Raw genomic sequence first — 48,612 nt, forward strand, 5'->3', positions numbered from 1 at the left:
TCCGGTCGGGGGCTTGCCTCAGCGCCAGCGGAGATGTCGAGTGTCGCATGTCTAAATGGCTGGCGACGCGCCCAAAGTGACATTTCTACTTTGCGCCAACGTGGACAGTTCAACTTGGCTGCCACAAAATCTGTAGCCGCAAAGTTAAAGTGTCCTGATCCTGCAAAGTTGGAATGTCACTCTCCCCGGGTTTTGATGACCTGGGAGATTGCGGATGGGATTGATTGCGATGAGCGAACGCGATCTGCAACGGATTGAGGTTTTGTCGAAAGTGATCGCCGGACGCATGACGTTGGCGTCGGCGGCGCGCGTGCTTGAACTGAGCACCCGTCAGGTCCGTCGTCTGCTGGAGCGGATCAACACCGGCGGTACGGCGTCGACCCGGCCCCACGCTATGACCGTGCGCACCGTATGTTCGGCATCTTCCTAAGACATGTAGTCTTCGAGCTCCCCTGAAAATCGGGTAAAAGGCGCGTGGTGGCTCGGTCGGTCGTCGAGCGCGCGCCGGAGCGGGACGTAAGCTAAAAGATGGCCCGCAAACAGGCGCTTACGATTGTCAACATCAGCTGCGCAACGGAGGCCGACGTCTCTCAAAAGATGACCCGAAGCCTCTGATAAGGCAAGCCAATTGCAAAGCGGCATCGACTGCTGATTGACAGTCGACGGAAATGGGCGGATAGCCCGGATGCCATTTTAAGGCTTCAAAGCACCCTGCTCCCGGTTCTAGGGCTTTGGCAGTGATGCCGTTGACGGTTAGATGGGGTTGCGAAGCCGACCCCGGGCTCTCGGCCGCCCGGCAAAGCCACAAGAATTCTTCCACACGGACAATCAGAGGAAATCATGGAAACGGTAGAAATCAGCGATCGTAACGACTTTGCCCTTTGGGCCATTCAGCGCGCTCAGGAAATCGTGACGGGAGAAGGCGCAGCCTTCGCAATCGCAGCCCAGGGCGCAGACGAGGAAGCCCTGTCGCAAACCGCGGCCGCCCTCGGCCAGGCAATCAGCGATGCCATGCTCGAGGTTTTCGACGGTCTCGTCGCCTCATAAATTCTATCTGCGCCGATTGGCTCTTGCTACCGTCTCGCAGCCCGGACCAGCCAGCAGCATGGTACGGCCTCCCCATAGGATCGCGCGCCATGCTCACGAAACTAGCCGTGACCGGTGGTACTACAGTCTCAGCCCCAAGAGCTTCGACGAATTACTGGAGGAAGCCAGCGCAAGCCGGCTCCCTCCAGCAGAAGCATTAGATGACGCCGAGCGCGTCCATCGCTTCGGCGACCCTCACGAAGCCGGCGATGTTGGCTCCGAGCACATAGTCGCCGGGGTTCCCGTATTCCTCGGCGGTCTCGGCGCAACGGTCGTGGATCGACTGCATGATAATGGCAAGCCGTGTTTCGGTTTGCTCGAACGTCCAGCTGTCGCGAGAGGCATTCTGCTGCATCTCGAGAGCCGATGTCGCAACACCGCCCGCATTGGCGGCCTTGCCAGGGGCAAACATGACACCTGCATCCTGAAAGATGCGAACCGCTTCCGGGGTCGACGGCATGTTTGCCCCCTCGCCTACTGCGATGACGCCATTCTTCACCAGAGTGCGGGCATCCTTGCCCGTGAGCTCGTTCTGGGTCGCCGAGGGCATCGCGACATCGCAAGGAACGTCCCAGACGGAGACGCCCTCGACATAGTGTGCCCTGGAGCCTTTCAGCCTGGCGTACTCGGATATCCGCTCACGGCGAACCTCCTTGATCTGCTTGACCAATTCGAGATCGATCCCGTCCTCATCGACGACATAACCGTTGGAATCGGAGCATGCGACGATCTTGCCACCGAACTCCGCGACCTTTTCCATGGTGTAGATAGCGACGTTTCCGGATCCCGATACGGTCACGCGCCTGCCTTCGAAATCGAGGCCCTTGGTGCTGAGCATCCGCTGGACGAAGTAGGTCGCACCGAAGCCCGTTGCCTCCTTGCGTGCGCGCGAGCCGCCGTAAATCAGCGCCTTGCCCGTCAGCACCCCGGCCTCATACCGGTTGGTGAGCCGCTTGTACTGGCCGAACATATAGCCGATCTCCCGGCCTCCGACGCCGATATCGCCGGCAGGAACGTCCGTGTATTCGCCCAGGTGTCGGTGGAGCTCGGTCATGAACGACTGGCAAAATCGCATGATTTCCCCATCCGTTCGCCCTCTCGGGTTGAAGTCGGAGCCGCCCTTGCCGCCGCCGATCGGCATGCCTGTCAGGGCGTTCTTGAAGGTTTGCTCGAAGCCGAGGAACTTGATGATCCCGACGTTGACGGAAGGATGAAAGCGTATCCCGCCCTTATAGGGCCCAAGTGCGGAGTTGAATTGCACGCGGAAGCCGCGGTTGATCTGTACCTGCCCGGCGTCGTCGACCCAAGGCACCCTGAAGATGATCTGCCGCTCGGGTTCGCAGATCCGTTCTATAAGGGCCTGTTCCGCATAGCGCGGATGCTTGGCAATGACACGCCCCAGACTTTCAAGCACTTCCCGTACGGCCTGGTGAAATTCCAGCTCGCCGGCGTTGCGCCTCAGCACTTCCGTTAGAATTGGTTCCAGCTTCTCATCGACATTCAAGATGGTTCTCCTCATGCGCGCAGGTTCTTAGGCGCAGACCCCTCGCGCATTATCGGAAGCTAGGCGGCAAGTGAAGATTTATTTCCCGCGGCCATGCAATTCGTGATTGCTTCCCTGGACGCCGTTTTCCTTGGAAAAACAGGCCGCCTCCATGGCGCACTCGTCGCAGCCGACGTCACCACCTTAAGGCTCACGCTCGGCGTCCGCCAGGTGCGCAAGGCGTCCTTCTGATAGGCGCGCGCGCTATAGAGGCGACGATGCATGGTCGCCTCTATAGCCCCCCTGCTCAAGGGCAAAGTGCCGGCGCGTTCCCTCCACGGTGACGCACGCAATCATTCCTCGCGGAAGGCTCGAAGCATTTGGTCGGTGAAGGGCTTTGTTAGATAGGAGATGGCCGTGCGCTCGTCCGTCTGGACATAGACTTCGACCGGCATGCCCGGCATCAGCTTGCGGTCGCCAAGCTTGTCCAGCGCCTGGGTGATGTCGACCGTGGCGAGATAATAGGGTTGTCCGGTGGCGCGATCGATGGTTGTTGCGGCGGCAACCACACCGACCTGGCCATCGAGTTCCGGGGTGGTGCGCTGATTGAAGACGGTGAAGCGCAGGCGGCTGGCCTGGCCCGGCGCGATACGGTCGATGTCGGCCGGCGGGATGCGGATTTCAACGGTCAGGTCGTCATCCTCGGGCACGATCGACATCACGCTGGCGCCGGGGGCAATGATGCCGCCGATGGTATGGACCTGCAGGTCGTAGACGAGCCCATCGACAGGCGCGCGCACCTCCATGCGCGACAGCCGGTCGCGGGCGGCGACCTCGCGCTCGCTGAGTTCGGCGATCTTGGCCTCGATGCCGACGATCTGGGTCTGGGTTTCCTTGCGGGTGTTCTGATCGATGGCGAGCAGCTTGATGCGCAGTTCGCTGATCTGCCCGACCGCCTCGGCGATCCGCGCCACGAGTTCGCCCTTGGAGCCGTCGATCCGGGCCATCTGGCGCAGGAGATCACGGTGTTCGGAGACTGGCACCAGGCCGCTCTTCAGCAAGGTCTCGAGTTTGGCGATCTCCTTCTCGACGATCTCCCTTTCCGCGTCGCTCGATCCGGTCTGAGCCTTGAGGCCGCGGATCTGCTCTTCGAGCTGGGTGATCTGCAGGCGCATCTGCTCTTCCTGGCTGGTGATCATCCGGCGATTGGCCTCAAACAGCTTGAGCTCGCTGACCTTCAGCACCTCGCTGACATCGAGGCCATCGAACGAGACGGCGGCCTCGCCATCCCGCTCGGCCTTCAACCGGGCGCGCATGGCGTAGAACTGCTGCAACTGACCGCGCACGATCGCGAGCTCCACGCGGGTTTGAGTCTCGTCGAGGCGGATCAGCACGTCGCCCTTCCTGACCTGGTCGCCGTTGCGCACGGCGATTTCGGAGACGATGCCGCCGTCACGGTGCTGGATGAGCTTGACCTGCTGGGAGATGGCGACCTGGCCCTGGGTGATGACGGCCCCAGAAAGCCGGGCATGGGCGGCCCAACCGCCGACGCCAAAAAGCAGAGTGGCGGCAAAGGCAGCGGAGACGACGATGCGCGAGGTGATGCCAAACTGGCTGCTGTCCTTTGCGATCTTGTCTTCGACCTTGGTGGTCTTGGTCTCGTTCTCTCTGCTGATCATGGCCTTCTCCCGGTAACGCGTGACAGCTCTGGTTGATGCGGGTGGTGTTGCTTGCGATTGCTTAGACGGCGTCTCTCTGCTGCTCGCCGGCCGTATCCAGGGCTGCGAGAATGAAATCCTGCTCGGTCAGCGCGTGGCGGCCGGCGATCAGAAATTCGAGATCTTCGTCGCGCTCGAGATCGATGACGGCGCGCACGACCGTGCGCTCGCTGTCGCTGAAGGTCTCGTGGTAGAAGGTGATGCGGTTGACCGGCGTCGGGCTGCCGTCATCGGCAAACGGCGCAAAGGCGAGGCCGCCGATGGCTTCGGCAATCTTCGACAGATCGATGCGGTCTCCGACCTGGAAGTCGCGGATCTCATCGCGCCCCTCCCCGCCATTGGCAAGGGCAGCGAGGCTACGAAAGACGAAGATATCTGCGCCTGCGCCACCGGCCAGGACGTTGACGGCATTGCTGGCGACGATGATGTCGTTGCCCTTGCCGCCGATCGCGGTCTCGACGGAACTCAAACTGTCGTTGCCGATCTCGACACCCGTGGCAACGCCGCGGTCGAGATCGATCACCACCGCCTGTGTCGCTGCGGAGGCATCGTAGCGATCAACGCCGTCACCGCCGTCGATCGTATCGTCTCCGTCGTCGGTGCCGGGGAGGAGAACGACGACGAAGGTGTCGTTGCCATCTTCGCCCTTCAGTTCGTCGTCGCCAGCACCGCCGACGAGCACGTCATCGCCGTCGCGGCCGCGCAGCCTGTCGTCGCCATTACCACCGAACAGCATGTCGTCACCGCGGCTACCGGAGATCCGGTCACTGCCGCGCCCGCCGACGATGATCTCGAAGTCCTCGATGCGATCCTCGCCGATCTCGTCGCCTTCGGCGATGCCGGCATCCATGTCGGCGAGAACCGCCTGCACCAGCGCGGACAGATCGAGCGTGTCGATGCCATCGCCGCCGCTATAGCTGTCGTTGCCGTCATCGTCGGCGTCGCCGCTGCCATCGAAGGCGACGACCACGATCGTGTCGTTGCCGGCGCCTCCGGAGACGACATCGTCGCCATTGCCACCAATCAGGGTATCGTCCCCGGCATTTCCGGCAATGACGTCGTTGCCGTCATTGCCGATCAGCGTGTTGCAGTTCTCGTCGCCGGTGATCCGGTCGTCGCCGGAACCGCCGATCACGTTTTCGATGCTCTCGATCGTATCGGAGCCTATTTCCGCGCCGGTGGCAGTGCCTGCGACGAGATCTATGACGACCGTCTCCTGTGCGCTGCTGGCATCGAGCGTGTCGTGGCCTTCGCCACCGGAATAGTGATCGTCGCCATCGCTGGCGGGCGGCGATGCGCTGCGGGTTTCATCGGCGGTGAGGCCAGTGACGATGATGTCATCGCCGGTGCCGGCAAGCACCGTGTCGTCGCCGGAGCCACCGGTCAGCCGGTCGTTACCGGCCCCGCCATCGACGAGGTCGTTGCCGGCATCGCCATCGATAACATCGGTACCTTCCTCACCGAACAGGCGGTCATTTCCCGCGCCGCCCGAGAGATAGTCGTCACCGGCCTCACCAAGCAGGATGTCGTCCCCCTCTTCCCCATAGAGGTGATCGTCCCCCATCCCGCCGAACAGAATGTCGTTGCCGCGCCCGCCATAGAGACGGTCATTGCCGGCCTCACCGTAAAGCGTGTCGTTACCGTCGCCGCCGATGAGCGTGTCGTTGCCGGTGCCCCCGAGAATGGTGTCGTCGGACTCGCGGCCATAGACGATGTCGTCGCCACCAAGGGCCGCAATGATGTCCTTTTGCGGCGTGCCGCGCATCACGTCGTCACCTTCGGTGCCCCTGATCTCGTTCGCCGGCCAGTCCATCAGCGTCATCAGCGCACCATTGACGGTACGGCCGGTGCCATCCGAGACCGAATAGGTGAAAGTGACCTCACCGAGATCGCCGCGTTCCGGCGTATAGAGCCACATGCCCTCGCCATAGGCGCGAATAGATCCATTCGATACCGTCAGGTTGGCGATCGACAGCCTGTCGCCGTCCGGATCGACCGTGTTGGCGAGAAGGTCGTTCAACAGGATGACGGCCGAGAGGTTCATCAGGCCGTTGGCGAGCACATTGCGTCCGGTGACGACAGGCAGGCGATTGCTGCGGGCACTGCCGTCGTCGTCGTCACCATCGCCGGGACCACCAGGACCACCCGGCTCGTCATCGTCGTCGTCATCGCCGCCACCGGGACTGCCGTCATCGTCATCAGCATCGTCGTCCTCTACCCGGCCGGACGGCGAACTGCCGAAGGACGCCAGACCGGGGAAATCGAAACCCTGCGGGCCGTTGTCGTTGGCGGGGCGCGCGCTTGTCTTATAGGGCCGCTCGTCGATGAGATCGGTTGTGGGCAGGCCCTCGTCGAAAGCAAGCCGCACCGAGGAGCGCAGGCGGCCGAGCTTTGACGGCAAGGCCTCGTCCGGAAACGCCAGGTCTTGCAGAAGCCCCTGCACGTAAGCGGCGGCATCCTCGATCGCCCCGAGTGCCCCGGACATGTCGAGCACCTCGCTCGGCTGGCCGGGACCGACCGGCTCGGGATTCGGATCGTGCTTCGCCGGTTCGCTTTCGCCTTCCTTGCTTCCGAACACGGAACCGAGCGCGCCGAGGAACAGCGCCGACAGCACCAGCCGCCCACGCTTGCGCCCGGGCTTGTCCGCGATCTCGTACCGGTTCATCGGCGCGATCGCCTGTTGGCTGTCGGGGCGCTTCAGGATGAGCTTTTCGTCCATGACATCCTCCTCGGCCTGCGGCCGAACCTCTTAAGGTCTCTCACTCAGCCGCCGCCGACACCCGTTGCGGCGGTTGTCCGCCGGCATCCGCACGTCGGGTCTTTTCGACCACCAATGGCCGGGTCTTTTGCGACGGCAGGATCTCCTCCTTCGGACCGAAGGCGACCAGCCGTCCGCCCTGCACCAGGCCGATCATGTCGACCGTCTGCAAGGCGCTCGGGCGATGGGCGACGATGACGACGATGCCGCCGCGCTCGCGCACATTGAGGATCGCCCGGTTGAGCGCTTCCTCACCTTCGGCGTCCAGGTTGGAGTTGGGCTCGTCGAGCACCACGAGAAAAGGGTCTCCATAGAGTGCGCGTGCCAAGGCGATGCGCTGTCTCTGGCCCGCGGACAGGGCGGTTCCATGGGGACCAAGCTCGGTCTGGTAGCCATTCGGCAGGTGCACGATCATCTCGTGGATGCCGGCGGCCTTGGCGGCGCGGATGATCGCCCGCGCATTCGGCGCTTCAGCGAAGCGCGAGATGTTGTCGGACACGGTGCCATCCATCAGCGCCACGTCCTGCGGCAGGTAGCCGACATGCTGATTGAACAACCCCTCCGGCCACTGACTGAGATCGGCGCCGTCGATGCGCACAGCCCCACGCAGCACCGGCCAGATGCCGAGTATGGTGCGAGCGAGCGTCGTCTTGCCGCCACCCGACGGGCCAATCAGCCCCACGGCCTGGCCGGCCTTCAGTTCGAGGCTCACCTCGCTCAGAAGCACCGCGCCAGTCGAAGGCGCAACCGTCGTCACCTTGTCGAGGCTAAGGCTCTGCTGCGGCGCCGGCAGGTCGAGATTGCCGCCGCGTTCGTCGAGCACGCCGAGCGTCTCGTTGAGGCGGTGATAGCTGCGGCGGGCGGCGACGACGCCCTTCCACTGCGCGATTGCCAAGTCGACCGGCGCCAGTGCCCGGGCCGTCACGATCGACGAGGCAATGATCGAGCCGGCCGACATCTGTCCGCGGATCGCCAGATAGGCGCCGAGCCCGAGGATCGCCGATTGCAGGATCATGCGCAGCACCTTCGACAGGCCCGACAAGGTGCCGCCGATGTCCGAGGTTTTGGTCTGACAGTCGAGGTGGCGACGATTGGCCTTCTCGAAGCGCGCCACGGCCCGGCCGGTCATACCCATGGCGTGCAGCACGTCGCTGTTGCGGGCATTGCTTTCGGCAATCGAGCTGCGCGCCACGGAGGCCTTGATCGTCGGGCTGGAATGGCGCCGCGTCATCACTTCGGCGATCACCGTCAGCAGCGCCAGAACCAAGGCGCCGCCGAGCGTGAGGTAACCCAGCATCGGATGCAGGAGCCAGACGAAGGCGAGATAGATCGGGATCCAGGGCAGGTCGAACAGCGCCACCGGGCCCTGGCCGGCGAGAAAGCCGCGCAGCGTGTCGACATCGCGGCCGCGTTCCGTCGCCTCGGCGGTCGAATAGCCGAAGCGCGGCATTTCGATCACCACCTTGTGGGCGAGCGGTGCCAGTTCCGCATCGAGCCGCGCGCCGAGACGCACCAGGATCTGCGAGCGGATGACATCGAACAGGCCCTGGAACAGGTAAAGCCCGACCGCGAGTACCGATAGCGCCACCAGGGTGGAGATGCTGCCGCTGGTCAGCGCCCGGTCATAGATCTGCAGCATGTAGAAGGCGCCGGTCAGCGCCAGGATGTTGATGATGCCCGAGAGACCGAAGAGATAAATCAGGATACCGCGCATGCCGCCGATCTTGTGTTGCGGCTCTTTCTTCTTGCTCATGATGAGATCCCCTTTTGCCCGCCCCGCATGCCGTCCCGGCCGACGTCAGTCGGCCGGGACGTGTGCTTCATGTTCAGGAGACGCCGTTGAAGTCGGCGACCTTGAGGTTGTGGGTGCCGTCGAGCGTCAGTGCGAACTCGGCATCCTGGTCGCCATCGACGCTGCCGCGGATCACGGTTACGTCGGCACCGTCGCGGGTCTCGTGCGTAACCACGATCTGGCCCGCCCCTGAAAGCGTCGTGCCGCTGGAAAGCGTGAAGCCCTGCTTGCCGGCCTGCCCGCTGCTCGCATCGATCGCCGAGAAGTCGATCCGGTCGCCCGGCGAGAAGCCGTAGATCGTGTCGCCGTCGGCCGCCGCCACCGACGTGAAGCGGAAGACGTCGTCACCCAGGCCGCCGTCCATGATGTTGACGGCCGTCGAGGCGGTGATCTCGTCGTGACCCGAACCGGTGATGATATTCTCGAACCCGTAGATTGTATCGGTGCCGACCTCGGCCCCCACCACCTGGCCGCGGCCCATGAAGCCGTTGCCGAGATCCACCTTCAGGTTGCCGGTCGCCACCGAATAGTCGAGCGTGTCGACGCCATCGCCGCCCCAGTAGCTGTCGGAACCGTCGTTGAGCGTGGCAAGCACGATGTCGTCGCCGTCGCCGGCCCAGACTTTGTCCGCCCCGGCGCCGCCTTCGATGATGTCGTTGCCGGCATCGCCGTAGAGAAGATCGTCGCCGCCATTACCGAACAGCATGTCGGCGCCAGCTCCGCCGTGGACTTCGTCGTTGCCGGCCCCACCGGAAGCGACGTCATCGCCGTCGCCGCCACTCAGCACATCGTCGCCATCCTCGCCGCGCAACACGTCGTTGCCGCTGTCGCCAGAGAGAATGTCAGCCGATGCCCCGCCGAGCAGGATGTCGCCGGCGGCCCCACCGAGCAGCACATCGGAGGCCGCCGTGCCGATCAGCGTGCGGGCCGCAACCGGCAAGGATGTGCCGTCGGCGTCACCGGAGCCGTCACCCGAGCCGCAGTGGTCATCATCTCCGTCGTCGTCCGAACCGCCTTCGTCTTCATCATCATCATCATTGTCTCCGCCGGAAACGAGGCTCGGCGTGTCGCCGACGAAGGTGATGGAGTGCGTGCCGCTCGAAAGGGTTCTGGTGCCGTCGCCGTTGTCGGTTTCAGCATAGTCGGCAGGATTGGCACCCGTCGGGATCTCGATGACATCCTGAGGCCGCAGCGCGCCGACGATGGTGTCCTGACCGCCATTGCTGCGGAAGACGATGCGGTGCGCCGAAGACAGGCTCGAAATGTCGATCACGTCGTTGCCGGCGGAGCCTTCGACGGTGATCGTGGAGTAGTTCAGGCTGGTCGTGTCGAAATTCCCGATGACCTGGATCGTGTCGCCTTGACTGACGCCCTGGTCCGGGCCGCCATTGTTGTTGTTGTTCGTCACGTTCAGGGTGTTGACGCTGATCTCCTCGATGTTGTCGAGCTCGGCGATGACGCTTTCGACGCCGCCGACGGTGCGGGTGATCACGATTTCCGTCGAGGCCAGGAACGTCGTGTTCAGGCTTGTTGCCAGGTTGGCGTTCTGGCCGGCGGTGATGGCATAGATGCGGAACAGTTCGGCGCCGGCACTGCCCGAAAGCACATAGGTGTCGCTGCCAGCACCGCCGTCGATGATATCGCGTCCTTGAGTGCTGCTTTGGTTGATCGTGTCATTGCCGCCACCGGCAAAGACAATGTCATTGCCCGCGTTGCCGTTCAGCGTGTTTGCCGCATTGTCGCCGACGAGAATGTCGTTGCCGGTCCCGCCGTCGATTGTGCCCAGGATATCGCGCACCACGTCGACGGTTGCCGTATCCGTACCGGTTCCGCGGTAGGTGAAGCTGCCACCGACAGCAACGCCGTTGTCGTTGATCGTGACGCCATCCGGGCCGAGGGTTGCCGTGAGACTGTTCGCCTGCGTGATCGCCGAAATCGCCATGGCGCTGTCTGGATCAACATCGTTGGCGAGCAGCGCCCAGCTCGGGATCGTGAAGGGATTGCCATTGGTCCAGTTCGTCACGATACGATCGTTGTTGGCGATCATGGGATCGTCCACGGCAACGACGCTGATTGTGGCGGTCGCCGGCTGGCTGTCCCGGAAGCCGTCATTCACCGTCACCTCGATGGTCCGCGCCGTGATGGCTGGGTTATCCGAGGTGTTCGAGAACCGGACGGCGTCCAGCGCGCGCTGGTAATCGGCTGCACTCGCCTCGCCTGTGAGCAGCAGCACGAGTTCCCCGGCAATCACTGCCTGCGACACCGCGATTGCCGCGGGGCGACCGTTGGCCGTCGTTGCCGAGAGCGCGTCGCCCGCTGCCATGTTCTTCAGCACGACGCGTGCCGAGACGATCGTCTCGTCCGTGGTGATGCCCGAGAGGCTCGAGATCCCGACGGCTGCCTGGTTTTCCGTGAAGGTCGCGTTCCAGGCCGTCGTTCCGTCGTCGACGGGCGTGGTGTATTCGACATTCACATTGTCGATCCGAACGGTTTCGGTGTTGCCGTTCACGCCGCTGAAGACGAAGCGGATCGCAGACGAGGCCGTGAACGGACCCGCAAGCGAGAGGTTTGCCATCCCATCGTTCGATGCGCCGGTAATCGTCTCTATGGTCGTGAAGTTGTTGCCATCGGCGGAGAACTGCACCTGCAAGGTTTCGCCGTTGTCGAGGCCGCTTTCTTCGTAGCTGAAGCTCAGCGTCGCAGTGCCGGCGCCGACCATGGAAAGATCGACGGTCCGGGTGATCGTGGCGCCCGCTGGCGTAGAGCCGGCGCCTGTGTCCTGGCGGAATTCGAGCTGTCCGCCAGTGACGCGGATTTCGCCCGTCGTCGCCACGTTTGTCGTGCGGTCGTCCGTCTCAATCCATGGCGAAGTCCAGGTCGCCGATCCGTTTGAGTTGGCGTAGTTCGCGGAACCGAAGGCATCGCGATAATTGCCGCTGTCGAAAGCGTGCAGGTCGAGCGAAGGACCACGAAGGTCGAGGACCCGATCGGCAAACTGGATGCGTTCGATGTTGAAGAGGCGGTCGGTCCCCTCGGCCTCGAGATTGCGTCCGGTTACCGGGTCGATGACGCCGGCGGTGGGGTCTGTGTGGGCGACCGTCACGCTGCCATCGGCATTGAAGGTGATCTCGTAGTTCTCGAAGTTGTCGTAATAGACGGCCGTGTCGACATCGCCAGCCTTGCCGCCATCGACAATCTCGCGGATGACCTGAAGCTGGCTTGGCTTGATCTCGCCCGAAAACAGGCGGCTCTGGATGTCGGCGATCGAGTCGACGCTGAAGGCAGACCAGCCCTGACCTTCACGCGGCGAGACGAGGATGCGTACGTTCAGCCACTTGTCGCCGTCGATGATGTCATTGCCGCCCATGCCGCGGATCGTGTCCGAACCGCCGCCGCCGAGGATGATGTCCGACCCGTCGGACGTATCCATCACGGCGACCTCCTTTGCGCCCGCCGGGTTGATCGGAATGCCGTTCGCATCGAGGTTGTGCGGATTGTAGAGGTCGAAGCGCTGGAGGTGGGCGACGAGCTCGCGCAGCCCGGCGATCCGGTCGACATTCTTTTCGAGCAGCGCGTTCGAGAAGCTCTCGATCGGAGCGTCGGCGTCGACTTGAGCCGCATTGCCGTTCGGATCGTAACCGCCGATGACCACGTCGCGGCCGGTGAGCGTATCGTTGCGATCCCAGCCAGAGAGCCCTTCGACCAGATCATAACGGTCGCGCAGGATGTTGTTCTGCTGGTTGACGAAGATGCTGATGTTCATGTTCGCATCGGCGTCGTAGTTGTTGTTCTTGAACGTGGTCCAGTCGAAGCCGGCCATGCCGTTCGAGCGGTTGACGCCGATGCCTTGCACCATGATGTCGTCGCCGGATTCTGCATCGAAATCGGTATCGTTCTCACCCGCGATCATCACGTCATGGCCGATGATGCGGGAGTTGAAGAACAGTTCCGAATTGTCGCCCGTGAGCGTCGTCATATTGCCCTGGGCTTCCATCCAGTCGTCGCCCTCGTTGCCGAGAATGGCGCCGCCACCCCCGGTGGGCGCCCGGATGAAGTCGTTGCCCTGGCCACCCGAAAGCGTCTTCTGATCCTCCCCGCCGGCCAGCACGTCGTTGCCGTCGCCGCCGAAGATCAGGTCGAGGCCCATGCCGCCATTGATGACGTCGTCGCCGGCTTCGCCCTTGATGACGTCGCTTGCGCCGATGTCGGTGCCGCTGTCCGTGATGATGTCGTCGCCGTCACCGCCGTGCAGATGGTCGACGCCGAAGCCGCCCTCGATGCGGTCATCACCGCCCTCGCCCCAGATCGTGTCGTCGCCTGCACCCCCGATCAGGGTTTCGCCGGTGTTCGTGCCGCCAAGCACCACGTGCTCCTCACCGGTAAAGCGCAGGTAATTGGTGCCGCGAACGACGAGGGAATCGGTGCCCGTGACCGCAGAAATCACGTCGGCTTCACGGGTCGGGTCAGCATTGCCGAGCCCGTGGTTCCACTGCTTGGTCTGATCCATCGTGATGATGTAGTCGGCCGTCTGGAAGGCCGAGCCGTTGATGTGAAGGCCGCTGTCCTCAGTGTCGGTATTGCGGCGGATCAAGTCGGCGAAACTGTCGGCCTCGAGTTCGTTGAGCAGGTTCTGCCCTTGCGTGCGGCTCAGATAGTAGAAGCGGTCGCCGTTCTGGAGGTTCTGGATCTGCAGTTCGAAGACGAAAGTGAAGGTCGAGCCCAGCATGCCGCCGAAGGGCATCAGCGCCTCGGCTAGGGCGCCGATCCAGAAGTCCACCTTGTTGAGGCCGGTTTCCCGCGCTGCCCATGTGCCGGTAGAGTTCAGATAATCGAGCCGCGCCTGGCGGTCCGCCGGCGTTTCACCGGTCGTGCCGAACACGAGGTCCCAGGCGGCATCCCGCTTTGCCTCGGCCGTGGTGGCGGCGAGGACCGTTTCATGGGTGCCGTAGGCGGCGATGAAGTTGACGATCGAAAGCGGGTTCTTGATGTGCAGGGCGAAATCCGCCCAGCTCTCATAGGGCTTGAGGTAGCTGTCGTTCGTCTGTTCGTAGATCTGGCGTCGCGCCTCGTTGAGCGAGGGAATGCCGGTTTCGCGCGCTCGGGTGATGTTGACCGCCGCGAGGTCCAGCGGCAGGCCGACGAGGTTGTTGCGCAGCGCGCTGGTCACGAATTCGTCGATCTCGTTGCCGACCTGCTGGGTCATGCCGCGAATGATGGCGCCGGAGGCAGCGTGTGCATCGACGCCTGCATTGTTGAACGCCAGCGGGTTGAGGAAGGCTTCAATCAGGCCGAGCTCCTGCGGTGTTGCCGCGCCTTGAGCGTTCAGCGTGAGCATCTCGACGTTTTCGGCAAGCATCGAGTGGCCGAAGCGATAGACGACCTGGGCGAATTCCTCGAAGATCGCACCGTCGATCTCGACGGAGTGGGAGAACACGAAGGCATCGATCTGCGGCGCCACGGCGCGGACGAACTCCTCGAAGACGAGGTGCTGGTAGACCATTTCCGTCGAGAAGCGCGCCGCCTGGAAGAGACGCTCGCCATCCCATACGAGGCCTGTGGAACTGGTCGGGAACGTGGTCACGTCGACCAGCAGCCACTCGTTGAGCAGCGCCAGATCTCCTTCGGCCAGCACCGTCGCCTTGATGGCGCTGACCTGCCGGTTGTGCTCGCTGTGGAAGACCGAATGGGTCGCCGTCAGCGCGATGTTCTCGTTGCCGCGGCCATCGCCGACGACGAAGTGGGCGTCGAGCAACTCATCGTCATAGGTGACGTTGACGCCGAATGCGTTCGGAAGGATCGGATTGCCGGCAACATCGTCGTCGTCCGCGACAACAGCAACGGGGGCAGTTTGCGGGTTCCGGTCGTGATCGACAGGACCGCTCGGTACGGCGCTGTGGGCGATGTCGTTGAGGAAGGCGCGGCCGGCGCTCAGCGCCGTGACTGCATCGATCGGGTTCGCGAGATTGCCCTCGACAGGTCCGTTGACGGTTATCATCAGCGGCAGGCCGTTGGGTCCGCGAACGAATTCGCCGTAGAGGTCCGTCACCAGGAGCGGCACACTATGAACGTTCAGGTCGCTGAGCTCGATGCCGAGCAGGTCTCTTGCCTGGTTCTTGATATCAGCCCAGGTCGGCGGTCCGCCCGTTGCGCCGTGTAACATCTCGCCCGTTGCCAGGGGCTTGCCGTCCACAAGCACATACTGGCGCAGGAAGACCTGGTGCGATGGATTGGACGTATAGACCTGGTTGAGATCGATCCACGGTGTGGTCTCGTTGCGGTGATCGCGGATGTCGTCCGACGTTCCGAGTACACCATCAGCGCCCGGGTCATTGGTCGCGCGGGTAAGGACCATGAAGTTGGTCGCACTACCCGGGACATAGAGCGGATCATCCGGCTGCAGGGGAATGATGACGTTGCCGCTGCCGCCCTTCGAGGTCAGGTCGAGGCCGTGGTCGAAGAACTGGCCGAAGATGGTCATGAACCCGTTGAACGAAGCGGTGTCGCCGAGGTCGGCGGCAACGTTCTTGATGAAGACGTTGTCGCCATCCATCGTCACACCGTGAGACGAAAGCTCATCGATGACAGCGGCATCGGCCGCGGCGGCCGCGGCCTCGGCGGCGGCCGTCGCGGCACTTCCAGTCGGAATTGCGTCGCGCGCGGCAATCGCGTCATCGAGGGCATCCGTTGCGTCCGCCAGGTCCCCCGCTGCCGCGTCCAGCACCGCATCGGCGGTCGCCAGCGCCGAAGAGGCGCTTGCTGCAGCGCTTTGGGCACCGTCGACGGCGCTTGCCAGGCTTTGTTGCTCGGCCACAGCGTCTTGCAGGACGATCACCGCGGTCGCGTGCTCCGCCTGTGCTGTCGTCAGTGCCGCCGAAGCGTCTTCCAGATTCTCGACCGAAAGATCGTAGGCGATCTGAGCGTCCTCTCGTGCATCCACAGCCGCGAGATACAGCGCGCTGTTTTGCGGTGTCGGCGCATTCTGGAACGCCGTGAGGGCGGCGCTCTCCGCCTGCTCGGCCAAGGCCAGATTGGCAAAGGCGATGTTGCGTGCATCCGTTGCATCGGACACCGCCGACGCAGCGGCCTGGCTGGCTGCAAGTGCCGTGGCGGCAGCCGCCTGGGCGGTCGCGACCACAGGCGCATGGGCATCGCGTGCCGCGATTGCCGAGGCCAGAGCGGCATTGGCGCTTGCGAGCGCCTGCGTTGCTCCCGACTGGACGACGACGGCTGCGTCATAAGTCGCCTGCGCCGTTGCCTGCGCCGTCTGAGCATTGGCGACGACGACATTGGCGGCAGCGACGGCGGCGGCAGCGTTCGCAGCCGCCGTCGCCACGGCGGCATGCGCTGCGCGTGCAGCTGCCTGCAGATCCATAACCGTGCGGACAATGCCGAGGGCTTCCGCCCCCTTGATGTCGACGGACGCAAGCGCTGCCGCTATCGCGGCGGGATTGTCGAGCGACTGGTCGGCAACGATGTTGGAGATCAGCCGTGGCTGGCTATCGTAGACGGACCCCGTCGGATCGGCATAGCTCGTCTGTTGCCCGTTGCGCGGGTTGATTTCGGCCGGCGCGTAGTTCGGCGTCAGCAACCGCACCATCGTTTCATCGGATGAGCCGAATTGTGTCATGTTCGGCTGGAAGTTGTTGAATGAGCCATCGACCGTGCGGAGGCCGTAGGGAAGAAGGGGGCTCGATACCAGCTGTTCGAGAGCGGCACGCGGATCGGCGCCGCCGTTGATGGCTGCCGTGTGGGCTTCGGCGATCTTGATCTGCGTCAGGATGAAGTCGAGGTCGTTCCGGTTAAGCTTTACCATTTTTCCCTCCATCGGAGCACCCCGCAATCGCGGCCGCCCGTTTTCAAACAAAGTTCCACCGTCCGGCGGTGAGGCTGTCCTCCCCGGCGCGCCGGTTGCTTTTCGTGTCTCGTTCGTGAGCCGAAATAGGCCTTCTGATGCTCGTATGGTGAGCTGCGGCGCCGACGAAAGAAACGGCGCAAGGTCGGACGAGATTGTCGACGAAGGTTGGAGCGGATTTCGGACTAGTGGACGTGCACTCATGGCATTGGTCCAATGAAAAACCTGGACTTAGGTCCAGTTCTTCTTTCTCCCGTAGAAATTGACTGGAGAAGGTCTTTCAATTTGCCAGAATAGTGCGATCATCGCCTGGGCGGCTTGGCCGGGGCACTGCATTTCCGCGGCACGCAATCCGAGAGGAAATCGCGCAGCGTGACTGAGCATTCAGGGGGTATTTCGCATGAGTTCGCCGCGCCAGCGGAGCCGGCGCTAGTGGGCCGCCGTCGGTTGCTGCTGCCGATACGACAATGGTTTGGCCGGCAGACCCTCTCCATGCAGTTCCTGCTTGCCTGCGGCGCGCTGATCTTTCTGGTCGCAGCCGTCTCCGGCTATCTCATCTCTCGCGAAGTGTCTCATAATGCGGCGGTCGATCGCGCGGCTGCGACGGCCCTCTTCATGCAGAGCATTCTCGAACCGGCCGGAAACGAGATTGCCCAGTCGGGCCAGCTTTCGGCAGAACGACGGCTTCGTCTCGACGAGCTTTTTGCCGAGCCGCAGTTCAAGGATCGTTTTCCCTACTTCGAGCTGTGGCTGCCGGATGGGTCGGTCGCCTACTCTACCTCGAAGGAGTTGATTGGCCGCCGTTTCAACCCGCCGCCGGGGCTTCTGCGCGCGCTCAAGGGCGACGTTGCCGCGGAATATGCGGACCTGACCGCGAGCGAGCATACGCTGCGCAGCCTGAGCACGCGGTATCTGGAAATCTACAGTCCGCTGCGCCGGTCCGATACCGGTGAAGTCGTTGCTGTCGCGGAGATACACGAAGATACGGATACCCTGCACTGGGAGATCTTCGAGGTTCGCCTGATCGGCTGGACGGTCGTTGCCGGCGCATCCACCCTCATCATGCTCGGGCTGCTCGCAATCGTTCATCGTGGCAGCGCAACGATCGAGCGGCAGCGTCTGCGGCTGGAGCAGCGCGCCGAGGAGGCCGAACGGGTTTCGGAAGAAATTCGCGTCCTGCGCGATCGCGCAAGGCTCGCTTCCTTGCGCATGACGGACTCCAACGAACGTCTGACGCGCGGAATTGGTGCGGATCTGCATGATGGTCCGGCGCAGCTTATCGGCTTTGCCATCCTGCAGACGGAGCCTGTACGCGTCGCACGGTCCAGATCCGAGCGTGAAGAGGCGCTGGAGGTGATATGTGGCACGCTGGAAGAAGCCCTGAAGGAAATCCGCCTGATCGCGCGGTCGCTGCTGCTACCGGATATCGAGCATCTGGACCTCGACCAGGTGATCGGGCGGGCAGCAAAACTTCACGAGGCGCGGACGGGAACCCAGGTTGCCATCAAGGGCAGCGGCAGCAAGTTGCCTCTCCCGCCTGTTATCAAGACCTGCATCTACCGTTTTGTTCAGGAGGGCCTGAACAACGCCCACCGGCATGCGAACGGCCGGGGCCAGGCTATCCGTTGCCGCATCGATGGCACCGTTCTGAACCTCAGCGTTCGCGACCATGGCGGCCCGTCTGCCAAGAGCAGTTCCAGCGACAAGCCGGATGGCAGCGGTCTCGGCATTCACGGTCTTCAACAGCGGGTGGAGAGCCTTGGCGGCACGCTGAAGTTCGTACATCGACGGGACGGGGCGGAGCTCCAGATGACACTGGATCTCGGAGGAGGAATGCTCGATGGATGAACCATCTTCGGTCATCGTCGTCGACGACCACGCACTCTTTCGAATGGGCGTCCTGCAGGCACTATCAGCGCACAAGCGCTTTGCCGTCGTCGGCGAAGGAGGCTCGAAAGAGGATGCCCTCCGGCTCGTGGAAAACTTTCTTCCGAACGTGGCGCTGCTCGACATCTCCATGCCCGGCAGCGGGATAGACGCCGCCCGTGAAATCTCGACGCGATGGCCAACCACGAAGATCGTGATGCTGACGGTGTCGGAGGAGGACGATGACGTGCTGGAGGCACTTGATGCCGGTGCGGCCGGCTACGTGCTCAAGGGTGCTCCCGCACTGGACTTGATTACGGCGATATCAACCGTTGCCGAGGGGCGAGCCTATCTTTCGCCCGCACTTGGCATGCGCCTGTTCGGCGTCATTCGCAACCGCACCGAAGGCCACCGGGTGGAGCGGCTTGTCGACAAGCTGACGCCGAAGGAGGCGATCGTCTTCCGCCTGCTGGGACGCGGCTGCACCAACCGGACGATCGCCGAGGAAATGAGCGTGCAGATCAAGACGGTGAAATTCCATGTCGGTCGACTGCTCATCAAACTCGGCGCCAAGAACCGGGTCGAAGCGGCGCTGCTGGCGCAGCGACATCTGAAGCTTTCGACAAGCCGCAAGACGTGAGCCGGACCGCCGGCAGGGTCGGTGCATTCCTCTCACCGAAGACGCGGCCTCGGAAACGAATTTGCTGGCCGTTCACCGGTTCACCAGCCGCCGGATGCCCTAAAGGGCGTCGCGATCTTTCAGACTGGCTCGGTGCGTTGAATTATTGATTTGTCGAATGTCGTTATCGCAAAACCGCTGCGCACTTTTGCGCGACGTTCTCTAGTTGATCCGCTCGCGCTCGCCGGCAACCTTCGGGATCACGTCGAGCCGCTGGGCGGCCAGCACGACTTCAAGGCGGTTCCTGGCATCGAGCTTCTGCATGAGCACGCTCATGTAGTGCTTGACCGTCTTTTCGCTGATATCGAGACAGCGCGCGATCTCCCGATTGGTGCTACCGCGCATCAGATGCCGAACGATCTGCTCTTCACGAAGACTGAGGCGTTGTTGCGCCTGTTCGCGCCGGCGCATCTCCGCGGTCTTCATCGCCATGATGACCTTTGTGGCAAACCCCGCCGAGATGAAAGTCTCACCGTCATAGACCATGCGGATCGCCTGATGCAGATCGCTGGCCCTGCTGCCCTTGAGCACATAGCCGGCAACACCGTAGTTCAGCACCTGGATCGCCGTTTCTATGCTTGAATTCGCCGTGAAGACGATGATGCGCGTGCCCTGGTACTTTCGAGCAATCAACTCGATGGCCGCAACGGCATCCCCCGGCATGCTGAGATCGAGTACGAGCACGCGCGGAGAATGATCTTCGACAATTCTTAAAGCGTCAACCGCGTTCTCGCCCTTCGCAACGATCTCCAGATCGCTCTTACCAGAAAAAACACTGATTAAACCATCAAGAAGAATAGGGTGATCATCGACAAATGCCACGGAAATACACATGGAAGCCAGCCCACAATTAGATACTTAAAAAGACCCACATTGCAAAATCGCAGAGATATTACGCAGTTAAATTTATGCAGCTAGGAACGAATACATTTGAGATCGAAATTCAATACATACAGAAACGACCGCGCATCACACAAAGCGCATCGCATCCTCGTTCATTCGGTAGAGAAGACGCGAATGAGCCCCACACCCTCCCATGCCGCGAATACTATTACAGAAGAACTCAATTTTAAAGCGCATGCTTAAACATAGGTTAATTTTAGGGGGTTGAACCTCCTCGCGACACGGAGTTCCGCCGCCCGAAGTAGGGCGACAAAGCCCCTGCCCACCGATTGGCGCAACTGTCGCCACAAAGCCGGTCCTCAGCGGCCTTGCCGTCAGCATGACGGTAGATTTGAATGCGCTTTGGCTACTTTCCTTCCGGCTGCGGAATGCAGCGGACATTCACACTGTGGGTCGTCAAACGCGGAAAACTCGCAAAGGATCTCGTGATGCCCAGAGCCGCCATTGTTGGGGGAACCGGACAGATCGGCCGGGCGACGACCCGTCGGCTGCCGGGAGCGACATCGATCGCCTTTTAAAGCAGTGGCACCGGTAACGCGACACGTGCCGAGCCAAAACGCGGATTTGGAACCGCCCTCCTGATCTTGGCAGCAGGAGTTCCTATATTACAGTCCATCTCCCGCGCTGGCCCGCAGCCAGTGGGAGAAAAAGCGAAGACGCGCTCACGAACCAGGTGGAGGATATCTGAATGACCGAGAGAGCTGTTCTGGCCGGCGGTTGCTTCTGGGGAATGCAGGATCTGATCCGCAGGCTCCCCGGCGTCACCGGCACCCGTGTGGGCTATACCGGCGGCGACGTGCCCAATGCGACCTATCGCAACCACGGAACCCATGCCGAGGGCATCGAGATATTCTACGATCCGGCGAAGACCTCCTATCGGCGGATTCTGGAGCTGTTTTTCCAGATCCACGACCCCACCACGAAAAACCGTCAGGGCAACGACATCGGCACCTCCTATCGTTCGGCGATCTACTACGTCGATGACGAACAGAAGCGCATTGCCGAGGACACCATTGCGGATGTGGAAGCCTCTGGCCTGTGGCCGGGCAAGGTAGTGACGGAACTGGAACCCGTCGGCGACTTCTGGCAGGCGGAGCCGGAGCACCAGGATTACCTGGAGCGCTATCCGAACGGCTATACCTGCCACTTCCCGCGTCCGAACTGGGTGCTGCCGCGACGGTCCGCCGCGGAGTAACAAACGCCCCGGCGAGCGTCTGGCGAACCGTGTCCGCATGCAGCCGCCAGGTTCGGCGGACATGGACGCCGGCCGCATCATTCGAATTCAGGACAGTCGTTGCGACCTTGGGATGATTGTTCTCCTTCCTGGAAGCATCACATGAACTTCAATAGTCAACGACTTGAATTTACCGGCCATTCCGGCGCTACCCTTGGCGCCAGACTCGACCTTCCAAACGGCCCGGTGCGGGCCTATGCGATTTTCGCCCACTGCTTCACCTGCTCCAAGGATCTGGCGGCGGCGCGTCAGATCTCGGCCGAACTCGCGCGCGAAGGGATCGCGGTCCTGCGCTTCGATTTCACCGGCCTCGGATCAAGCGAGGGCGAGTTCGCCTCGACCAACTTTTCGTCCAACATCGCGGATCTTCGTTCGGCCGCCGACTATCTACGGCTACACTTCGAGGCGCCGTCGCTCCTGATTGGCCATTCGCTTGGCGGTGCAGCCGTCTTTGCGGTTGCCAACGAAATTCCGGAAGTCCGCGCCGTGGCCACGATCGGCGCACCCGCGGACGTCGGCCATGTGCTCAAGAACTTCGGAGCGAGCCTCAAGGAAATAGAGGAAAGTGGTGCCGCCGAAGTCGATCTTGCCGGTCGCAAATTCCTGATCAAGAAACAGTTCGTCGACGACGCTTGCGCCCAGCGCCTTCATGAGGCTGTGGCGACGCTCAGGAAACCCGTTCTCATTCTCCACGCGCCGCTGGATCAAACGGTCGGCATCGAAAACGCCAGCGACCTCTTCCATGCGGCCAAACATCCGAAGAGCTTCGTTTCGCTGGACAAGGCCGACCATCTGCTCACCGATCCTGCCGATGCCGCCTACGCCGCCCGGGTGATTGCGGAGTGGCTGAGCCGCTATCTCGTGGCCGACAGTCCGCAGGGCACGGAGCCGGCGGAACAGGTCCAGGTGACGGAAACGGGCGAAGGCAAATTTCAGAATTCGGTTCAAGCCGGCAGGCATCGCCTCTTTGCCGACGAGCCGCAAAGCGTCGGCGGGTTCGATTCCGGGCCATCGCCCTATGACTACCTGTCGATCGGGCTTGCCGCCTGTACCTCCATGACGCTGCGCCTTTACGCCGACCACAAGAAGCTGCCACTCGGGCGCATCAAGGTGGAGGTCTCGCATTCCAAGATCCATGCGCGGGATTGCGAAGACTGCGCCGCAACGGAGCGCGCCGACAGCGGGAAGATCGACCGGTTCGAGCGGGTCATAGCGATCGAGGGCGAGGTCACAGACGAGCTTCGCTCCAAGATCGCCGAGATTGCCGACAAGTGCCCGGTCCATCGCACTCTGGAAGGGATCGCCAAGATAACGACGGCCGTGAAATAGTCCGCGGCCCTGCCCGGAATTTTCCATTGTAGTATTCCGCTAGTACCCGTTGCCTCAGCCGGATTGCTAAGCTCCGCCCATTGTTTTTTGGGAGGAAACAAATGGCAAACTCGAAAATTCTGATGATCACCGGTGATTTCACCGAAGACTATGAAACGATGGTTCCGTTTCAGACCTTGCTTGCCTGCGGCCACACGGTGCATGCCGTCTGCCCCGGCAAGAATGCCGGCGAGACGGTTGCGACCGCGATCCATGATTTCGAAGGCGACCAGACCTATTCCGAAAAGCGCGGCCATAATTTTGCGCTCAACGCCACCTTCTCCGCCATCCGCGCTGAAGATTACGACGCGCTGGTCATACCCGGCGGTCGCGCGCCCGAATATCTGCGTCTCAACCCGGATGTCATCAAGGCTGTCCAGCATTTCTTCGCGGCGGGAAAACCGGTGGCGGCCATCTGCCACGGCGCACAATTGCTGGCGGCGGCCGGCGTGTTGAAGGGCCGCACCTGTTCGGCCTACCCGGCGTGCCGTCCGGAGGTCGAACTTGCCGGCGGCATTTATGCGGATATCGCGATCAGCGACGCGGTCGCCGACGGCAACCTCGTTACCGCGCCGGCGTGGCCCGCCCATCCGTCGTGGCTGCGCCAGTTCATGGCTGTGCTCGACGCCTCGGCCCTGCTACAAACGGACGCCGCCTGAGAAGGCAGCCACGGGAGGGGCGAGATGTGCGAGTTGTTCATAAAGGCGGATGCGCGGCTCTGGGAGAGCACCACCCGGTCGCTGCGCATCGATGGCATGGTGACGAGCGTCCGGCTGGAGAACTTCTTCTGGTCGAAGCTTGAGGAGATCGCGCGGCGCGATCGTATGAACGTCACGCAGCTGATCACCAAGCTGCACCACGAGTCCATCGATGCCGGGCATGATCTCGGGAACTTCACATCATTCCTGAGGGTCTGCTGCGCGCGCTATCTCGACCTGCAGCTGTCAGGCGACATTCCGACGGATGTCAACCAACCGATCGCCGGTCTGAACGCTCCGGCGATCCTCACGCGCGAACAGGAAAAATATCATTGAGCTGAGGCAGGCTGCCCCCTTCGCGGGGGCAGTCCCGGCTCGGCGCGCCCGTCTGCTGCCGCGGATCCAGGATCATCAAACCAAAGTCGTTTGGTTCAAGCCCCGGCGACAAGACTATGCTATTCAGGGGGCCAGCGATTCTGAGTTTGTAGTGCAATGAGCCCCAAGACCCGCGGTTATCTGTTTGCCTTCCTTGCCATTTGCATCTTTGCTGGCCAGGACGCCATCACCAAGTATCTTGGCGACCGCTACCCCGCTTTGTTCATCACGATGATCCGATTCTGGGCGTTTGCGCTCTTCGTGTTCGCTTTCGCCGCCTCGTCATCGGGTGGACTTCGCAAGACCGCTCACACGCGCCATCCCTGGCTGCAGGTCGTGCGAGGCCTGCTGCTCGTCGCCGAAATCGTCGTCATCGTCATTTCCTACGTTCACGCCGGGCTCGCCATGAGCCAGTCGATCTTTCAGGCGACACCACTGATCATCACCATCCTCTCGATCCCTCTTCTCGGGGAGACCGTGGGATGGCGGCGCGGTGCGGCCATTCTGATCGGTCTGATCGGCGTTCTGGTGATCATCAATCCCGTCAACGTGCACTTCGACATGTCGCTGCTTCTGCCGCTCGCAGCCTCCGTGCTTTTCGCGCTTTACAGCATTGCCACCCGCGCCGTCAGTCGCGAGGATTCGGCCGTCACGAGCCTCTTTTATGCCGGTGTTGTCGGCGCCGTGGCGATCTCGCTGGTCGGCCCGTTCTACTGGACAGAGGTGGTGCCGTCCGATTGGTTTGCCCTTGCCGCGCTTTGCGTCTGTGGCACCCTCAGTCACTTTTTCCTCATCAAAGCCTACGGACTGCTGCCGGCAGCCGAAGTCCAGCCCGTTACCTATTTCCAGCTGGTCCTCAATGTGATCTTCGCCGTCATGCTCTTCGGCGAGACGATCACTCACAACATGATCGTCGGCGCGCTCATCGTCGTCGGCGCCGGTCTCTTCACGATCTGGCGCGAGCATCAGCTGGCGAGACGGTCGTCGGTATCGCGCGCCTAGTCCTGCTCGCTGACCGGCCGCTCAGGCGCCGCCAGCGATATGAGAGCAGCCAGCGTCTTTCGAAGGCCGAGATCAAGCCGCTTGTCCTGCCGGACGATCATGCAGAGCCGCCGGCTCAGTTTTTGGTGAAAGGGCCTGACCACAAGCTCGCTCGATCCTGCCGCTTCGCCGGCTCATCGCCCACATGCGTGGCGCCTTCAGGCTTGATGATCCAGGTGCGTTGCCCGCTGAGACCCCGCAGCATCCTTCATCGCACGCTCCGCAATCGTTGAAAGCCTGAGTTCGGCAAACTCCTGCAGCAGGGTCCGCTCCGCTTTTTCGAAGGCGTCCACCAGCGCCGCATTCGCTGCGTGCTCCACCGGGCAGGTCGGATGGTCCTCGGACACGCCTGCCGCCAGAACCTGCCCATCGTCCAGCGCCCGCTGCACATCGAGCACCGTCAACTCCTCAAGCGGCCGCAGAAGCGCCCAGCCCCCTCCCCGGCCGCCTTCGGAACCGACGACACCCTTGCGCTTCAACGCCCCCATCGTCCGGCGAACAACCACCGGGTTGGTGTTCAGCATCTTGGCGATGGTCTCTGACGTCTCCCGTCCCCCGAGCAGTGCCATGTGAATGAGCACATGGATCATCCGCGCCAACCGGCTGTCTTGCTTCATTCGACTCCCCATAGCGTAACAATATAAGTTACGCACTCTTGACGCCACCTGTTTCCGTAACTTATACAATTACGATATCAGAGTGTCGAGAAGGAACGAAGATGCAGGCCCAGACAATCCAGACCCGAACCATCCGCATGGGCTTTATCGAACAGGGAAACGGCCCGGCCGTTCTGCTCTGCCATGGCTTCCCGGAGACCTCCCATGCTTGGCGGTACCAGATAGCGGCACTTGCGGAGGCGGGCTTTCGCGCGATCGCGCCTGACATGCGCGGCTACGGCCTCTCGGAATGTCCTCCATCGGTCGACGAATACAGCGTGTTTCACAGCGTCGGCGACATGATTGCTCTGCTGGATGCCCTCGACCTATCAACGGCCATCCTCGTCGGTAACGACTGGGGCGCGACCGTTGCCTGGCAGGCGGCACAGATGCGGCCCGACCGTTTCTGCGGCGTCGTCGCCATGAGCGTGCCGATGATGGGCCAGCCGCCCGTTCCGCCGACCCGGATCTTCCCGCGGACCGACGAGGCAGAATTGTACACGCTCTATTTCCAGGAGCCTGATGTCGCCGAGGCGGAGCTGGAGCGTGACATCGGCCAGACGCTGCGAAAGATCCTCTTTGCGGCTTCCGGCGACGCGGGCGCGCGACAGGCCGGAGACCAGACACCCAATCCGTTCGGCATGGTATCGCGCCGGCATGGACTGCTTGCGCCGCTGCCCGACAGCATGCCCGACTGGCTCACCGCTGCAGACCTCGACACCTACATCAGCGCCTTTGCCACGACCGGTTTTCGCGGAGGGTTGAACTACTATCGAAACCTCGATCGCAATTGGCAGCTGCAGGCCGCTTTCGCCGGCGTAAAGGTCGAAATTCCTGCCCTGTTCATGGTCGGCGAGCGCGACACGGGCCTCGCCATCCCCGGGATGCGCGAAATTGTCGATGCAATGCCGCCCCTCGTCCCGCAGCTCAAGGAAAGCATCATCGTGCCCGGCAGCGGCCATTGGCTGCCGCAGGAGCGCCCCGATGTCGTGAACGAGGTTCTCATCCGGTTTGCCCGGAATGTTTGAAAGCCACGTGATCGACGAGCGAAGGACACCCCTGTCCCCCGAGACCAAAAAATGCATGATCGCACACGCAAAACGTGTGGATCCAAGGGGTGCATCTCGATGAAACGGGTGCGGCCCGGGCCCTCATGAGACTTAAATCCAAACTTAAAGTATTCTCAGGATTCCTCATGAAAACCTTTCGATCTCTCTTTTTGCCCGTAATCGTTGTCGCTTTGTCGGCTTGCACCACAACCTCCGACGATTCCCGGCAGCAGGCGCTATCGATCACGGCGCGCAGCGGGGTGAAGACGCTCGTCGCCAAGAACTGGCATATCGACGATAACTGCAGCCAGATCGACTATCCGGCGATGACGATTGCGGAGAAGCCCAAGCATGGCCACCTGGAGATTGTCCACGAGGCGGTCTATCCGAAACTGGTGGGCAAGCAGTCAAAATGCGCGACAACCAAGGTGAATGGCGTCGTCGCCTACTATACGCCGAACCCCGGCTATACCGGTCGCGACCGGCTTGTCATTCGCTCCCCATATGAAGACGGAAAGATCGAAGAAGGCGTATTGAGCGTGACTGTCGTCAAATAGACAGCCGCTTGGTCGGGCGGCGGAAGCACCTGGAAAACGAAGTGCTATCGAACCGGTTCCGCGCTATAATCGGGCGCGGGGTGGAAAGAAGGTGAAGCCAATGAAGAGGCTAGCAATCTTTGCCTTGTCACTGGCGGCGGTAGCGACGAGTGTTCCGCCGGCCATGGCATTTCCTCCAGCCGTTACGGCGGAGATCGAGGCATCTCAAGTCCAACCGGTTCAGTACAGGCACCACGGCGGCGGCTATCACGGCGGCTACAACCACGGGCATCACCACGGCGGTGGCGATGACTGGGCGTGGGCGCTCGGCGGATTGGCAACCGGCGCGATCATCGGCGGGCTGCTCGCGCAGCCTCGCTACTATGGCCCGGGCTATTATGACGAAGGCTATTACGGCCCGACCTATTCCGCCCCGCGTTACTATGCGCCGCGCTACTATCGCCAAACCTATTATGGAGGCAGCGCGCACACCCGCTGGTGCTACGCTCGTTACAGGTCCTACAGGGCCTATGACGACACGTTCCAGCCGTATTACGGTCCGCGCCAGGCGTGTGTCTCCCCCTACTACTGAAGCGTTGACGCCCGGCTGACACGGGATTCATGACTTCGTGCAGATCCCTCGGTCCGGCGCTTGCCGGATCGACGCGGCAGGCCACCTCTAATTGTCTGCAACTTTTATTCTTTTTGTCGAAGCCGATGAAAGGAAAGTTTTGCAACCCTAATGTACGCAATGGTAGAGTGCATTGTTTGCGCTTCCCGCGCAGCCTGATTTGTAGCGTTTAGAGCACTTTAAGAGGGCTGTGCCCCCGGGGACCGTCAGCATGCTGAACCTGCCTCGCCTGCCGCTTCTGGACAACCTTAAGGGGTATCAGGGAAGTTGGTTGCGCAGTGACATTTCCGCAGGCGTCGCCATTGCCGCGGTCGGATTGCCGAGCGCCATCGCCTATCCCGCCATCGCCGGGCTGCCGCCCGAGACGGGCCTTTATGCGAGCATCACGCCGCTTGTCGCCTACGCCCTTTTCGGTCCGTCGCGGCAACTCATCGTCGGACCGGATGCGGCGACGATGACGGTGCTGGCGGCCGTGCTAACGACGGTATTCGCCTCCTCTGCCGGTGGCGCTGACCGCGTAACGGCGGCGGCCCTGCTGGCCCTCATCGTCGGCATCCTCTGCCTGATTGCACGCCTCGTCCGTCTCGGCGTGCTCGCGACCTTTCTTTCGCGCCCGATCCTCACAGGCTTCTTTGCTGGAATTTCCCTCTCGATTCTGGTTGGACAGATCAAGCGCGTCACCGGCGTCCAGATCGAGTCGGACGGGCTGATCAGCCCTATTCTCGAACTTCTGAGGCAGGCCGGCTCCATCCACTGGCCCACTCTGGTGTTTGCCTTGGCGTGTTTTGCGCTGCTGCAGGTCGCCCGCTTCTATCGCTCACCCGTTCCTGGTCCTGTTATCGTCGTCTTCGTCGCGGTGTTGTTGTCATATCTCTTCGACTTCGAAGGGCGCGGCATGACGGTCGTCGGCAACATTCCCGACGGCTTGCCGACCTTCGTCCTGCCTCGTCTCGAGGGTCTGCCGATCGATGGATTGCTGACCGGCGGCGCGGCAATCTTCCTCGTCAGTTTCGGTTCCGGCGTCATCGCAGCGCGCAGCTTTGCGGCGCTCGGCGGCTACCGCGTCGATCCGAACCGTGAACTGAGCGGCTTCGGCGCCGCCAACATTGCGGCAGGACTGTTCGGGACGTTTCCGGTGACCGCCTCGGATTCACGCACGGCCGTGAACTTCGCCGTGGGTGGGCGTTCGCAGATCGCGAGCCTCGTTGCGGCAGGGACCCTGATGGTGGTGCTGCTCTTTCTTGGTGACGTCCTTCGCATTCTGCCGGTCGCCGCGCTCGGGGCGATCCTTGCGGCAACGGCGCTCAGCCTGATCGACATCGACGGCCTCAGACGGATCTGGACCGTCAACCGCATCGAGTTCATTTTCGCGCTGATTGCCCTTTGGGGACCGATCGGCCTCGGCGTGCTGAACGGCGTGGTCATCGCCATCGCTGCAACACTGGTGTACCTCATCTTGCAGACCATGTATCCGCACGACGCGATGCTGGGCCGCATCCCCGGGCGCGACGGCTTCTACAAGCTGCATCGCATGACCGAGGCACGCCCGGTTCCAGGCTTCGGTGCCTGCATGGTTCAAGATAGTCTGCTTTTCTATAACGCCGATTACGTCCGCGAGCGCCTCGAGGTGATCGCCGAGAGCCTGCCGAAACCTACTCGCTGGCTGGTGATCGATGCGAGCGCCATCCCGCAAATCGACAGCACCGCCGCGGACATGCTTGGAGAGTTGCAGAGCGACCTGAAGAACCGCGGCGTCACGCTCGGCCTGGCCGAGTTGCATACCGATGCGCGCGCCCTGCTCGAGCGCTCCGGGGTCGTCGAGAAGATCGGCCCGGGTATGATCTTCGAGGGAATGGAAGATGCGCTCGACGCTTACGAGACCAAGTACGGGCGGAACGACGGTCAGCCGACCGGTTCTATCGAGATCAAGCCAGATGACCATGTCCGAACGGGAGGGAAAAATGGGCAAGCATGACGGCAAGAAGAAAAAGGGCAAAGACAAGAGCGAAGGCGAAATAGCCGCCGACGCGACGACTTCGGACGACTTGTCATCCGAGGGCTATGCCAAGGAGCTCGCCCGGCTGCAGCAGGAAACCGCCCATCTGCAGGCCTGGGTGAAGAAAACAGGCGCGCGCATCGTCATCGTCTTCGAAGGCCGCGATGCGGCCGGCAAGGGCGGCGTGATCAAGCGGCTGACCGAGCGTGTCAGCCCACGCGTCTTCCGCGTGACCGCGCTGCCGGCGCCGACCGACCGCGAGAAGTCGCAGATCTACATGCAGCGCTATATCCAACACCTGCCCGCCGCTGGCGAGATCGTGATCTTCGATCGCTCCTGGTACAACCGCCCCGGCGTCGAGCGCGTTATGGGTTTCTGCTCGGATGACAGTGCCCGACGCTTTCTCGAGCTCGCGCCGCGTTTCGAAGCGGCCATGGTCGAAAGCGGCATCATCCTGCTCAAATACTTCCTCGACGTCAGCGAGAAGGAGCAGGAAAAGCGCTTCCGGCAGCGCATTGCCGATCCGCTGCGCCAGTGGAAGCTCAGCCCGATGGACGTCGAATCCTATCGCCGCTGGTGGGATTATACCCGCGCCTACAACGAGATGATCCGTATGACGGACACCGATTTCGCGCCCTGGTGGATCGTACCGTCGGATGACAAGAAGCGTGCCCGCATCAACTGCATCTCGCACATTCTCTCGTCGATCCCATACGAGCGCGTGAAATTCTCGGAGCCCGATCTCGGCAAGCGCCAGAAACGGCCGGATGACTTTGCTGCGGACGACCACGTGCGTAGAAACGTGCCCGACGTTTTATAAGACTGAAAAGCCCGCACCAAAGGTGCGGGCTTTGAACACTTTCGATCGGGGACGGGCCGCAGCGTGACAACGCGATGCGACGCCGGGACGGTCGTACTCAGGCTTTTTCGGGAGCCCAGTTCAAGAAGAACCCGACGTCACCGGGCACGCCACCCGGGAAGTTGATGATCATCGCCTTCAACTTGTAGCCACTTGGCTTGCCGAAGGCCTGATAGCGATCAAAGAACTCTTTTGCTTTTCCCTGCAGCGTGTTCGGCCAATCCCGGTCGCCGCTGTTGATCGCGCGGCCGCTGTCAGTGCAAAGCTCGGACGGGAAGCTGTAGACCATCGCTTCGAACTTGCCGGCCTTCACGGCGTTCGCGACCAGCCGGCGAACGATGGCGATTTCCTCTTCCGTTACATGCTTCTTGAGAAAATCCGCGGCAAAGTCGGCGAGCTTTTGCTCTTCGATGGATTTTAGTCGCCGCTCCTTGTCCATCTCGTCCATTTCACGCTGGAGCATCTGCATTCTGAGGTCCTGTGCACTTGGAGGTGCGCCGGCATTCTTGTTGTCAGACATCACGTCGATCCACTTCAAGCAAATGGGCGCTCTGTGACGAAGCGATACACGGCTTCCGTGCATCACATGACCAGGGACGTCCCGCAGTTACATCCAAGGAAACCCAAATGGCAGTGCAATTCGGGGACGAAACATTTTCGAATGCGAGCCGCTATATCTCCGATGGCCCTCTATTCATTGGTCTTTTCACTGCAAAACGAAAGAACCGCGACTGGCTCTCCCGATGCAAGGCTATCCTAAAATACCACAACCGCAAGAGGACAGTGACAACTTAACAGAGGCGGCAAGATCAGTCGAAAATCCCTGCGCATTCAACGCGCTCGCGGGCATTACATAACGGTCAGGCCCCAGAAGACAGGGCGCATCCTAGAGCGCGGAATGCGCCTGCGCGCTGCCATGTGTTTCCGGCGAGCCATAGCGAGCCGGCAGGCCACAAATGGCTTCCATCCTCGGGTCGTTCTCGACAATACGCTCACCAATCCATGATTTCGCCCAATGATAGGCTTCGGCGAACAGTTCGGAGTGCCGGCTCCAATCCATAAAGCTGATCGCGGCTGAAACCGGCGGGGAAATCAGGATGTCCTTTTCCCCAAGAGCGATCTCCTGCGGCCGGTGCGCCAGCATGCTTGCGGCAATGACCTGGATCAGGTTGGGGATTTTCGGCAAGCCCGAGCGGCCGAAGGGGTTGAGCAACCGAACGGTCAGTTCGGACGCGCCGGGAATACTGTCATAGTCGATGTGCTGTTTTCCCGGACCGCCCCCACCCAGGCTCACGACGACGTTCGGCCCTGTCTTCAGTTCCTTCATCTGTTCCAGTGGCAGATTGTTCATGATCGCCCCGTCGACCAGCATGTCACCGTCGGCCGTGAAGAAGGGCGGCAGTATGCCGGGGATCGAGCCCGACGCTCTGACTGCCTGCCACAGTTTTCCGCGGCGATGGACATGCGCTTGCCCTGTGCTGAGATTGGTCGACAGCGCGAAAAATGGCAGCCAGAGGTCTTCGATAAGAACGTCGCCATATTCCGCCTGCAGGGTGCGGTCGAGCACCTTGTGATCCAGCAGCGCATATTGCGGCACGGTCAGGCGACGGAACGCGCGGCTGCGGACGAAGATCTCGTGCGTCCCACGATTGATCTCGTCGGCGTTCATGCCGCGGGCGAAGCCCGCCATCATCGCCGCTCCCGAACTGGTGCCTCCCAGATAGTCGAAGGAGGCGCCGGCCTCGATAAAAGCCTTGTGGACGCCAAGATGCGCGCATCCGAGCGAGCCCCCGCCGGCTGCGACAAAGCCCCTCGCCTCGCCGGCAATGAAGCGGACCAAACGCTCGACATCCTCAATGTCTTCGAGCGCCACGTGATGATGCTGCCGGAGTCCGGGGCGCTCGTTCAGCCAGCCGCTGGTGCCGACGACCGTTGCGGCGCGCTTGTCATGCACCAGAACGAGCCGCACGCTCGATGGCGAGTGCACTGACAGCGCCAGTTGCTCTGACGGGTTGAGTTTTGCAGAGCCGGACGGCTCGCCGACCAACAGGACACCATCGGCCTGGCGGATGCAGACACGCGTCCAGTCGCTTGGTTCGTCGTCGGCGATGTAGACGAGGCCTCCGGTCTTGGCTTCCAATTGGTTGAGCCAGTCCAGCACCGGCTGATCATCGATCGGAACGCCGGGAAAGCGCTCTTCGATGTCGGCCCTCGCCAGGAAAGCCGTGCGCGTGGATCCGGAAAAAGCCTTGCGCAGCAGGTCGATGAAGCGGCGAGAAACCCGGCTGCTTCCGGCAGCAACAATTGCGAGCGTCCTTATCCGGCAGGCGCCCTTGGCATGCGGCGAAGCCGGTGACTGCTTGGCAAACCGTCGCGCCAGAAACGTGGTGACCGATTGGCGCAGGCTCGGCAGGGCACTCGCCGCCTTTTCGAACTGGTGGTCACAGATCGAAAGAACAATGGAATCGCGAGCAGCAACGACCGTAGCCATGCGCGGCAGCCCGGCGAAGAAACCGACCTCGCCAACGAGCTCGCCCTGCCCTATCTCGGCAATAGGGTCGGAGACGTCATCCCGGTGCACGGTAAAGCGGCCGGACAGGACCACGAAAAACCGGTCCGACGGCTCGCCTTGGCGGACCAGGATCTCGCCACGCCGCACGATGCCGCGATCGGAATTGGCGGCCAACGCTTCCAACGCAGCCAATGACGTCTGGTCGAACATCAGGGTCTCCGACAACAGCTTGGCAGCAAGGGAACCGGTGGCGTCCATTGAACCTTCCTTGGAAACAGGCCGCTTACGAGCTTAGCCGTTTCGATCGGGATTGCCGAACACATTTCCTCGCCACGCCATATGGCGCAGGCGGCCTTCACCGGACCATAAACAGATGGGCTCGCCCCTGAAGACACGACAGCGACGCCGGGTCGAGGGCGCCAGCGAGATGCAACCTTTCCATGCATATTAGCATTGCGTTGCACCTAGCCTGAGACGGCAGGGTATTACCCTAAGACTCGAGACGGCGCTCAGGACTATCGCAAACCTATCGTTAGGCTTGCTTCTTGCCGCCCTCGTCGCTCGCCTTACCCTCCGGCTCCACGTCAGGCTTTTGGTGTCGCACGGCCTTGGCTTCGAAGTAGCCGATGATGGTGAGAACGGCGAAGGCGGAACCGACCGCCAGGCCGGCAACGATCCAATGGCCGAAGCCGACCGAAATGCCGATCGCGCCGGCAAGCCAGAGGCTGGCCCCGGTCGTCAGGCCCTGAACCTCGCCGCGAGACAAGACGATTGTGCCGGCTGCAAGAAAGGCGACACCGGCTGTGACCGCCTCCACCACGCGCAGAGGATCGATGCGGACGCGTTCGTCGAAGAAGCCGCCGAGGCGGACGCTTTCGATCGAGATGATGCCGAAGGTGCAGGCTGCGAGGCAGACGAGCATATGGGTCTTGAGGCCGGCTGGTCGTGCCTTGACCTCGCGCTCGAAGCCGATGAGCGCGCCCATCAGCAGCGCCCCAAGGATGCGCGCAAAAATGACCGGATAGGAAATTTGCGATGGCGGAAACAATTCGGCAGTGATCTGATCCATGCGGAACCAACGCGAATGCTTCGCATTGGTTCCGCATGATGGCGCCCGCGCCTCACCCAGTGCGCAGACGCCAGGAGCGGCCTGTCCCCACCCCGCTCCGAAGCGCTAGAAGTCGCTTAGTTACCGAGCGCCGCGAGGGCTGCGTCCAGGCGTTCCTGAGCCTTCTTCGGGTTCTTCGCTCCCTTGACCGCTTCCAGGTTGGCCGGCGCATCGCCGACCTGAACGACGCCGACCATGCCCATGCCGTAGTGCGGCGTGCACTTTACGCCGTAGACGCCCGGCGCCGTGAAAGTCACCTTGTAGTTTTCATTGATCTTGCTTTTGAAAGCCTCGGCGCCATCGGGGATCATGCCCTTGATGGTTTCGACGTTATGTCCCTTGTCGGTCGGGATGAAGGTGACCGTGTCGCCAGGCGCAACCTTCAGCGACGCCGGCTCGAAAACCATCGCGCCGTCCTTGCCCTTGTTCAGCATGTGCACTTCGAAGTCCGCGGCGGCTGCCGGTGCGGCGACCAGCATTGCCGCGATCGCGATACCAAATCCGCTCTTGATTGCATTCAACATCGTCTTCTCCATTTGAGCGACCAGCCCGTGCTCGGGTTGTTCGAGAAGAGGATTAAGCCTGAGACGCCCCCTCCACTTTGATGCGCGTCAAATTCGCGCCGCTTTTTTGTCGGCATTGACAATACATAGGATTCCTATATTAACGACCGCATGAGCAAGGAACCTGACACGACACCGCCCCTGATCGACCGTATCGGCGACGGCCTTTCCCGCGTAGCGACGGCCATGCGCACGGAGGCCTGGTCGAGTGCGGAAGCGATCGGCCTCAATCCGACGCAATTGCAGATCCTGACCTTCCTGGTTGCCCGTAGACGCGGCGGAATGCGGGTAAAACAGATCGCCGGTTATCTCGGCGTCAGCCAGCCGACGACGACGGACTCGGTCAACGCGCTCTTGCGCAAGGGGCTGGTCGAGAAGCGGCCGGATCCGAGCGACGCGCGCGCCCTTTCGGTTGCCACCACGCCGGCCGGCGAGGACGCAGTACGACAGGCGGGGCGGCTCGCATCGGCCACGGAGGATGCCATCGCTTCGCTTTCGAGGCTGGAGCAGCAGGATCTGCTCATGCATCTCGTCAAGATCATCCGTGGTCTGCAGGCGGCTGGCGCCATCCCGGAACAGCGCATGTGCGTCAACTGTCGATACTTCCGGCCGCATGTCTATGACGACCCGAAGGCGCCGCATCACTGCGCGTTCGTCGATGCTGCGTTCGGACCGGCGGAACTGCGCGTCGATTGCGGCGAATACGAAACGGCAGAACCCGAAGCACAAAGGGCGGCCTGGCGTCTCTTCAATCGCGAGACGGTCTGATCATGCGAAACGATCCAGCCGCCGGCGCCAATGCCGGCGGTCCCGAAGGCGTCGCTCCCCCCCGGCGCCTCGCCACAAGCTTCACCATCGGAATTCGCGAGCGCTGTTTCCTGCGTCGCAAGCGGACAGACGATGATGTCGGCGCCGGTCCGACGACTGCCATCGGCGGACCGGCAATTTTCTCCCTCCAGCAAATAGAAAGAGAAAACCATGAGCAGAATTAATCTAGTCGACCCCGTTTCGGCAACTGGCCCCAGCGCCGAACTGCTTGGCGAAATCCGCTCCGCCTTCGGGGTAGCACCCAACATGTTCCGCGCCGTCGCCAATTCACCGGCGGCCCTTGCCAGCATGTGGGGCTCCTTCGGCGCGCTCGGCAAGGGACGCCTCGGCGCCAAGCTCGGCGAGCAGATCGCCGTTGCCGTCGCGGATCGCAACGATTGCCACTATTGCCTGGCGGCGCACACCGCACTTGGCCGCAAGGCCGGCGCGACCGCCGAGGAGATGACGGCAGCGCAGCACGGCAAGTCCTCCGATCCGAAGACGGCGGCGGCCCTTACCTTTGCTCAGAAGCTCGTCGAGGCGCGCGGACAGGTATCCGACGCGGATGTGCGCACCTTGCGCGACGCCGGCTTCGATGACGAGGACGTCGTCGAGATCATCGCGCATGTCGCGCTCAACCTGTTCACCAACTACATCAACGTCGCGCTTGCCGTTCCGGTCGACTTCCCCGGCGTGAAGCTCGTTCGCGAAGCCGCCTGATCCGCACATGTCGCAAAGGTCGGGCGACGAGCGTTCGCCCGGCCGTCTTGGAGATGAGAACAATGAACAGCAATCACAGGACCGCGGCTCCGGAACTCGCCGTTTCGACCTGGTTCAACACACAGGAACGTCCGAGCCTTGCGCAGCTTCGCGGCCGGGTCGTTTTCCTTCATGCGTTTCAGATGCTGTGCCCGGCCTGCGTTTCGCACGGACTGCCGCAGATGCAGCGCGTCCAGAGCATTTTTCGGGATACCGATCTTCAGGTCCTCGGCCTGCATTCGGTGTTCGAGCATCACGCGGTCATGACACCCGAGGCGCTGAAGGCTTTCATTCATGAGTATCGCCTGACCTTCCCGATCGCCGTCGACCAGCCTTCCGAGCAGGGACCGATACCGAAAACGATGGAGCGCTACGGCATGCGAGGCACGCCGACGGCAATCATCATCGGACGCGACGGTCATGTCGAACACCACCGCTTCGGCATCGAAGACGACATGGTCATCGGCGCGCGTCTTGCGACACTCCTTTCCGCCCCGATCCCCGATTTCAGCGCGGCCACCGCCACTTCAGCCGGGTGCACGAGCGAAGGATGCGTGCCCGACGCGCGGGCCGGCTAGAACCTCTGAGCATGGGAGAACAGACGATGACGACCAGAATGGCACTCGCCCTCAGACATGTGCATTTCGAAGATCTCGGCAGCTTTGCCGGACCGCTGCGGGCGGCGGGATTCGCAATCGAGTACCGCGATGTCGGCGACGAAAATTACCTCTCTTTCGATCCGTTGGAGCCCGATCTCGTCATCGTGCTCGGCGGTCCGATCGGGGTCTATGAAGACGAGGCCTATCCCTTCATCGCCGGGGAAATCGCCATGCTTCAGGCACGTCTTGCCGGCAACCGGCCGACGCTCGGAATCTGCCTCAGCGCCCAGCTGATCGCCCGCGCGCTCGGTGCCCGCGTCTACCCTTCCGGCCTGAAGGAGATCGGGTTTTCGCCGCTGAGCCTTAGCGCCGCAGGCGAGGCCTCGGCTCTCCGCCATCTCGCCGACGTCTCCGTCCTGCATTGGCACGGTGACACCTACGACCTGCCGGCCAGCACTGACCTGCTGGCCTCGACATCGCTGATCGCGCAGCAAGGCTTCGCGCGCGGCAATACAGTGCTCGCCCTTCAGTTTCACCCGGAGGCCCAAGCCGGCGCGGCCTTTGAACGCTGGCTCGTCGGTCACGCCTGCGAACTGGCGACCGCCGGGCTCAGCGTGCCGGGCCTACGCGCCGACGCCCGACGTCACGGGCCTCGCCTGGAGGCGGCGGCCGCGTCGATGATCGGCGAATGGCTGGAGAACATCGATGGTTGAGCAGGCCCCGATTGCGCTCGACGCCCTGCTCATCGGCACCCTCACGCCGATCGACGACCGCGGAACCTTAAGCGGTATCGACAAACACCCGGCTCTCGGGCCGGTACATCTCGGTACAACCGGCTTTGCCGGCGACCATCAGGGTGATCTGAAGAGGCACGGTGGCCCGGATAAGGCCGTGCATCATTACCCGCGCGACCACTACGAGGCTTGGGTCAAGGATCTCGGAAGCGTAACCAGGCTGGAGCAGCCGGGCGCCTTCGGCGAGAACATCTCGGCCTTGGGATTGACGGAAAGCGATGTCGCGGTCGGCGACCGGTTTCGCCTTGGTAAAGCCCTTCTCGAGGTGAGCCAGGGCCGGCAACCCTGCTGGAAGCTGAACCGCCGTTTCGATCTGCCGGATATGTCCCGCCGCGTCCAGCAGACCGGCCGAACGGGATGGTACTACCGGGTCATCGAAACCGGCTTGGTTTCGCCCGGTGAGCGGATGCAACTCGTCGAGCGGCGCTATCCCGAATGGACGATCGCCCGGCTGTGGCACTATCTCTATGTCGATACGCTCAACTGCGATGCCCTGTCCGAAATCGCCGATCTCGCCATCCTGCCCCCGAATTGGCGGGACTATGCAGCCAAGCGCCTGCAGACGCGGGCTGTCGAAGATTGGTCCCGCCGGCTCGACGGCGAGGCTCCGGCTTCAACGCCTGGCGGCGCCGTCGAGGGTCGTGACCAGTCGTTGCCGAACGGATGACGCCGACCTGCGGCTGGTGGCGGCCCTGTCCGGCCGCGCCAGCATCTCGGCGATCTCATCGGCAATGAAGATGGCGTGATCGTTGACCTGTGGCAGGCCCATGAGTTCGCCGAAGGTGCCGCGCGCCAGCGGCCCGGCAACGATCAGCGATCTCTCGGCCACGCCACTCGTCCCGATCGCCCGACTCGCCTCATCGCAGGCAAGCCCCAGTCCGACACTGTCTAGGCGCAGCCAGCCCTTCGACGCCAGATCCGCGAGCCAGTCCTGGCTGGAAAGAACACCCGTATGCGCCGGACCGGTCGTCACGACGCAGGCATCGAACAACAGGCGTTCCCGGATGCGCGTCTGCCGGTGACGGATATCGACCGCGATGACCTGACCGTAGCGCTCGACGCCTTCGATCGAAGCGCCGAGGACACGCAACTGTCCCGTCTCGATTGCCTGTCGGATCGCGTCATCGATCTGCGGCGCCACGCGGAACCGGTGGGCGTCCCAGAACGGTCGCAGGCGCTGCACGAGGCGGCGTCGCTCTGCAACCGGCAACGCCCGCCAGACTTGTCCGCCCTGGCTACGCAAAGCGTCGAAAACCGCATGCCAGCTGAGCCCCGCCAGAGCGGCCTGCCGCACCGCCAGGCGCACGCGTCGAAGCAGTTCTAGCGCGGTTCGCGCCGGGGTACCGACAAAATCGCCGAAGGGTTCCTGTGCCCTTCCCGCGTGGCCTCGCGAACGAAGTCCGCGGCGCGACAGGGCGACGATCGAGCCGCGGTGGTCGGCGAGCCTCAGCGACGCAATCACGTCCGCCGCCGTCAGGCCGTTTCCAAGCACCAGAACGTGATCATCGGGACGAAGGCAGGTAAGAGACCCGGCGACCGTAGTGTCGGCGACGAAACGCGGGTGGCCTTCGAGCGCCTGTGCAACGCGCTTCGGCGCACAAGGCGAGGGATGCGTCGTGGCGATCACGACGATGTCGGCCAGCAGCTCCGTCCCAGCGTCGGAGGTCAGCTTCCAGCGCGCTCCACGCCGCTCGATGCGCGCGATGCGCTCGCGCCGGTGCACGACCTTGCCGCTCCGCACGAACGGCGCGACGAACGCGCCGACGTATCGCCCGAACACCGCCCGCCGCACATAAAGATGGCCATCGGCCGCCCTTGCGTCCGGGTCGCCGCGCGGCTCGCCATGGGCCGCCAGCCAGTTCAAAAAATCGTCAGGATCATCAGGAGCGAGGCTCATGCGGGCCGCAGGCACATTCGTGCGATGGGCGGGATTGCCGCTATCATAGGCAAGCCCGGCGCCGAGCCGGTCTCGCGGCTCGAAGACCACGATGGCGGCGCCGTCGCTGGCGGCATGGCGTGCAAGGTTCGCCGCGACCACTGCGCCGGTGAAGCCGCCGCCGACAATGGCAATGACCGGTCGCCGCACAGCTGTCACGACTGGGAGACCTTCAGCTTCGGGCGATGATCGCCGGCGATGGTTTCGCCGAACGGCCCGGTGTTGATCGACGTCTCGCGTGCCGGGATGGCGTGGGCCAGCGGCAGATGCGGCAGAACCAGTTCACCGAACCGATAGGCCTCTTCGAGATGCGGGTAACCGGACAGGATAAAGCTGTCGATGCCGATTTGTCGGTATTCTTCCATGCGCGCCCTGACTTGATCGGGATCGCCGACGAGCGCCGTTCCTGCCCCTCCGCGCACCAGACCGACGCCGGCCCAGAGATTGGGAGCGATTTCGAGCTTGTCACGGCGACCACCATGCAGGCGGCTCATGCGGCTCTGACCAACCGAATCCATGCGCTCGAACACCTTCTGTGCGGCAGCAATCGTGTCGTCATCCACATATTGTATCAGTTCGTCGGCGGCCTGCCACGCTTCCCTTGCGGTTTCGCGAACGATCACATGAAGGCGGATGCCGAAGGTAACGTCCCTGCCCTCGGCTTCGGCCAGGGCGCGCACTTCGGCGATCTTGCGGGCAACGTCCTCGACCGGCTCGCCCCAGGTCAGGTACTTGTCGATCGTACGCGCTGCCACCTCCTGGCCCTTGCCGGAGGAGCCGCCGAAATAAAGCGGCGGGTGGGGCTGCTGTACGCACGGAAACAGGAGCTTCCCGCCTTCGATATCGAAGTGGTTCCCCTTGAAATCGACCTCTTCTCCGCGAAGCACGGCCTTGTAGATGTTCAGGAATTCCTCGGTCACCTCGTAGCGTTCGCCATGCGCGAGATGTATGCCGTCGCCCTTGTTTTCGATCGGATCGCCGCCGGTAACGACGTTGATCAGCAGCCGTCCGCCCGAGAGACGGTCCAGCGTGGCCGTCATGCGTGCCGCGAGCGTGGGCGAAAGCAGGCCGGGCCGAACCGCGATCAGGAACCGCAACTTTTCAGTGAGCGGCGCCAGCGCCGAAGCGACCACCCAACTGTCCTCGCAACTCCGCCCCGTCGGGATGAGCACGCCATAGTAGCCGAGCGTATCGGCGGCCTGCGCGACCTGCTTGAGATAATTGAGGTCCACGTTTCGGCCGCCGCGCGTGGTTCCGAGATAGCGGCTATCGCCGTGGGTCGGCAGAAACCAGAGCACATTGATCTTTTCAGGGATCTTCTCGGGGATTTCGTCGGGCACAATTCCCATTCGCGCAAGCCTCCTCGCAGGTTCCTTCGGAGGCACGCAAGAGCGTCCCTCGATTGCCAAAAAGCATAAACTCTATAAAATTTATTGACAATAAGAATTCGGACGATCATCCTTGATGTGAGGAAAAATTTTTCCCGCATCAGCCGTGAGCGACCGGGAATTAGATTAAATTTTTCGAGGATTTGGCCATGACCATTGCGCTTGCCGCTTCTCCCGCATTCGATGCCATCGTTCCGACCGCCAATGGTTACGGGTCGATCACCACGCCGGCGCTGAAGGCGGCCATGCGCAACTTCTCAGGTGGCGTCTCCGTCATCACCGCAGGGATAGGCGAAGAGCGTACCGGCGCCACCGTGACCTCCGCAACCGCGCTCGCCGTCGATCCGCCGACCATGATCGTCAACATCAACCGCACATCCTCCACCTGGCCGGTCATCGAGCGCTATCGGCATTTCTGCGTCAACCTTCTGTCGCGCGAACAGCAAAGGGTCGCCGAGCGTTTCTCCGGTGTCGATGGCACCAAGGGCGCCGCTCGCTACGATGGCGCCGAATGGATCCGGCTTGCCAGCGGCGCGTCGGCGCTTGCCGGCGCGCTTGCCGCCATCGATTGCGAGGTCGAGGAGATCATCGAGCGCCATAGCCATGCGATCATCCTCGGTCGGGTGGTGGCGATTACCGCGGGGACCGGCGAACCGATCGTCTACCACAACGGCCGCTACGGCGGCGTGCAGTTCTGACGCTGCTTTCCATGCATGGCACAGAGCGCTGCCACGGATCTCAAATTTGGAATGGGCTCTCTGCAAAGCCACAAAAAGCGGAATAATTTATCTACATAAAATCCATGCTTTTAATCAACATAATGTCAGGACTTCCCGAGGAAGCCGCAACCGTTGAGGAGCATACGATGACGATCCGCAGACGCACCCTTCTTGCCGCCAGTGCCGCCCTCTTGGCGGCGAGCCAGCTTTCCCTTCCAGCCCATGCGGACGAAACGACGCTGACCATCGGCTACCAGCCCATCGTCGAGCCGTCGCGCGTGCCGCAGGCAGACGGGACCTATGAGAAGGTGACCGGCGCCAAGATCACCTGGCAGAAATTCGACGGTGGCGCAGACGTGATTGCGGCACTTGCATCCGGGTCGATCGACATCGGCTATGTCGGATCCTCTCCGCTGGCCGCCGCCGCGAGCCGCCAAATTCCGCTCGAAACAATCTTCGTCGTCGGCCTGATCAGCGACGCAGAGGCGCTGGCCGTCAAGGGGATCGACAAGCCGGAAAAGCTTGCCGGCAAGAAGATTGCAACGCCCTTCGTCTCGACAGCGCATTACAGCCTGCTCACCGCCTTGAAACACTGGAACATTGACCCGAAGGCGGTTGAAATCCTCAACCTCCGGCCACCGGAGATCGCCGCGGCATGGCAGCGCGGTGATATCGATGGCGCCTATGTCTGGGATCCGGTTCTCTCCGAAATCAAGAAGACCGCGACCGTGCTTGCGACATCGAGCGACGTCGCGAAATGGGGCGGACCGACCTTCGACGCCTGGATCGTCAGCAAGAAGTTTGCCGAGGAACATCCTGAAATCGTCACCGGCTTCGTCAAGGTGACCGGCGACGCCTATGCGGACTACCGCGCCAAGCCGGAGGCCTGGAGCGCGGGCTCGCCGCAGGCCGAGAAGATCGCACGGCTCACCGGCGCAAAGCCCGAGGAGGTGCCGAACCTGCTCAAGGGCTATTACTTCCCCTCGCTCGAAGAGCAGGCGAGCGCTGATCTTCTCGGCGGCGCGACCGTCAAGGCGATCGCCCAGACCTCGGCCTTCCTGCTCGAACAGGGCAAGATCCCGGCAGTCCTCCCCGACTACGCGCCCTACGTTTCCGCCCGCTGGGCGCAGGAAGCGGCAAAGCTCTCGTTCTGACGTTCACTCAATTGCTGCCCGCCCGGATGAAATCTTCGGGCGGGCGCACTTTGCCATGCCAGGAGAACAGCATGTCCGTCCTCTCGCTTGAGAATGTCACATTGCGATACGCGGCCGATGCCGGCCGGAACACGCCGGTGCTTGCATCGATCGATCTGTCGATCGACCACGACGAGTTCGTTGTCGTCATCGGCCGCTCCGGCTCCGGCAAGACCAGCCTTCTCAATCTTGCTGCTGGCTTCGTGAAACCCAGCAGCGGCCGCGTTCGGCTCGATGGCGCGCCGGTCGCCGGCCCAGGGGCAGAGCGCGCCGTCGTGTTCCAGGACGATGCGCTCTATCCGTGGCTGACTGCCCTCGACAATGTCGCCTTTCCCCTGCGCCTGCGCGGTTTTTCCAAGGCGGATCGGCTGGTGCGGGCGCGAACCCTTCTCGATCAGGTCGGGCTCAGCGATGCAGCCGAGCGGCATGTCTGGGAACTGTCGGGCGGCATGCGCCAGCGTGTCGGCATTGCCCGTGCGCTTGCCTCCAGCCCGAAGTTTCTGTTGATGGACGAGCCGCTCGGCGCGCTCGACGCGCTGACCCGCAGCCGTATGCAGGGCTTTCTTCTGGACATATGGCAACAGAATAGAGTCGGCGCCCTCCTGATAACCCACAGCATCGAGGAGGCGCTGCTGCTGGCAACGCGGGTTATCGTGCTTGCCCCCAATCCCGGCCGGATCACCAGCGAAATCTTCACGACCTTCGGCCGCGATCACCTCGCAGGGACACCGCTTTCGGAAATCCGCAGCTCAGCCGCCTTTCGCCGGCTGCAGGACGAATTGACCGTGCTCATCCATGCCGAAGAAGAAGGAATTGCCGCATGAGCATCTCGGTTGAAGGCCTGCCGCCTATCATGCCGACGGCACGCCACCTAGACGAGCAAGCAGAACAGAGCGCCGACCGACCACCATTGCCGCTTGTCTGGATTTCGCTCGCGACAATTACGGCACTGCTTTTCCTCTGGAGCCTTGCCTCCAGCTATGGTTTCGTCTCGCCGCTGTTCCTGCCGTCACCGGTTGCCGTCTACCAGGCACTCCGGAGCCTTGCCATCACCGGTTTTGTCGATGCGACGCTCGCTGAGCACGTCGGCGCCAGCCTGCTGCGGATCTTCGGCGCGCTTGCCGTCGCCCTCGTCGCCGGCATTCCCGCCGGCCTTGCCATCGGAGCGAGCCGACTCGGCAAAGGCATCCTCGATCCGATCGTCGAATTCTTGCGACCGCTGCCGCCGCTTGCCTATCTTCCCCTGGTGATCATCTGGCTCGGCATCGGCGAAGCGTCGAAGATTGCGGTGATTGCACTGGCGATGTTACCGCCGGTCATCCTTTCGACGGCAACGGGCGTCCGTTCCGCATCGGCCGATCACGTCAATGCGGCGCGCTCCTTCGGCGCGTCGCGGCTGCAGGTGCTGCGCCATGTCATCGTGCCGAGCGCCCTGCCCTCGATCCTCACGGGAACCCGTATCGCGCTCGGCGCCGGGTGGTCGACGCTGGTGGCGGCCGAACTCGTCGCCGCAACTCGCGGCCTCGGTTTCATGATCCAGTCCGCCGCCCAGTTCCTTGTGACCGACGTGGTCATCGCCGGCATCGTCGTGATCGCCGCTGTCGCCTTCCTGTTCGAATTGGCGGCACGCCTCATCGAGCGCTGGCTGGTGCCCTGGGCAACGCGGCGTTAAGCGGCAAGCCTTAGCCAGTCTTCAGAGTGACCCGGTTCCGGGTTGCGATCAGTCGCGCCGCGGCATAGGTCTGCGTGACGATTTCCGGCACGAGATCGATGTCGGGCAGGCTGCCGACGCCGAGCGGCCCGATTGCGTAGAGATCGCGCGTCGGGCCTCCGCCCGCGAGCACTTCGCCCGCCGGGCTGACGGCAATGCCGAGATCGAGTTCGTCGGGCTCGGCAAGGCCGCCGGAAAAAAGGCTCTGCATCAACGGCGCCTGAAGGTCAGGCGCCGAACAACGACAGTCGATCACCTGGTCGGCTGACAGCAGCGTCTCCTGGCTTTCACCGGCAAAGCGCACCATCAACCCTTCCGGACGGCGCCGGCCGGCCCAACCCTTGCGTAGCACGGTCCGCTCGCTGGCAAGCTCCTGCCGGAGACGCAGGTAGAGGGGTGCCGGCAGGCGATTGCGGTGGCTGTCGTAGATCGACCGCAGGTGCCGGTTAAAGCGATGTTTTTCTTCCTCAGGCAGCGCCTGCCACAAGGACCGCGCCCGTCGACGCAGGCCGTTCATGGCCGCCTGCCAGCCGAGCCCTGCTTCTTCTGCCTCGGCACAGGCCTGCCGGACGAAGCGAACGATCTCGCCGAGCCGCGTCGGCATCGGCTCGACCGGAAATGTCGGCGCTGCCGAAAGACGGGTATGCGGCTGCGGCAGGAAACCATGGCGGGAGAGGATGGTGACCTCGCCGGCAAAGCCGTTATCGCGAAGCTGCAGCAGGCGGTCGACCACCCGGACTCCGCTACCGAGCAGGACCGTGTGGCGCGGCACGACGAGACGACGGGCGCGCACCAGTGGCTTTTCCTCGTCGGCAACTTCCATCTCGCCGCGGCGCAAACCAAAACCAGTCGCCAGCACAACGGCGTCGCATTCCACCGTCGCGTTCTCCTGCACCACGAGAAAGCGCCCATTAGCCTGCTTGCGAAGACCAAGCACCGCCTGACAGGAGAGCTGCATCGAAATATCCGGCCGGCGCGTCAGCGCCTCGGAGAAGCGCTGGTAAACATAGTCGCTGAAGATGCTCTTCGGCACGAAGATCTGCTGGAACCCGGGAATGGCGGCCGGCACGGCGGCGCGAAACTCGGCATTGGCCGAGAGCCAGTCGTTGAAGTCTTCGGGCTGACCGGCGGCCACCGAAAGGTCGCGAACGCGGCTGTTGAGGATTTCGCCGCTCTGGGCGGCGGCCAGGACCTGCCCGCCACTGATCGTCGGTTGCGGATCGAAGAGATGGACGTGAAAGGCGGCCCGCACAGACTTCATCAGGGCGATAGCCATCATTACACCGGAAAAACCGCGGCCGACGATGGCGATATGCGGCTTGCCCGTGGAACTCATTTCCGTCGGAGACGTCTTGGCAAACAATCCATGGACAGTCATGTGCACTCTCCTATGGCCGGCCCCGCCGGCAAAGTTTGAAATGCATGGCTGTTTCGGTCCTCAACGCAGACACCGACCGAATTGTGAGGGTATCGGCGACCATCTGCAGGGTCGCGAGAAGATATCGTCCGCCGCAAGGACGGTCGAGCCCGTATGTCCTATCCCGGCTGGCCTGGCACCTTGGCGCATGCGCATCCCTAGACGGTATACTCTATAAACTTTGTGCGTTATTAGAGCGCGAAACGGCGCCGACATCAAGGGCCGTGTGACACGACCACGCAAAGCGGTCTCCGTCGCCATGCTCTGGAGCGTTCAAGCCACGCCGTTTGGCAAGGGTAACTGCTCTGAAAATTCGCCCGGCTGCGCACGTGCAAACTCCCGACGCGAAATCCCGTTCAACACCCTCAATAGGTCATAGCCATGCGACCAGCGGCCAAAACCACTGGCAATGTTGATGTGCCCGGCATGGCCAAGATCGACGAGGCGGCTCCCCCAGCGGGTCGAAAAATGACGCAGGCGGTCGAAAGGCATATAGGGGTCGTTCAGGCTGCCGACGACGAGGCTCGAAAAAGGCAAGGGCAGGTCGGGCATCGACCCGAAGTCGATGGCGCCCGGATGAAGCCGATCGGTCGGACCGAGATCGCACGGCGCGACGAGCAAGGCGCTGCGCACCTGCCGGGCGAGCGGGCGCCGCACGAGATTGGCGACCAGAAGGCAGCCGAGGCTGTGGGCCACGAGGTCGACGGTTCCATGCCGGAAGATCTCGTGTTCGAGCCTGTTGCGCCAAAGATCGAGCCTCGGGCGATCCCAATCGTCCTGTTCGACAAGAACCGCCTGCGGATTGTCATTGAGCCAATGGCGCTGCCAGTGGCCGCTGCCCGATCCGAACAGCCCGGGAATGATGAGCGTTGTTGCCATGACATCAGCCGCTTACGAGAATGTTTCAAAGTAACGGCCGCGCATTCTGCCGCGCCCGATTCATGGCTTGATTATGGAAGAGCGGGACAAAGCGCGTAAGCAAGGAACATTCAATATCTATAAATTCTATAGCATAACTTTTCAGCTGCATCGTTTGCCTTCCATCATTTTAGATGTCAGGCATGGAACAAAGTTGGGAGCAGAGTGTTTCTTGAGACGCGGTCAGAAGCGAAAATCAGTTTCCCTTCCGGCCGCCGAAGCGTCAAAAATTTGCGTTGTTGGAGCCCATGAAATTGGTAGTTTGGCGCCGAAAGATACCGGCGCTCGAACAAGCCGGCCAACCGGCGGTTTGAAGATCGGTTTGGATGAGGGGATAGCGCAGCCGCTCGCGGCTGCGGGGCTAAGAGGTGACCGAAAGGTGACGGAGCGACGCAATGGGAACCGGTGGCGATTTCGCCAGCCGAGTGTTTTGCCTGGATTTGGATTGTCGCTCGGGATCACGCTGAGCTGGCTGGTTCTGATCGTGTTGATCCCGTTGTCGGGTCTGGTGTTTCGCGCCAGCGGGCTCGGCTGGGCGCAGTTCGTGGCGCTGGCGCTTGATCCGCGCACGCTCAATGCCTTGAAGATCTCCTTCGGCACGGCCTTTATCGCTGCCGTTATCAATCTCGTCTTCGGCGTCATCCTCGCCTGGGTATTGGTGCGCTACCGGTTCCCCGGCAAGCGGGTGATCGACGCCATGGTCGACCTGCCCTTTGCGCTGCCGACCGCGGTGGCCGGCATTGCGCTGACGACGCTCTATGCCCCGAACGGCTGGATCGGCCAGTTCCTGGAGCCGCTTGGCCTCAAGATCGCCTTCACCCCGGCCGGCATCGTCATTGCCCTGATCTTCGTCGGCCTGCCCTTCGTGGTCAGGACCGTGCAGCCGATCATGGAGGAGATCGACAAGGAAGTGGAGGAGGCCGCCGCCACCCTTGGCGCCAGCCGCTTCCAGACGATCAGCCGGGTGCTTTTGCCGGGGCTCTTGCCAGCCGGCCTCACCGGCTTTGCGCTCGCCTTTGCCCGTGGTGTCGGCGAATACGGCTCGGTGATCTTCATCGCCGGCAACCTTCCTTATGTCTCCGAGATCGCGCCGCTGCTGATCGTCATCCGGCTCGAAGAGTTCAACTATGCGGCTGCGACAGCAATTGCCGCGGTCATGCTGGCGATCTCGTTTGCCATGCTGCTCCTCATCAACTCGATCCAGGCCTGGAGCCGGCGGAGATATGTCTATGTCGCATGACCTGACCGCCGCTTCAGCACCCAGTCCCGGTCTCAGTCCGGCTTCCGGCCCTCGCGCCGCCCTGCCGGAACTGGCCGCCGCCACCTCCGAAAGCCGCTTTGCCCGACTGACGCTGACGATCACCGCGCTCGCCTTCGTCGCGCTGTTTTTGCTTTTGCCGCTCGCCGCCGTCTTCACCGAGGCGCTGCGCAAGGGCGTGACGGAATTCGTGCTGGCCCTTGGCGATGCCGAAACCTTTTCGGCCATCCGCCTGACGCTGATCGTCGCCGCCATCGCCGTGCCGCTCAACCTCGTCTTCGGCGTGGCCGCCGCCTGGGCGATCGCCAAGTTCGAGTTCAAGGGCAAGGCCTTCCTGACGACGCTGATCG

The 48,612-nt window shown here is 62.5% G+C and carries 39 protein-coding genes and 2 pseudogenes; 26 read left to right on the forward strand and 15 right to left on the reverse strand.

The genetic code is table 11. The annotated features are described in order from the left end of the window. Positions 1 to 214: 214 nt before the first annotated feature. Positions 215 to 397: pseudogene (locus tag IB279_RS35805) on the forward strand (helix-turn-helix domain-containing protein); the annotation flags it as partial. Between the two features lie 443 nt (positions 398 to 840). After that, the gene (locus IB279_RS35810) at positions 841 to 1,047 is read left to right on the forward strand and encodes a hypothetical protein (protein WP_060520539.1); all 207 of its coding nucleotides are present in this window, start codon (positions 841 to 843) and stop codon (positions 1,045 to 1,047) included. A 196-nt stretch (positions 1,048 to 1,243) separates the two neighbouring features. Here IB279_RS35810 and gdhA read toward each other — a convergent pair whose 3' ends face one another. After that, entirely contained in the window at positions 1,244 to 2,590 is a 1,347-nt protein-coding gene (gene gdhA / locus IB279_RS35815; RefSeq protein ID WP_192341175.1) for an NADP-specific glutamate dehydrogenase, read from the reverse strand. Positions 2,591 to 2,692: 102 nt separating this feature from the next. Here gdhA and IB279_RS37775 point away from each other — a divergent pair, with 102 nt between their 5' ends. After that, a complete protein-coding gene (locus tag IB279_RS37775) occupies positions 2,693 to 2,821 on the forward strand; it encodes a hypothetical protein (protein ID WP_256439321.1) in 129 nt (42 codons plus the stop codon). A 101-nt stretch (positions 2,822 to 2,922) separates the two neighbouring features. Here the strand turns inward: IB279_RS37775 and IB279_RS35820 are convergent, their stop codons facing one another. From IB279_RS35820 to IB279_RS35835, 4 genes are all read right to left on the reverse strand, one after another. Further along, the gene (locus IB279_RS35820; RefSeq protein WP_060582232.1) at positions 2,923 to 4,248 is read right to left on the reverse strand and encodes an HlyD family type I secretion periplasmic adaptor subunit; all 1,326 of its coding nucleotides are present in this window, start codon (positions 4,246 to 4,248) and stop codon (positions 2,923 to 2,925) included. A 61-nt stretch (positions 4,249 to 4,309) separates the two neighbouring features. Further along, the gene (locus tag IB279_RS35825; protein WP_192341177.1) at positions 4,310 to 7,006 is read right to left on the reverse strand and encodes a cadherin-like domain-containing protein; all 2,697 of its coding nucleotides are present in this window, start codon (positions 7,004 to 7,006) and stop codon (positions 4,310 to 4,312) included. A gap of 40 nt (positions 7,007 to 7,046) precedes the next feature. Continuing rightward, positions 7,047 to 8,798 carry a type I secretion system permease/ATPase gene (locus tag IB279_RS35830; RefSeq protein WP_090301724.1) on the reverse strand — a complete coding sequence of 584 codons (1,752 nt, stop codon included), beginning with the start codon at positions 8,796 to 8,798 and terminating at the stop codon, positions 7,047 to 7,049. Positions 8,799 to 8,871: 73 nt separating this feature from the next. Then, a complete protein-coding gene (locus IB279_RS35835; RefSeq protein ID WP_192341179.1) occupies positions 8,872 to 16,650 on the reverse strand; it encodes a peroxidase family protein in 7,779 nt (2,592 codons plus the stop codon). A 411-nt stretch (positions 16,651 to 17,061) separates the two neighbouring features. Here IB279_RS35835 and IB279_RS35840 point away from each other — a divergent pair, with 411 nt between their 5' ends. Both IB279_RS35840 and IB279_RS35845 read left to right on the forward strand, forming a co-directional pair. Next, positions 17,062 to 18,537 carry a sensor histidine kinase gene (locus IB279_RS35840; protein WP_244496920.1) on the forward strand — a complete coding sequence of 492 codons (1,476 nt, stop codon included), beginning with the start codon at positions 17,062 to 17,064 and terminating at the stop codon, positions 18,535 to 18,537. After that, positions 18,530 to 19,195 (forward strand): response regulator transcription factor, encoded by a 666-nt coding sequence (locus IB279_RS35845; protein ID WP_060582226.1) that lies wholly within the window; start codon positions 18,530 to 18,532, stop codon positions 19,193 to 19,195. The genes IB279_RS35840 and IB279_RS35845 overlap by 8 nt, the downstream gene beginning before the upstream one ends. A 201-nt stretch (positions 19,196 to 19,396) precedes the next feature. On the opposite strand, the gene IB279_RS35850 is transcribed toward IB279_RS35845, so the two are convergent. Continuing rightward, positions 19,397 to 20,068: a response regulator transcription factor gene (locus tag IB279_RS35850; RefSeq protein ID WP_060520546.1), complete on the reverse strand. Its 672-nt coding sequence runs from the start codon at positions 20,066 to 20,068 to the stop codon at positions 19,397 to 19,399. 757 nt (positions 20,069 to 20,825) lie between these two features. Here IB279_RS35850 and msrA point away from each other — a divergent pair. The 5 genes from msrA (at position 20,826) to IB279_RS35875 (ending at position 24,814) form a co-directional block, all read left to right on the forward strand. After that, positions 20,826 to 21,332, forward strand: a complete 507-nt coding sequence (gene msrA / locus IB279_RS35855) for a peptide-methionine (S)-S-oxide reductase MsrA (protein ID WP_060520547.1) — start codon at positions 20,826 to 20,828, stop codon at positions 21,330 to 21,332. Between the two features lie 141 nt (positions 21,333 to 21,473). Beyond that, positions 21,474 to 22,700: a bifunctional alpha/beta hydrolase/OsmC family protein gene (locus tag IB279_RS35860; RefSeq protein WP_090301730.1), complete on the forward strand. Its 1,227-nt coding sequence runs from the start codon at positions 21,474 to 21,476 to the stop codon at positions 22,698 to 22,700. Between the two features lie 101 nt (positions 22,701 to 22,801). Continuing rightward, entirely contained in the window at positions 22,802 to 23,398 is a 597-nt protein-coding gene (locus IB279_RS35865; RefSeq protein ID WP_034802015.1) for a DJ-1/PfpI family protein, read from the forward strand. A 24-nt stretch (positions 23,399 to 23,422) separates the two neighbouring features. Continuing rightward, positions 23,423 to 23,773 (forward strand): ribbon-helix-helix domain-containing protein, encoded by a 351-nt coding sequence (locus tag IB279_RS35870; RefSeq protein WP_060520550.1) that lies wholly within the window; start codon positions 23,423 to 23,425, stop codon positions 23,771 to 23,773. A gap of 156 nt (positions 23,774 to 23,929) precedes the next feature. Continuing rightward, positions 23,930 to 24,814, forward strand: coding sequence for a DMT family transporter (locus IB279_RS35875; RefSeq protein WP_034802010.1), 885 nt, complete (start codon positions 23,930 to 23,932; stop codon positions 24,812 to 24,814). Positions 24,815 to 25,011: 197 nt separating this feature from the next. Here the strand turns inward: IB279_RS35875 and IB279_RS35880 are convergent, their stop codons facing one another. Next, complete coding sequence (locus IB279_RS35880; RefSeq protein ID WP_090301732.1) at positions 25,012 to 25,470, reverse strand: Rrf2 family transcriptional regulator; 459 nt, start codon at positions 25,468 to 25,470, stop codon at positions 25,012 to 25,014. Positions 25,471 to 25,571: 101 nt separating this feature from the next. On the opposite strand from IB279_RS35880, the gene IB279_RS35885 reads away from it, so the two are divergent. The 5 genes from IB279_RS35885 to ppk2 all read left to right on the forward strand — a co-directional run bounded on the left by IB279_RS35885 (position 25,572) and on the right by ppk2 (position 30,541). Continuing rightward, positions 25,572 to 26,537 (forward strand): alpha/beta fold hydrolase, encoded by a 966-nt coding sequence (locus tag IB279_RS35885; protein WP_090301734.1) that lies wholly within the window; start codon positions 25,572 to 25,574, stop codon positions 26,535 to 26,537. Between the two features lie 89 nt (positions 26,538 to 26,626). Beyond that, positions 26,627 to 27,115: a hypothetical protein gene (locus IB279_RS35890; RefSeq protein ID WP_309142334.1), complete on the forward strand. Its 489-nt coding sequence runs from the start codon at positions 26,627 to 26,629 to the stop codon at positions 27,113 to 27,115. Positions 27,116 to 27,215: 100 nt separating this feature from the next. Beyond that, positions 27,216 to 27,686: a BA14K family protein gene (locus tag IB279_RS35895; RefSeq protein ID WP_034802004.1), complete on the forward strand. Its 471-nt coding sequence runs from the start codon at positions 27,216 to 27,218 to the stop codon at positions 27,684 to 27,686. A 250-nt stretch (positions 27,687 to 27,936) separates the two neighbouring features. Beyond that, complete coding sequence (locus IB279_RS35900) at positions 27,937 to 29,700, forward strand: SulP family inorganic anion transporter (protein WP_060520554.1); 1,764 nt, start codon at positions 27,937 to 27,939, stop codon at positions 29,698 to 29,700. Continuing rightward, positions 29,687 to 30,541: a polyphosphate kinase 2 gene (gene ppk2 / locus IB279_RS35905; RefSeq protein WP_060520555.1), complete on the forward strand. Its 855-nt coding sequence runs from the start codon at positions 29,687 to 29,689 to the stop codon at positions 30,539 to 30,541. The genes IB279_RS35900 and ppk2 overlap by 14 nt, the downstream gene beginning before the upstream one ends. A gap of 97 nt (positions 30,542 to 30,638) precedes the next feature. Here ppk2 and IB279_RS35910 read toward each other — a convergent pair whose 3' ends face one another. From IB279_RS35910 to IB279_RS35925, 4 genes are all read right to left on the reverse strand, one after another. Next, on the reverse strand, positions 30,639 to 31,100 hold the full coding sequence (locus tag IB279_RS35910; RefSeq protein ID WP_034802042.1) for a hypothetical protein: 462 nt from the start codon (positions 31,098 to 31,100) through the stop codon (positions 30,639 to 30,641). 366 nt (positions 31,101 to 31,466) lie between these two features. After that, the gene (locus IB279_RS35915; RefSeq protein ID WP_192341181.1) at positions 31,467 to 33,350 is read right to left on the reverse strand and encodes a patatin-like phospholipase family protein; all 1,884 of its coding nucleotides are present in this window, start codon (positions 33,348 to 33,350) and stop codon (positions 31,467 to 31,469) included. 274 nt (positions 33,351 to 33,624) lie between these two features. Continuing rightward, positions 33,625 to 34,161 carry an MgtC/SapB family protein gene (locus IB279_RS35920; protein ID WP_089046057.1) on the reverse strand — a complete coding sequence of 179 codons (537 nt, stop codon included), beginning with the start codon at positions 34,159 to 34,161 and terminating at the stop codon, positions 33,625 to 33,627. A 116-nt stretch (positions 34,162 to 34,277) separates the two neighbouring features. Beyond that, complete coding sequence (locus tag IB279_RS35925) at positions 34,278 to 34,724, reverse strand: pseudoazurin (RefSeq protein WP_082005895.1); 447 nt, start codon at positions 34,722 to 34,724, stop codon at positions 34,278 to 34,280. Positions 34,725 to 34,874: 150 nt separating this feature from the next. Here IB279_RS35925 and IB279_RS35930 point away from each other — a divergent pair, with 150 nt between their 5' ends. From IB279_RS35930 to IB279_RS35950, 5 genes are all read left to right on the forward strand, one after another. Further along, complete coding sequence (locus IB279_RS35930; RefSeq protein WP_060520557.1) at positions 34,875 to 35,531, forward strand: MarR family winged helix-turn-helix transcriptional regulator; 657 nt, start codon at positions 34,875 to 34,877, stop codon at positions 35,529 to 35,531. 210 nt (positions 35,532 to 35,741) lie between these two features. Continuing rightward, complete coding sequence (locus tag IB279_RS35935) at positions 35,742 to 36,290, forward strand: carboxymuconolactone decarboxylase family protein (RefSeq protein ID WP_089046055.1); 549 nt, start codon at positions 35,742 to 35,744, stop codon at positions 36,288 to 36,290. Between the two features lie 62 nt (positions 36,291 to 36,352). Beyond that, complete coding sequence (locus IB279_RS35940) at positions 36,353 to 36,907, forward strand: peroxiredoxin (RefSeq protein WP_210187492.1); 555 nt, start codon at positions 36,353 to 36,355, stop codon at positions 36,905 to 36,907. A 26-nt stretch (positions 36,908 to 36,933) separates the two neighbouring features. Continuing rightward, entirely contained in the window at positions 36,934 to 37,641 is a 708-nt protein-coding gene (locus tag IB279_RS35945) for a glutamine amidotransferase (protein WP_192341183.1), read from the forward strand. Then, positions 37,634 to 38,389, forward strand: coding sequence for an MOSC domain-containing protein (locus IB279_RS35950; protein ID WP_192341185.1), 756 nt, complete (start codon positions 37,634 to 37,636; stop codon positions 38,387 to 38,389). The genes IB279_RS35945 and IB279_RS35950 overlap by 8 nt, the downstream gene beginning before the upstream one ends. On the opposite strand, the gene IB279_RS35955 is transcribed toward IB279_RS35950, so the two are convergent. Continuing rightward, on the reverse strand, positions 38,336 to 39,817 hold the full coding sequence (locus IB279_RS35955; protein ID WP_192341187.1) for an FAD/NAD(P)-binding protein: 1,482 nt from the start codon (positions 39,815 to 39,817) through the stop codon (positions 38,336 to 38,338). The genes IB279_RS35950 and IB279_RS35955 overlap by 54 nt on opposite strands. Beyond that, positions 39,814 to 41,007 carry an FMNH2-dependent alkanesulfonate monooxygenase gene (ssuD, locus tag IB279_RS35960; protein WP_210187493.1) on the reverse strand — a complete coding sequence of 398 codons (1,194 nt, stop codon included), beginning with the start codon at positions 41,005 to 41,007 and terminating at the stop codon, positions 39,814 to 39,816. The genes IB279_RS35955 and ssuD overlap by 4 nt, the downstream gene beginning before the upstream one ends. 188 nt (positions 41,008 to 41,195) lie before the next feature. On the opposite strand from ssuD, the gene IB279_RS35965 reads away from it, so the two are divergent. From IB279_RS35965 to IB279_RS35980, 4 genes are all read left to right on the forward strand, one after another. Beyond that, complete coding sequence (locus IB279_RS35965) at positions 41,196 to 41,744, forward strand: flavin reductase family protein (RefSeq protein WP_082566455.1); 549 nt, start codon at positions 41,196 to 41,198, stop codon at positions 41,742 to 41,744. A gap of 167 nt (positions 41,745 to 41,911) precedes the next feature. Next, positions 41,912 to 42,919, forward strand: a complete 1,008-nt coding sequence (gene tauA / locus IB279_RS35970; protein WP_159416017.1) for a taurine ABC transporter substrate-binding protein — start codon at positions 41,912 to 41,914, stop codon at positions 42,917 to 42,919. A 71-nt stretch (positions 42,920 to 42,990) separates the two neighbouring features. Then, entirely contained in the window at positions 42,991 to 43,782 is a 792-nt protein-coding gene (locus tag IB279_RS35975; RefSeq protein ID WP_192341189.1) for a taurine ABC transporter ATP-binding protein, read from the forward strand. Continuing rightward, positions 43,779 to 44,630 (forward strand): ABC transporter permease subunit, encoded by an 852-nt coding sequence (locus IB279_RS35980; RefSeq protein ID WP_168711307.1) that lies wholly within the window; start codon positions 43,779 to 43,781, stop codon positions 44,628 to 44,630. The genes IB279_RS35975 and IB279_RS35980 overlap by 4 nt, the downstream gene beginning before the upstream one ends. Before the next feature lie 10 nt (positions 44,631 to 44,640). On the opposite strand, the gene IB279_RS35985 is transcribed toward IB279_RS35980, so the two are convergent. Continuing rightward, the gene (locus IB279_RS35985) at positions 44,641 to 46,047 is read right to left on the reverse strand and encodes an FAD/NAD(P)-binding protein (protein ID WP_192341191.1); all 1,407 of its coding nucleotides are present in this window, start codon (positions 46,045 to 46,047) and stop codon (positions 44,641 to 44,643) included. 312 nt (positions 46,048 to 46,359) lie between these two features. After that, positions 46,360 to 46,965, reverse strand: coding sequence for an alpha/beta hydrolase (locus IB279_RS35990; protein ID WP_060610811.1), 606 nt, complete (start codon positions 46,963 to 46,965; stop codon positions 46,360 to 46,362). 418 nt (positions 46,966 to 47,383) lie between these two features. On the opposite strand from IB279_RS35990, the gene cysT reads away from it, so the two are divergent. Together cysT and cysW are read left to right on the forward strand one after the other, a co-directional pair. After that, positions 47,384 to 48,244 (forward strand): sulfate ABC transporter permease subunit CysT, encoded by an 861-nt coding sequence (gene cysT, locus IB279_RS35995; RefSeq protein ID WP_064817029.1) that lies wholly within the window; start codon positions 47,384 to 47,386, stop codon positions 48,242 to 48,244. Continuing rightward, positions 48,234 to 48,612, forward strand: a pseudogene (gene cysW / locus IB279_RS36000) (sulfate/thiosulfate ABC transporter permease CysW); the annotation flags it as partial. The gene cysT and the pseudogene cysW, both read left to right, overlap by 11 nt.

It is taken from the genome of Ensifer sp. ENS06, from assembly GCF_014852205.1.
In the GTDB taxonomy this organism is placed as follows: domain Bacteria; phylum Pseudomonadota; class Alphaproteobacteria; order Rhizobiales; family Rhizobiaceae; genus Ensifer; species Ensifer adhaerens.

Excerpts from the sequence above, each read along its gene's own strand:
- IB279_RS35810 (WP_060520539.1), top strand. The coding sequence starts at position 841 with ATGGAAACGGTAGAAATCAGCGATCGTAACGACTTTGCCCTTTGGGCC.
- IB279_RS35820 (WP_060582232.1), bottom strand. The coding sequence starts at position 4,248 with ATGATCAGCAGAGAGAACGAGACCAAGACCACCAAGGTCGAAGACAAG.
- IB279_RS35825 (WP_192341177.1), bottom strand. The coding sequence starts at position 7,006 with ATGGACGAAAAGCTCATCCTGAAGCGCCCCGACAGCCAACAGGCGATC.
- IB279_RS35830 (WP_090301724.1), bottom strand. The coding sequence starts at position 8,798 with ATGAGCAAGAAGAAAGAGCCGCAACACAAGATCGGCGGCATGCGCGGT.
- IB279_RS35835 (WP_192341179.1), bottom strand. The coding sequence starts at position 16,650 with ATGGTAAAGCTTAACCGGAACGACCTCGACTTCATCCTGACGCAGATC.
- IB279_RS35845 (WP_060582226.1), top strand. The coding sequence starts at position 18,530 with ATGGATGAACCATCTTCGGTCATCGTCGTCGACGACCACGCACTCTTT.
- IB279_RS35850 (WP_060520546.1), bottom strand. The coding sequence starts at position 20,068 with ATGTGTATTTCCGTGGCATTTGTCGATGATCACCCTATTCTTCTTGAT.
- msrA (WP_060520547.1), top strand. The coding sequence starts at position 20,826 with ATGACCGAGAGAGCTGTTCTGGCCGGCGGTTGCTTCTGGGGAATGCAG.
- IB279_RS35860 (WP_090301730.1), top strand. The coding sequence starts at position 21,474 with ATGAACTTCAATAGTCAACGACTTGAATTTACCGGCCATTCCGGCGCT.
- IB279_RS35865 (WP_034802015.1), top strand. The coding sequence starts at position 22,802 with ATGGCAAACTCGAAAATTCTGATGATCACCGGTGATTTCACCGAAGAC.
- IB279_RS35870 (WP_060520550.1), top strand. The coding sequence starts at position 23,423 with ATGTGCGAGTTGTTCATAAAGGCGGATGCGCGGCTCTGGGAGAGCACC.
- IB279_RS35875 (WP_034802010.1), top strand. The coding sequence starts at position 23,930 with ATGAGCCCCAAGACCCGCGGTTATCTGTTTGCCTTCCTTGCCATTTGC.
- IB279_RS35880 (WP_090301732.1), bottom strand. The coding sequence starts at position 25,470 with ATGAAGCAAGACAGCCGGTTGGCGCGGATGATCCATGTGCTCATTCAC.
- IB279_RS35885 (WP_090301734.1), top strand. The coding sequence starts at position 25,572 with ATGCAGGCCCAGACAATCCAGACCCGAACCATCCGCATGGGCTTTATC.
- IB279_RS35895 (WP_034802004.1), top strand. The coding sequence starts at position 27,216 with ATGAAGAGGCTAGCAATCTTTGCCTTGTCACTGGCGGCGGTAGCGACG.
- IB279_RS35900 (WP_060520554.1), top strand. The coding sequence starts at position 27,937 with ATGCTGAACCTGCCTCGCCTGCCGCTTCTGGACAACCTTAAGGGGTAT.
- ppk2 (WP_060520555.1), top strand. The coding sequence starts at position 29,687 with ATGGGCAAGCATGACGGCAAGAAGAAAAAGGGCAAAGACAAGAGCGAA.
- IB279_RS35910 (WP_034802042.1), bottom strand. The coding sequence starts at position 31,100 with ATGTCTGACAACAAGAATGCCGGCGCACCTCCAAGTGCACAGGACCTC.
- IB279_RS35915 (WP_192341181.1), bottom strand. The coding sequence starts at position 33,350 with ATGGACGCCACCGGTTCCCTTGCTGCCAAGCTGTTGTCGGAGACCCTG.
- IB279_RS35920 (WP_089046057.1), bottom strand. The coding sequence starts at position 34,161 with ATGGATCAGATCACTGCCGAATTGTTTCCGCCATCGCAAATTTCCTAT.
- IB279_RS35925 (WP_082005895.1), bottom strand. The coding sequence starts at position 34,724 with ATGTTGAATGCAATCAAGAGCGGATTTGGTATCGCGATCGCGGCAATG.
- IB279_RS35930 (WP_060520557.1), top strand. The coding sequence starts at position 34,875 with ATGAGCAAGGAACCTGACACGACACCGCCCCTGATCGACCGTATCGGC.
- IB279_RS35935 (WP_089046055.1), top strand. The coding sequence starts at position 35,742 with ATGAGCAGAATTAATCTAGTCGACCCCGTTTCGGCAACTGGCCCCAGC.
- IB279_RS35940 (WP_210187492.1), top strand. The coding sequence starts at position 36,353 with ATGAACAGCAATCACAGGACCGCGGCTCCGGAACTCGCCGTTTCGACC.
- IB279_RS35945 (WP_192341183.1), top strand. The coding sequence starts at position 36,934 with ATGACGACCAGAATGGCACTCGCCCTCAGACATGTGCATTTCGAAGAT.
- IB279_RS35950 (WP_192341185.1), top strand. The coding sequence starts at position 37,634 with ATGGTTGAGCAGGCCCCGATTGCGCTCGACGCCCTGCTCATCGGCACC.
- ssuD (WP_210187493.1), bottom strand. The coding sequence starts at position 41,007 with ATGGGAATTGTGCCCGACGAAATCCCCGAGAAGATCCCTGAAAAGATC.
- IB279_RS35965 (WP_082566455.1), top strand. The coding sequence starts at position 41,196 with ATGACCATTGCGCTTGCCGCTTCTCCCGCATTCGATGCCATCGTTCCG.
- tauA (WP_159416017.1), top strand. The coding sequence starts at position 41,912 with ATGACGATCCGCAGACGCACCCTTCTTGCCGCCAGTGCCGCCCTCTTG.
- IB279_RS35975 (WP_192341189.1), top strand. The coding sequence starts at position 42,991 with ATGTCCGTCCTCTCGCTTGAGAATGTCACATTGCGATACGCGGCCGAT.
- IB279_RS35980 (WP_168711307.1), top strand. The coding sequence starts at position 43,779 with ATGAGCATCTCGGTTGAAGGCCTGCCGCCTATCATGCCGACGGCACGC.
- IB279_RS35985 (WP_192341191.1), bottom strand. The coding sequence starts at position 46,047 with ATGACTGTCCATGGATTGTTTGCCAAGACGTCTCCGACGGAAATGAGT.
- IB279_RS35990 (WP_060610811.1), bottom strand. The coding sequence starts at position 46,965 with ATGGCAACAACGCTCATCATTCCCGGGCTGTTCGGATCGGGCAGCGGC.